Below are 54,425 nucleotides of genomic sequence, written 5' to 3'. Positions count from 1 at the left end.
GGCCCCGCCTGCTCCGGCACGGCAATGTGAAGAACATTGTCCAGCACACCCCGCTCCAGATTCGGATAATGATAGGTCGTCCGCGCATCGCAACCGGAATTTTGATGCCTGTTTCGACATATCAACCGCCGGGCACTTTTTGTGTTTGTGCCAAGAAAGAGCGGACCAAAGCAGGCACCGCATACGACCATGCCAGCCAAAATGTTGATGCGCCGGTTTCGCGCGCTGGGACTGGCACTTGCACGGCGCTGTAAGGCAGCCTGCGCCGCTTGCCATGTCGGTTCGTCAATGATCGCAGGATAGCATTTGGTCCAATCTCCCGCAGGAACGCGCTTGCCGTTCTGATCCTTGGTTTGCGGCAGATATTCGCCCAGCACGTTCCGAGCGCGAATAAGCTGGCTGATATTTGGTGCAGCCCAACTTCCAGCGGTCCAGCGCGATTTAGGATCAGCATTCAGTCGCCGCGCTACGCCCATCAGCGACACTCCTTCGATGCACCAACGAAATATCGACCTGATCCATTCAGCCCGTTCTTCGATTATCCGGTAATGGCCATCAACCACTTCCATCCAGCCGGGCATAATGCGCGGGTCCGCCAAGCCATCCTTGGTTGCCCCGCGCTCGCGCGTGGCTGCCCATGCGCTCTTGATGCGCTTGCTCTTTTTGTCACTTTCATCGAACGCCAGACCGGCTCGAATGAAGGCTTCCAGCAAATCGGTCCAGCTCGACCGAACGCTCTCATTGTCCCATTTGCGCCCGGTGGAAGTTTCGAAGATCGTGACGCCTGCGCCGGTGAGGCTGGTAATGAGGTTGAGTGTCTGGATGGGTTGCTGGCGGCTCAGCCGGTCCAGCTGCTCGACCAACAAGACCCATCCATCCAGTTGGCCGAGGCGCGAACGCTCTTCTATTTCCGCCAGCTTGCCACCAGCATCACGATTGCGGCCATGATAGGCGGATCGACCATCCTCGATTAACGTTTCGCGGATAATCCAACCACGATGTTTCGCGGCGTCCTCGCCCAGCCGCAATTGCCGCCTATGGCTGTCACCTTTGTTCTGCTCTTGGCTTGACCATCGGATGTAGAGGAGCGCATCCACTGAAAAGTCCTTTCTTTTCAGCGAGTGCTATCGTTAAAACCTTAACGCAATGCTCTTATAGCACTGGCATCATTACAATAACGGCGTCGATATGCTAAAAACTTGAGATATAAAGATAACACTTTCGTTCAACCCGAATGAGGCTGAGCAAAATCTATACCTCACCCGATTGCGCCGAATTGGGCGAGCCCATTCCATGATCTATAACCATTCCATGTGTCGCGCCGGAAATCCAAACGAGGATCGTTTAACTGGGCTTCCTCCAATGTATGTTCCATCCGTCCGAAATTGCAGGGAGCGCAAGTAACGACGACATTATCGATGTCGCTGCCTCCGCCTCGTGCATTCGGCAGAATGTGGTCATATTGCAGCCACATGCACTGCAAAGCCGCATGTTGCAGAATATTTGTCTTCCCCCAGGGCACCGCGTCGGGATACGCTTTTCGGATCGCTTTTCGCGTGTCGGCACCGATCACCGGAATACCGCAAAAACGACAATGATAACCATCTCGCGCAATTATCCGCGCGCATATGGTCTTCGTCGGCATTCGCGGCAGCGGCCGGTCAAGTTTTGCGAAATAGGGCGGCGCGTCCGGCAAGGTGATGAATTTAAATCGCTGACGTCCACCAGCGCCCCATAGCATTTCCGTATGCTCCCGGACCGCTGGGTCATCAGCCGCCATCAGCAAACGGCTCGCTTCTTGGCGATCTCCTGCCTGATGTGCCTCACCGGCCTGATGCAGTAGCCGCGCTGCCACAAAGATTGCCGGAATAGGCTCTGACAGACACTTCTTCATTTACGCCGCGCTCCCAAGCAACCGAATGAGCACCATAATCACATCGATATACGTTCTCGCACAATCCAGCCACGACGCTTTGGCGCTTCCTCACCTAGAAGCAGCTGGCGTATGCGATCGTCACCTTTATTCTGCTCCTGGCTTGACCACCGGATGTAGAGGAGCGCATCCACTGAAAAGTCCTGTCTTTTCAGCGAGTGCTATCGTTTTAACCTGGACGCAATGCTCTTATAGCGCTGGCACCATCGAAACACCGAGGTATTTTGAACCATGACCCTGCCCCATGCCCGCTACATCGTCCTTGCGCATGAGGGCGTGTGGAAGATCAATCTAGACAATAAATATTATGGCCCCTTCCCTACCCAGGCCGAAGCGGTGGAGAGCGCCAGGGATACGGCGCAGAAGGCGGCCGGCGCGGGCTATCCTGCTTCGGTGCTACTGATGCAGGGGACGCAGTTCGAGACTCTCTGGACCAGCGTCGGCGAGTGACCTGAATTTTCGGGCGGCTTTGCGGTTTTTTCGGACTTTTGTGGAACTTTGTGGAATGCGAGTCCTTTTCTCGCTCCAAGCATATCGGGTCAGCAAATGAGCAAGAAGGTCCTCATCGTCGAAGACGAGATTTTCGTCGCGCTGGAGATCGAGCAGATCGTCGAGGATGCGGGCTTCGATGTCGCCGCGATCGCGGCGGATCGCGCGGCTGCGCTGGCGGGCGCGGCAAGCTGCGACATCGCGCTGGTGGACCTGAACCTGCGCGACGGGCCGACCGGGCCGCGGATCGGCATGGAGCTGGCGAGCCAGCACGGCATCCGCGTCATCTATGTCACCGCCAATCCGGCGCAGATCGGCGAAGCATCGGTCGCGGCGCTGGGCGTCATCATGAAGCCGTTCCGCGCTCAGAGCATCGCCGCGGCGCTGCAACTGGCGGCGGCCGAACAGCCCGAACTGGCGGCGGCGGAAATCGCGGGCTTTACGCCGTTCCCGCCGCCCGGCTCATGGAACGCGATGGAATCCAGAGGCTGAGGCACAGGCCCTCGGCGCGCCAGTCGCGCTGAAGCCGTCCGCCAAGCTGCCGCTCAACACTAAGCGTCATCAGGCGGCTGCCAAACCCGTCGGCCGTCGCGGGAACCGTCGCTGGCCCGCCTTCTTCGCGCCAGTCCAGCCGCACATCGTCGCCTTCGCGCGAGACATGCAGATATACGCGCCCGTTTGCGACCGAGAGGGCGCCATATTTGGCGGCGTTGGTGGCGAGTTCGTGGAACAGCAGGGCGAGCGGCGTCGCCGAGCGATCGTCGATGAGGGGATCATCGCCCAAGAAAAGGATGCGCGAACCATCGCCGTTGCGATAGGGCGCGAAAATCTGGTCGAGAATGCCCCAGAGACGCCCCTGCCCCTGGCCAATGCGGGGCGCGGAATCCGTGCTGTGCGGGCGCACGAAGTCATGCGCGCGGCCGAGCGCCAGGATGCGGTCGCGCAGATCGTCGGCGACATCGCGGATCGCCGGGTTCTGGCGCGCCGACAGACCGATGAGGCCGGCGATGACCGAGAAGATATTCTTAATCCGGTGCGAGAGTTCATGCGCGATCATCTCGCGCTCTTCCATCATCAGCTTCTGTTCGTGGATGTCGGTGCAGGTGCCGATCCAGCGCATGATCTGGCCCCGCGCATCGCGGATCGGCAGCGCGCGCCCCAGCGTCCAGCGATATTGGCCGCTATGATGGCGCAGCCGATATTCGATTTCATAAGGCTCGCCAGTCGCCAGGCTCTTGCGCCATTTTTCCCAGGCGAGCGCCCGGTCATCGGGATGAAACATGCCGTTCCACGCCTCCCCATCGGTCGAACCGACCGGGACCCCGGTATATTCGTACCAGCGCGCGTTATAATAATCATGATAGCCATCGGGCAGCGTCGACCAGACCATCTGCGGCATGGTATCGGCCAGGGTCCGGAACATACGGTCGCTGTCGGCCACGGCGGCGGCGTCGAGCCGCTGCTGGACGATCATGTCGCGGTCGCGCCGACGCCCTTCCAGTTCCATCATCACCTGGCGCGCGAGCAGGGTCAGCCCCTGCCGCTGCAACGGCGTGAGATCAGCGCGCGGCGCGGTGTCGATGACGCACAGCGCGCCCAGCGGCTCACCATCGCCGCCGATCAGCGGCGCGCCGGCATAGAAGCGGATGTGCGGCGAGCCGGTGACGAGCGCATTGTCGGCGAACCGCGGGTCGCAGGTCGCGTCGGGCACCACGAACAGCGCCTCCCCCAGCATCGCCAGCGCGCAGAAGGAGACGTCGCGCGGCGTTTCTTCGGCATCGAGGCCGACGCGGGCGAGGAAGCGCTGGCGCACATCCTCGACAATGCTGATGAGCGCAATCGGCGCGTCGCACAGGGTCGCCGCAAAAGCGGTGATGTCGTCCAGGGTGCGAAAGCCGCCGGCGTCGAGATCGTAGAGCGCCAGCAGCGCCGCCCGATCCGTCGCCAGCCCGCGCCCGTCAGCCATCGCTGACACGTTCGATGTCGGCGCCAACGGCGGACAGCTTTTCTTCCAGCCGTTCATAGCCGCGGTCGAGATGATAGACGCGATTGACGCGGGTTTCGCCCTGCGCCGCGAGGCCGGCGAGGATGAGGCTCATCGACGCGCGCAGATCGGTGGCCATCACCGGCGCGCCGACCAGCTGCGAGACGCCCCGCACCACGGCGGTGCGGCCGTTGACGGCGATGTCGGCCCCCATGCGCGCCAGTTCGGGCACATGCATGTAGCGATTTTCGAAGATGGTTTCGGTCAGCACCGATGCGCCGTCGGCCAGCGTCAGCATCGCCATGAACTGCGCCTGCATGTCGGTCGGGAAGGCCGGGAAGGGGGCCGTCGAGAGCGTGAGCGGGCGCAGCTTGCCATCGGAGGAGACGCGGATCCCGTCCTTGTGCACATCCACCTGCACCCCCGCTTCGCGCAGCGCGGCGAGGATGGCGTGCATGTCGTCGGCGCTGGCGCCGACCAGGTCGAGCGAGCCGCCGGTGATGGCTGCGGCGCAGGCATAGCTGCCCGCCTCGATCCGGTCGGGCATGACACTGTAGGTCGCGCCGTGCAGGCGATCGCGGCCATGGATCACCAGCTTGTCGCTGCCGATCCCTTCGATATCCGCGCCCATCGCGACCAGCAGCTTGCACAGATCGACGATCTCGGGCTCGCGCGCGGCGTTTTCGAGCGTGCATGTCCCCTTAGCGAGCACCGCCGCCATCACCGCATTTTCGGTGGCGCCGACCGACACGACGGGGAAGGTATAGACGCCGCCCGGCAGGCCGCCGTCGGGCGCGCTGGCCCGGACATAGCCCGCCGCCAGCTCGATCCGGGCGCCGAATGCTTCGAGCGCCTTCAGGTGAAGATCGATCGGCCGGTTGCCGATGGCGCAGCCGCCCGGCAGCGACACGCGCGCCTCGCCGGCGCGGGCGAGCAGCGGGCCAAGCACGAGGATGGAGGCGCGCATCTTGCGCACGATGTCATAGGGCGCTTCGGTCGAGGTGACGCGGCCGGCGCGCAGCGTCATGACACGGCCAAAATCCTCGGGCCGCGCGCCCTCGATCATGGTCGAGACGCCAAGCTGGTTGAGCAGATGGCCGAAACTGTCGACATCGGCGAGCCGCGGCAGGTTGCGCAACGTCACCGGCTCGTCCGTCAGCAGCGCGCAGGGCAGCAGCGTGAGCGCGGCATTTTTCGCGCCGGAAATGGGAAGGCGGCCGTTCAGCGCGGTGCCGCCGCGAATATCAATGCGGTCCATCGGTAAGGGTTAATAGCGGCAAACGCGCGGCGCGCAAGGCAGGTGAGATGGGCGCAGACACGCAGGCGTCGGGCCGGCACAATATTAGCGGGCCGCTCCAGGAATTGATCGAGTTTAGTGCAGAAGCTGAAAATGCAGCCAAAAGGCGGAAGGGGCGTTTTGCCATCGTAACGACTATTTTTGCAAGAAGGTGAGTTGGTGGCAACAAGCTGTTTCGCGGAGCAACTGACGCGCCATGTGCCGTTGTCCGACGCGGAAAAGGCAGCGTTGACGAAGTTGGAGGAAAACCCCCGCAAGATAAAGCGCGGGGCGATCATCCAGCGGGTCAATGAGCCTATTACTGAATTATTCGTGCTGCGCGAAGGGAGAGTGATGAGCTTCGTCATCCTGCCCGACGGGAGCCGGCAGATATTGCGCGTCTATTTTCCGGGCGACTTCATCGGTTCGGCCAGCACCATCTACAGCCGCGCGCCGGAATCGCTGGTTGCGCTGTCGGACGCGGTCGTGTGCCCGTTCGACAAGCTTGCGCTGCGCCGGCTGCTGGAGGAGCATCCGCGCGTCGCGGCGCTGCTGTTCCTGCTGTCCAATGCCGAGCGGGTGTCGATGACCGACCGGCTGGCGTCGCTGGGCCGCACATCAGCCAAGGCGCGGGTCGCCGCGTTCCTGCTGGACATGTTCCACCGGCTGCGCGTTACCGACGACAATATCCAGGACAGTTTCGAGCTGAAGCTGACGCAGGAGGAAATCGGCGATTCCATCGGCCTGACGTCGGTGCATGTGAACCGGATGATCCGGCAGATGGAGCAGGAAGGGCTGATCAGCCGCTCCAACGGGCGCATCACGTTGCTGGATGTGGAGCGGCTGGAGGATATCGGCCACTATACCAACCGGCACAAGGATATGGACCTGGACTGGCTGCCCGCCAGCTGATCGGCACGGGCGGCTGCCCGTCAACTGATCGGCGCGGGCTCAGGCGAGCAGTTCGACGTCCCAGTAGAGCCAGTCATGCCAGCTTTCATGCAGATAGCCCGGCGGGAAGCCGCGGCCATGTTCCTGCAACTGCCAGCTGGTCGGGCGGATCGGCTGCACATGCAATTGCATATGCGCTTCCTTGGGCGTGCGCCCGCCCTTCTTGAGATTGCAGGGCGAGCAGGCGGTCGCCACATTTTCCCAGGTGGTGCGGCCGCCGGCGCGGCGCGGCACGACATGGTCGAAGGTGAGATCGCTGGTCGAGCCGCAATATTGGCAGGCGAACCGGTCGCGCAGGAACAGGTTGAAGCGGGTGAAGGCGGGATGTTCGGACGGCTTCACATATTGTTTGAGCGCGATGACCGACGGGATCTTCATCTGGAGGCTGGGGCTGTGCACCTCCCGCTCATAGGAGGAGACGATGTCGACCCGTTCCAAAAAAACCGCCTTGATGGCGGTCTGCCAGGGCCACAGGCTCAACGGATAATAGCTGAGCGGCGTATAGTCTGCATTCAGAACAAGCGCCGGACAGTTTTCCGGGTGTCGTATCAGGTCGGGATGGTACATAGAAAAACTTCTACCCCCTTGCCGAAGCCGCTGATCCACCAGCAACATGACGCGCGTATGACAGCATTAACGAATATTGTTCGTCAAGGGCCTGTATGACACGGGCCGTCGCACCACAGCATATGGTGACCCGCTTCGCGCCGAGCCCCACCGGTCGATTGCATGTCGGCCATGGCTGGTCCGCGCTGATGGCGATGGACCTGGCGCGCGTGGCCGGAGGGACGATGCGGCTACGCATCGAGGATATCGACGGGACTCGCAGCCGGCCCGAACATGTGGCGGCGATCATCGAGGATCTGCGCTGGCTGGGCGTCGCATGGGACGGAGAGATCATTTTCCAGTCGCAGCGGACGGGCACCTATGCAGCGGCGCTGGACCGGCTGCGGGCGATGGGGCTGCTCTATCCCTGTTTCTGCACACGCGCCGACATCCAGGCGAGCGTGACCGCGCCGCACGGACCCGAAGGACCGGTCTATCCGGGCACCTGCCGCGGACTGAACGCGGCCGAGCGCGCGCGGCGGATCGCGGACGGAGAGGCCCATGCCTGGCGGATCGACATGGGCCGGGCCGTGGCGATGGCGGAGGCCGAGGCAGGCGTTGAGGCCGGGCCGCTGCGTTGGCGGGCCTTTGACGATGCCGGCGACGCGATGATGACGGCCGATCCACTGGCGCATGGCGACGTCGTGCTGGCGCGCAAGGATGCGCCGGCAAGCTATCATCTGTCCTGCACGCTGGACGACGCCGCGATGGGCGTGACGCATGTGCTGCGCGGCACCGACCTGCGCAGCGTGACGGACATTCACCGGCTGCTGCAGGCGCTGCTCGACCTGCCCTCCCCCGCCTATCGCCATCATCCGCTGCTGGTCGACGCGCAGGGGCGGCGCCTGGCCAAGCGCAGCGGGGCGATTGCGATCGCCGCGTTGCGGGCGCAGGGCATGGACCCGCACGCCCTGGCGATGGACCTGCGCGCCGGGCGCTTTCCGGTTGGCATCCGCTGCGGCAGCGCATAGGCTGGCGCGCATGAACACGGTCCTAGTCATCGCCCTCATCCTCGCCATGATCGCGACGCTGGTCGCGCTGGTGCGGGGCATCATCGCCTTCCTCCAGACCACCAAGGAGGATCTGAGCGCGCCCGAGGGCAGCGGCCCCAGCCCGGCGCGGCTGAAGCAGAACCGCATGATGATGAACCGCATCCTGTTCCAGGCGGGCGCGATCATCATCGTCGCCATATTGCTGATGGCCAAGGGGCATGGCTGAACGCGACGGACGGACGCCATGGTCAAGCTGAACAAGATCTACACGCGCACGGGCGATGGCGGCACGACGAGCCTGGCCGACGGGTCGCGCCTGCCCAAATATGCGCCGAGGATGCAGGCGGTGGGCGATGTCGACGAAGCGAACAGCGCCATTGGCCTGGCCATCATCGCCATGGGCGCCCGGCCCGAGACGCGCTGGCTGACCACCATCCAGAACGACCTGTTCGACCTGGGCGCGGACCTGGCGACGCCGATCACCGACGGCGAGGACGCGCCCTGGGCGCTGCGCATCGTCGCCAGCCAGGTCGCGCGGCTGGAAGCGGAGATCGACCTGATGAACGCCGAGTTGGCGCCGCTCGACAGCTTCGTCCTGCCCGGCGGATCGGCGGCGGCCGCGGCCGTCCACCTGGCGCGCGCGATCACGCGCCGAGCCGAGCGCAGCGCCACGGCGGCGGCCGTAGAGGTGGCGCTCAACCCGCAGGCGCTCGCCTTTCTCAATCGCCTGTCCGACCTGCTGTTCGTGCTGGCGCGGCGACTGAACGACAATGGCGCGGGCGATGTCAAATGGGTGCCGGGCGCGTCGCGCTGAGCCCGCCGGGTTCGTCCGGACTCATGCGCGCAACAGATCGGCTCATTCGCGCCCGTTAACCGTCTTTCTTGAGAAAGCCTTCAGACGGCGCGAGGAATTTCCGCGCGACTTGATAAGGGGTCGCCATGCAATTCTACCTCGCCACCTCGTTCATCTTCCCACGGTCGCTGCGCCTGCGCCTTTTCGCCGTCTGTTTCGTCGCCACTCATTTGCCGCTGCTCTGCTATATCGGCTGGGGCGCGGCGACCGGGCGGCTGGCGCTGGCGGAGGTGGTGACGCTTACGCTGGCGACGGTGGCGGGCACCGGCCTTGCGCTATACGGCATCGGCGCGCTGCTGACACCGATCCATGCGCTGGCCGACACGCTGAGCGCGCAATCGGGCGACAGCGCGCCGCTGCCCCGGGTCGGCGACGTCATCCAGAATCTCTATGCCGGGGTGCAGCGGGCGGCGGTGCTGACGCGAGCGCAGATCGACGATCTGGCGGTCGCCGCGCATGAGGACCCGCTGACGGGCGTTGCCAACCGGCGCGGATTCCTGGCGGGGATCGAGGCGCTGCCGACGGGCCAGCGCAAGGGCTGTGTCGCTCTGATCGACATTGATTTCTTCAAGCAGGTCAACGACCTGATGGGCCATGACGAGGGCGACCGGGTGCTGGCCGCCTTCGCCGACCGGCTGGCGTCGCAGGTGCGCCGCGCCGACCTGGTGGCGCGCTGGGGCGGCGAGGAGTTCGCCATCTTCTTTTGCAACAGCGTCGAGGAGGAGGCGAGCTGGGCGCTGGCGCGCATCGCCGAGCAGATGCGGCGCGAGCCCATCGGCCGCGTCAATGGCCGCATCATCAGCTTTTCGGCGGGCTTGAGCCGCTGGTCGGGCGGCCCGGTGGAGGAGGCGCTCGCGGCCGCCGACGGCGCGCTCTACGACGCCAAGCAGGCCGGGCGCGACCGGGTGTGCCGCGCTAGGGCCAGCCTTTCGGCCACCTGTCCCTAGGGGCAGCGGAACCCTTCCCCGGCCCATGCGCTTCTTCCCTGATGAGCGGCGCAACCGTATCGGAAGGGGCGTGAATGGCCAGAAGCTGGAGCGATGCACGCCAGGACGACCTGGCGACCCGCTACCGTGACGTTCGGGGCCTGACGCAGGCGATCGCCGCGCCCCTGTCCGACGCGGACGCGACGGTGCAGTCCATGCCGGACGCATCGCCGGCCAAATGGCATCTGGCGCATGTCACCTGGTTCTTCGAAACATTCGTGCTGCGCGATCATGTCGAGAATTATCGCCCGTTCGATCCGCGCTACGCCTATCTGTTCAACAGCTATTATGAGGCGGAAGGCCCGCGCCATGCCCGGCCGATGCGCGGCATGCTGAGCCGCCCGGTGCTGAGCGACATCCTGGCCTATCGCGCGCATGTCGACGCCGCGCTGATCGCGGCCTTGCCGACGTTGCCGCCGAGCGCCATGACGCTGGGCCTGCACCATGAGCAGCAACATCAGGAACTGATGCTGACGGACCTGCTGCATCTCTTTTCGCTCAACCCGCTGGAACCCGCCTTGTTCGAGGCGCGCAGCGCCAGCGCGGTGGACCTGCCCGGTCCGCTCCACTGGATCGAGGGGCGCGAGGGGCTGGCGGAGATTGGCGACGACGGGCGCAGCGGCTTCGCCTTCGACTGCGAGGGGCCGCGCCACCGCGCGCTGCTGCACCCCCATGCGCTGGCGCATCGCCCGATCACCAATGGCGAATGGATCGCCTTCATCGAGGATGGCGGCTATGCCACGCCCTCGCTATGGCTGTCGGACGGCTGGGCATGGGTTCAAGCGGAGGGCGTCGAGGCGCCGCTTTACTGGCGCCAGGGCGAACAGGGCTGGACCCGGTTCGGACTGGATGGACGGCAACCGGTAAACCCCGCCGCGCCGGTCACGCATATCAGCCTATATGAAGCCGACGCCTATGCCAGCTGGGCCGGCGCGCGATTGCCGACCGAGGCGGAATGGGAAAGCGCGGCGCAGAATATCGCGCCGGGCGGCGGCAACCAGTTCGACGGCGCGGCCAGCCCCCGCCCCCGCGCGGCCGCGCCCACCGACGCGCTGACGCAGATGTTCGGCGATGTGTGGGAATGGACCGGCAGCGCCTATCGCCCCCACCCCGGCTTTCGCGCGGCGCCCGGCGCGGTCGGGGAATATAATGGCAAGTTCATGTCCGGCCAGTTCGTGCTGAAGGGCGGCAGCTGCGCCACGCCGCGCGGCCATATAAGGGCCAGCTACCGCAATTTCTTCTACCCCCATCAACGCTGGCAGTTCACCGGACTGCGCCTGGCCAAGGATCTGTGACGATGCTGCTGACCGAGGAAGCCCCCGCCCGCCCGCGCACGATCGACCCGGCGTTCCGCCGCGACATATTGGATGGGCTGGCGCGCGAGCCCAAGGCCACGCCGCCCATCTGGTTCTACGACCGGCGCGGATCGGAATTGTTCGAACAGATCACCGACCTGCCCGAATATTATCCGACGCGCACCGAAACCGCGCTGCTGAAAGCCCATGGCCTGGATTTCGCGCGGGCGGTGGGCGAAGGGCGCGCGGTGGTGGAATTCGGCGCGGGCAGTTCGCGCAAGACGCCGCATCTGCTGCGCGCGATCCGGCCCGCCGCTTATGTGCCGATCGACATCAGCGGCGATTTCCTGCAGGCGAGCAGCGCGCAGCTGGCGGGCGACTTTCCCGAATTGCCGGTGCTGCCGGTCGTGGGCGACTTCAACCAGCCGCTCGACCTGCCGCGGGAGATTGCCGGCATGCCGCGCCTGGGCTTCTTTCCCGGATCGACGATCGGCAATATGGAGCCCGACGCGGCGGTCGACCTGTTGCGCGCGATGCGCCGGCTGCTGGGCGAGGACGCCATGCTGCTGATCGGCATGGACCGGATCAAGGATCGCGACCGGCTGATCGCCGCCTATGACGATGCGCAGGGCGTGACGGCCGCGTTCAACCTCAACCTGATCGAACGGATCAACCGCGAGCTGGAAGGCGACCTGCCGATCGACGGCTTTTCCCATCGCGCGGTGTGGAACGACGAGAAGGCGCGGATCGAGATGCATCTGGAAGCGGTGCGGCCGCTGCATTTCCACGTCGCCGGCGCCTGTTTCCACATGGATGCGGGCGAGACGATCCATACCGAGAGCAGCCACAAATATGGCACGCGCGATGAACGGCTGCTGCTGCGCGCGGGCGGATGGGAGCCGGTCGAGGAATGGACCGACGATGAAGGGCTGTTCGGGCTGGTGCTGGCGAAGGCGGGCTGACCGGCCCGCCAGGGCTCACGGCGTGGTGAGCAGCAGGTCGCGCAGGTCGGCGAGGCTGGGCAGCACATGGGCGCAGGCCAGCGTCAGCTCCTCGGTCGGCGGCAGCAAATCGGGCACCATGACGGTGGCGATGCCGGCGGCCGTGGCCGATCGGACCCCGGCATGACTGTCCTCCACCGCGACGATATGCGCCGGATCCACGCCAAGGCGCCGGGCGGCGAGCAGATAGGGTTCGGGATGCGGCTTGGGCCGCTCCACATCGCTGCGCGTCACGATCACGTCGAAATAATCGAGCAGGCCGCTGCGCGCCAGCCGCTGCTGCGCGAAGGGAGCGGCGGTGGAGGTGGCGAGCGCCATCGGGATGCCGGCTTGCGCGAGATGATCGAGCAGCAGCTCGGCGCCAGGCCGTAGCGGGATGCCGGCGTCGACCGCTGCTTCGAACAGGGCGTCGCTGTCGGCGTAGAATTGCGCAAGCGGGAAGTCCGGGCCGAGACGGTCGGCCAGCATCCGCTGATTTTCGTCGCGGTGAATGCCGACCATCGACAGGAGCAGCGCGTCGGAAAGCGGCCAGCCCAGCGCATTGCCGGTGTCGACGAACGCCTGACGATGCGCCGCTTCGGTATCGATCAGCGTGCCGTCCATGTCGAAGATGACGGCGCGCACCGGGTCGGGCAAGGCGGATCGCGACTGCGGAACGGTCAGGGATTGGGTAGCCATGAACAGGATATAGGCGCCGACCGGCCGCGCGCCATTGCAAAAGGCGACACGGCGATTGTCAATCGCTGACCCGCGCCGACCAGGTCCTGATCCAGTGCCAGGCGCCGCGACATTCGCCCATGCTGGTCGCTTCGGTCAGGCGGAAGCGCGTGCCGTCCCAGACATAGGTTTCGCTGCCGCCGCAATCGCCGATGCCGCGCCCCTTGGCGAAGCTCGACAATTCCGATTTCTCCGGAACCCAGCCGGCGTTGACCAGCATCGGCTTGGCTTCCTCCGCGCTCCAGCCGGGCTTGTAGTCGAAAGTGGCGAAATGAAAGGCGCGGCGGCCGGCGATGCCAGTGGCGACCACCGGGACCGTGGTGACATTATAGGCGCCGCTGCCGCAGGGCACGAGGATGAGCGTTTCGTTCTTCGAGAGGCGATGCAGTTCGGGCGGCTGAGCGGCGCGCATTTCCTGGGCGCAGCCAGTGAATTTGCCAAGCGCGGTCAGTTCCTCGCGCCAGAGGGTGACCGGCGTCCCGCTGGTGGGGACAGGCGCGCGCTTGACGACCGGCGCGGCGGGCGCAGGACGCACTGCCAGCGCGCCGAGCGGGCCCGTCGCGACCAGCGCGGTGCTGGTGCCGGCCCGCCCCTGTCGCGCGTCCATATAGCGCAGCGCCGCGCCCGATCCGGCCAGCGAGGGCCGGCCCAGCAGGCGATTGCCCGCGCGCAGCTCCAGCTGGCTGCCGCGCGCCATGGCGATGGCGAGGGCGGCGGCCTGCGGCCCGCGCACGGTGGCGTCGCCATCGCGGCTCTGCGCCGCAGCGATGCGGCGGCCATCGACGAAGAAACCGACCTCGCCCGCGCCCTTGGCGTCGCGACTGGTCCACACCTCCGCCTCCGCCTCCGGACCGGCGTCGCGCACGATGCCGACCATCACCGGATTGTCGGGCCAGGCGCCGCCTTCGGGCAGCAGCGCGACGGCTTCACACCGGTTGCGATTGTCGCAGCCGATCGTCCAGTCCTTGTAGGTTTCCAGAGTGCCGGGCGTCGGCGCCTGCGCGGCGCTCACGCCCGTCCAGCTCAGGGTCGCCAGTGCGACCGCAAGAAAAGTCTTTGCCCCCATGGCGTTAACCATAGCGCAAATGTGAGCGGAGGAACAGGCCCTGTATGAGAGGCGCGCGGTCGCCCCGTCAGAGGCTGAGCATCAGGCCCGCTAGCGCCGCGCTCATCAGGTTCGCAAGGCTGCCCGCGATCAGCGCCTTGATGCCCAGCTTCGCGATCATCGGCCGCTGATTGGGCGCGAGATTGCCGGTAACCGCCATCTGGATCGCGATCGAGCTGAAATTGGCGAAACCGCACAGCGCAAAGGTGACGATGGCGATGGTGGTGGGCGACAGCGCGCCCTGCACCTGGCCCAGATTGATGTAGGCGACGAATTCGTTGAGCACGACCTTCGTGCCGAACAGGCCGCCGGCGACCTGTGCTTCGGTCCAGGGGATGTTGAGCAGATACATGACCGGCGAGAAGACATAGCCGAGCAGCAGCTGGAAGCTGAGATCGGGATAGCCGAACAGCGCGCCGATGCCGCCCAATATGCCGTTGGCCAGCGCCACGAGCGCAACGAAGGCGAGCACCATGGCGCCGACCGCGACAGCGAGTTTGACACCTGTCTGCGCGCCCTGCGCCGCGGCCATGATGATGTTTGCGGGGCGTTCCTCGTCATGCGTGGCGGGCGGCATGGGCTCGCCGGGCGTCGTCTCGCTCATCAGCGCGGCCGGCCCGGCGCCGCTCATCCGGATTTCCGGCAGCGGCAGATCGCGTGCTTCGCCCAGCGGCAGTTCGGGTTCGCGCTCCGGCTCGTCGGGCATGATGATCTTGGCCATCAGCAGGCCGCCGGGCGCGGCCATGAAGCTGGCGGCGAGCAGATAGTCGATGCGGATCCCCATGGAAGCATAGGCGGCCAGGATGGTGCCGGCGACGCCCGCCATGCCGCTGGTCATCACCGCGAACAGCTGGGCGGGATTGAGGCCGGCGAGATAGGGGCGGATGACCAGCGGGCTTTCGCTCTGCCCGACGAAGATATTGGCGGCCGCGCACAGGCTTTCGACCTTGGACACGCCCGTCACCTTCTCGATCGCGCCGCCGACCCAGCGGACGACGAACTGCATGATGCCGAGATAATAAAGGATCGACACCAGGCTGGCGAAGAAGATGATGACCGGCAGCGCCGCGATCGCGAAGCTGGCGCCGCCGACGTCGGGCCGGGCGAGCGGGCCGAAGATGAAGTCGGTGCCCGCCTGCGCATAGCCGAGCAGGTTCGACACGCCCCGCGACATGCCGCCGATGACGGCGCGGCCGGCCGGCACATAGAGCACCAGAAGCGCGATGCCCGCCTGCAGCAGGAAGGCCGCGCCGACCACGCGCAGGCGGATGGCGCGGCGGTTGGAGGAGAGGGCGAAGGCGATGGCGAGGATCAGGACAATGCCGGCAAGGCCGATGAGAAGATGCATGAAGCGCTTTCGCGGGAGGAGGCAAACGGGGCGACTATATGGACCCGGCACCGCCGAGGCCAGTGTTTTGGCATGCTACAAAGCCGCTACATCGGGCAATCGCCCGGAGACAAGCCTCCTCTATCGCGCCGATGAGGGCCTGAAAAGACAGCATGAGAGGCAGGGTAATGAGCGGACGGGACGAAGCCCATGATCATGGGTTGCTGCACGATCTGGAACGGATGCGCGAACTGGCGCGGGAAAATATCGGGCGGCGGCGCACCTTGCGCCTGCTCTTTTCCGCGAGCGGCGCCGCGCTGATCGGTGCGTGCGGCGGATCCGGATCATCGGTCGGATCGACAGCGACGCCGACACCTACGCCCACGCCGACACCCACGCCGACCCCGACGCCCACGCCGACATCGAGCGACAGCTGCGTCGCCGACCCCGAGGAGGTCAACGGCCCCTATCCCGCCGACGGATCCAACAGCAGCAACGGCAGTGTGGTCAATGTGCTGGACGATAGCGGCATCCAGCGCAGCGACATCCGGTCGAGCTTCGGATCGGCGAGCCGCACCGCCAACGGCGTGACGATGACGCTCACCATCACCGTCGTCGACGTGAACAGCGGCTGCGCCGCGCTGGAGGGCTATGCCGTCTATATCTGGCACTGCACCAGCGACGGGCTCTATTCGCTCTATACCGTGCCGGACGAAAATTACCTGCGCGGCGTGGGCGTGACCGACGCCAATGGCCAGGTGACCTTCACCAGCATCTTTCCCGGCTGCTATGACGGGCGATACCCGCATGTCCATTTCGAGGTCTATCCAAGCCTGGCGCGGGCGACGAGCTACAGCAACCGGCTGCTCTGTTCACAGTTCGCGATGCCGCAGGCGGCCTGCGACACGGTCTATGCGAGCAGCGGCTATGCCAGCAGCGCGACCAACTTCGCCCGCACATCGACCAGCAGCGACAATGTGTTCGGCGACAATAGCAGCGCTCAGGTCACGGCGATGACGCCGGTAATGACCGGCGACCTGACCAATGGCTTTACCGGCACGGTGACGGTCGGGCTGGCGATCTGATGGGGCTGACACGGATGATTTTGCAGGACGAGATTTTACCCGATATGCTGGCCCCCGCTATGGATGGTTCGCGCATATTGGTGGTCGATGACGATGGCGACATCCGCGCCCTCCTGTCCGATTTTCTGGAACAGCACGGCTTTGCCGTGACCGCGGTGGCCGATGGCGCGGCGATGGACCGGGCGATGGCGGCCGACGCGTTCGACATCGCCGTGCTGGACGTGATGATGCCGGGCGAGGACGGGTTGTCGATCCTGCGGCGGCTGGCCGCGCGCGGGGGATTGCCGGTCATCATGCTGTCGGCGATCGGCAGCGACATCGACCGGATCGTCGGCCTGGAAATGGGGGCGGAGGATTATCTGCCCAAGCCGTGCAATCCGCGCGAATTGCTGGCGCGCATCCGCACCGTGCTGCGCCGGCACCGGCGGCAGGAAGCGGCCGATCCGACGGCGCGCAAGCTGCGCTTTGCAGGGTGGCAGATCGACATGGGCGCGCGGCTGCTGACCGATCCCGACAATGTCGTCGTCACGTTGACCGATGGCGAATTCCGCCTGCTGCGCGCGTTCATCGAGCATCCGCGCCGGGTACTGAGCCGCGACCAGCTGCTCGATTATTCGACCGGCAGCGAAACCGAAAGCTATGACCGCGCGATCGACGTGCAGGTGAGCCGCCTGCGCCGCAAGCTGGAACGCGGCGCGCGGCGCGAGGGCGTCGACGACCTGGTGCGCACCGTGCGCAACGAAGGCTATATGTTCACCGCCGAGGTGCGCCCGGCGTGAGCGCGCCCCTGGAGCGGATCAACCCGTCGATCCTGACTCGCATCGTCGCACTGGTGGCGGCGTCGCTGCTGCTGGCGCTGGCGGCAATGATGCTGGTCGCCTTTCGCGGTCCCCCGCCCCATGCCCGACCGATGCTGCTGGGCGAGGCGGCGCAGCTGCTGCGCGGCGCCGGCGCGAGCGATGCGCCCGGTTCGGCCTGGAGCGTCACGCGCTACCGGTCGGATCGCGCGCCGCAGCCCGAGCCCGAACAGGAAATTGCTGGTCAGCAAGGCGCACAGATCGCCCGGCTGATCGGCGTGCCGGCCGCCGACATCCGCCTGCTGCGCCAAAAGCCGCCAGCGTCGATGCGGGCGATGGTGCGCGCGGACCAAGGGCAGATGCTGCACCGCGCCTTCATACTGGCGCAGCGGGACGGCCAGGGCTGGCGCGTCATCCAGGCGTGGCAGGGCGCGAACCTGCGCTGGTATGCCATCACCCTGTCGCTGATGGCGGGCATTTTCGTGCTGCTGCTGCTGCCCGCTTACTGGGTGGCGCGGCGCATCACCCAGCCGATCCGCCAGCTGGCCGAAGGCGCGGCCACCGAACGGCCCGAACAGGCGCAGCCGCTGCCGCTGAACGGGCCGCCCGAAGTGCGGGCGGTGGGCGCCGCCTATAATCATATGCGCGCGCGGATCGCCGATTATCTGAACGAGCGCACGGCGATGCTGGTGGCAATCGCCCATGACCTGCGCACGCCGATGACGCGCCTGTCCTTCCGCCTGGAGCAATTGCCCGACGCGCCGCGGGCGAAGGCCCAGGCCGATGTCGAGGAAATGCGCGCGATGGTGACGACGCTGCTCGATTTCATGCGCCAGGGGTCGGAGCCAATGGCGCGGGTGCGGGTCGACCTGTCGGCGATCGTCGAGACGCTGGCGGACGACCTGGCTGACATGGGCCAGGATGTGGCGGTGGTGCGCAGCGCGCGCGCTGTGGCGCTGGGCGACGCCGGGGCGCTGCGCCGCTGCATCGGCAATCTGGTCGAAAATGCGGTGCGCTATGGCGGATTGGCGCGGATCGCCATCGACGTGAAGGGTGGCCGCGCGACGATCCTTGTCGAGGATGACGGACCGGGCGTGCCCGAGGCGGCGATCGAGCGGCTGTGCGAACCCTTTTACCGGGGCGAAGCGTCCCGCAATCGCGAGACGGGCGGCGTGGGCCTGGGCCTGTCGATCGCGCGGACGATAGCCGACAGCCTTGGCGGGCGGATCAGTTTCGCCAACCGGGCGGAAGGCGGGCTGCGGGTGAGCCTGATCCTGCCGCTCGTCGGCTGACAAGTCAGCGCCCCGCGCCTTCCTCCGCGCCGAAGGCGATCGAGAGCCAGGAGGTCATGGCGTCCACCGCCAGCGATGTGAGCCGCATGATGCGCCGCCGCTGGCCGCTGGGCGACAGGCGATGTTCGGCCAGCAAGCCGCGCCGTTCCAATATGCCGACATGATTGAGCATGACGTTCATCGACAGGCGCAGCGTCTCGCTGACCTGTTCGAGCGTCATCGTCCGGCCCTCCAGTTCCGCCTGGAAGAGCAGGAGCAGCATGTCCCAGGCGGGATCGGCGAAGAGGTTCTGGCCGAAGATCATCGCGCGGACGCGGCGCGCCTCGACATAGCGGGCGAGCATGGCGAAGCCGTCGCCATCCTGCCCGTCCAGCACCGGCGGTTCTTCCTGCAGCGCGTGGAAGCTGGTGAGGCAGCGTTGCAGCGCGACCACCAGGTCCACCGCCTGCTGGGTCGGCATGGCGCGTTCACGCGGGATATGCGCGGTCATGGCGAGCCTTCCGGTCGAGTTCGATGCCGATGATGGTGAAGAGGAGAAGCGGGATGACCCAGACCGTGCTGAGCCCGGCATAGATGCGGTCGATAAAATCGGGCATGATGAGCGTGGCGACATGAGTGAGCACGGTCATCAGTTGGGCCCCCGCCGCCCAGACCGGCCAGTAGCTGGTAGACCGAAGCATCAGCCAGATCAGTCCGCACAAGAGCAACAAGTCGACGATGGCAAGCCAATATTGAGTCGCATGCCATGATCCAGCCAGTTGGGCCGGCACCGTCAGCAAAACGCTGAGCAGGAAGAGCGCGACGAACCATCGCCCTTCCCGGCCGCCAAAGAGCGCGGCGAACAGGCAGGCCATCAGTGTCAGGAGCCAGAAGGAAGCCGCCAGCATCCGAATCTCCGTTTGTGAGAGGGGTCAAACATCGGGTCCGAACACCAGCGACTTCCCACCCCGGTCAGGCGACCAAGGTCAGGTGACGCGCGGTTTCGCGCTCTTCCAGTTCGAGGCCGATCGGGCAACCGACGGAAGTGACGGGAATGGCGCTATGTTCAAGGCAGCGGGTCAGCAAGGCGGTCGCGCGGATCATGTCGCTGCGGCTTTCGATGAGCTTGGTCGCGCTGTCGTGGATCTGCTTGAGGATGCGCTGGCTTTCGCTCGCGGTAAGGCCGGAGTTCTGCGACGCGGCCACGAAGGCCGATGTCAGATGCGCCGTGTCAGCCAATGCCGTGTCGAGGGCGGCGAAGGCCTGACGGGTCTGGTCGGCGACGGCCTGGGTCTTGGCGGGATCGAGATTGAGCACAAGTCTTCTCCTTCACACGCGCCGATGCCGGCGGTGCGTTCTTCAGCAGGACGTTCCAGGAAGGATCAGGCCAGGAGCCGAAAGGCTCCTGCAAGCAACAGCAGCAAAGCGACGACACCGACCCCGGTCAGGATCGCGGCCCGGATCATCGCCAATATGCGGCCGTCGATGCTCAGTTCGTTGGTCGATCCCCCAAGCGGCGGGCCGAAGGCGAGGATGCGGCGCAGGACCGTGGTGGGCTGTTGCGGCGTATCCGGCTTGTCCGGCTGGACCGGGGATGGCGCAGCCGGCGGGTCGGAGGCAAGCGCTTCCGGTTGATATATCAAGGGCTGATATGTGCCGAACTGGGGCGATGGTTGCTCAGCCGAAACGAATAGCCGCGCCGCTTCCTTGCGTGAGGGCACGCCGAATTTGCGCAGGCTGGTGCGCACGCGCTGGTCGACCGTATGTTCCGAGACATGCAGCTGCCGCGCGATTTCCTTCGAATTGAAGCCCTGCGCCACCAGCCGCAGGCACTGCTTTTCTCCCTCACTCAAGGCTGGCAGGGTTTCCGCCACTCCGTCATTCCTCCTGCGCGCGCCTGTATCGATGAACGAACCGGACCGATCGCATCATCCAGTCGCGCGCCTTGCTTGCAGAACCATCGGTTACGATTCGGTTCGCCCTAGACCGTAAAGATGACATGACAGGGCAAGGCGAGGCAATGCGGGTGCCCGAGCATCGCGCCGCCTGTCCCGTTCTGAGTCGTCGCCCTGAAAAGCGAAGGGGCCGGCGCCTTCCGGCGCCAGCCCCTTTTGCATATCGTCGGGCCGATCAGGCGGCGGCCTTCGAGCGGCTCATGCGCTTGCGCTCGTTGGGATCAAGATAGCGCTTGCGCAAGCGAATAGTCTTGGGCGTGACCTCAACCATTTCATCATCGTCGATATAGGCGATGGCCTGTTCCAGCGTCATCTTCTTGGGCGGCGTCAGGCGGATCGAGTCGTCCTTGCCGCTGGCGCGGAAGTTGGTCAGCGCCTTGGACTTCATCGGGTTGACCTCAAGATCTTCGGGCTTGGCGTTCTCGCCGATGATCATGCCTTCATAGAGCGCTTCGCCGACGCCCACGAACAGGATGCCGCGATCTTCGAGCGGGCCCAGCGCATAGGCGTTGGCTTCGCCCGCGCCGTTCGAGATCAGGACGCCGTTCTTGCGGCCTTCGATCTTGCCCTTGTGGGGGCCATATTTCTCGAACAGGCGGTTCATGATGCCGGTGCCGCGCGTGTCGGACAGGAATTCGCCATGATAGCCGATCAGGCCGCGCGAGGGGGCGGAGAAGGTGATGCGGGTCTTGCCGCCGCCCGAGGGGCGCATATCGGTCATCTCGGCCTTGCGGATGTTCATCTTGTCGACGACGGTGCCGGAAAATTCATCGTCCACGTCGATGACGACAGTTTCATAGGGCTCGGTCTTGCCGCCATTCTCATCCTCGCCGAACAGCACGCGCGGACGCGAGATGCCCAGTTCGAAGCCTTCGCGGCGCATGGTTTCGATGAGGACGCCCAGCTGAAGCTCGCCACGACCGGCGACTTCGAAACTGTCCTTGTCGTCCGATTCCGTCACCTTGATGGCGACGTTGGATTCGGCTTCGCGCGCCAGACGATCGCGGATCATGCGGCTCGTCACCTTGCTGCCTTCGCGGCCCGCCATCGGCGAATCATTGACGGCGAAGCGCATCGACAGGGTCGGCGGGTCGATCGGCTGCGCCTTGATCGGCACGCTGACCTGCGGGTCGGCGATGGTGTTGGCGACGGTCGCGACGGTGAGGCCCGCAAGCGAGATGATGTCGCCGGCCTTGGCTTCGTCCACGGGGACGCGGTCCAGGCCCTGGAAGGACATGATCTTCGACGCGCGGCCGGTTTCGATCACATTGCCGTCCATGTCGAGCGCATGGATCGGCTGGTTCACCTTGACCGTGCCCGACTGGACGCGGCCGGTGAGGATGCGGCCGAGGAAATTGTCGCGATCGAGCAGGGTCACGAGGAAGCTGAACGGCGCGTCCTGATCCAGCGCCGGCGGCGGCACATGGTCGACGATCTTCTGGAACAGCGGCTCCAGCGTGCCTTCGCGGCGCTGGGGGTCTTCGCTGGCATAACCGTTGCGGCCCGACGCGTAGAGGACGGGGAAGTCGAGCTGCTCGTCGGTGGCGTCCAGCGTCACGAACAGGTCGAACACTTCATCCAGCACTTCCTGGATGCGTTCGTCCGGGCGATCGACCTTGTTGACGACGACGATGGGCTTGAGGCCCAGGGCCAGCGCCTTGCCGGTGACGAACTTGGTCTGCGGCATTGCGCCTTCCGACGAATCGACCAGCAGGATGACGCCGTCGACCATCGAGAGGATGCGCTCCACTTCACCGCCGAAGTCGGCGTGGCCGGGCGTGTCGACGATGTTGATGCGCGTGCCGTTCCATTCGACCGAGGTGGGCTTCGCCAGGATGGTGATGCCGCGCTCCTTTTCCAGATCGTTGGAGTCCATCGCGCGCTCTTCGACGCGCTGATTGTCGCGGAAGGTGCCGGACTGGCGGAAAAGCTGGTCGACGAGAGTGGTCTTGCCATGGTCGACGTGCGCGATGATGGCGATGTTACGCAGGGACATGAAGCTGCCTTTGGGATCGGGTTTCCCGGCGGGCACAACGCCTGTCCAGGACTATCGGGCGCGCCCCTACAGGAAATGATGCGTTGCGGCAAGGGTGGCGGCGAAGGATAGCGGCAGGGGACGCGGCAACGAAGCGGGGCGGGCCGATGCATGAGACAGGATACCACGGGCAGTTGCACAAGCGTACAACCGCTCTATGGAGGCGACACAGGATCGCACCATCAGAAAGGATGACAAGCCGATGCGGCTGCCCAAGTCCCTCACCTCTTTTTCCCTGTCGCTGACATCGCTGATCGCGCTGGCGTCGCCGGCGATCGCGCAGAAGGATGCGCCCGACGCCGCCAGGCAGCATGCCGAGAAGATCGCCGAGGATGTCGCGGCCAACTGGGCCAGCGCGCCGGTCGAGGAAGTCACGCAGAGCAGCAAGGGCACGGCGCGAGTCGACGGGAAGAGCATCCCATATACCCAGACTGCCGGCACGCTCACCATCCGCGACGAGAAGGGCAAGCCGGTCGCGAGCATGTTCTACACCGCCTATACGGCGGCGGGGAAGAACCGCCCTGTCACCTTCTTCTACAATGGCGGCCCCGGTTCCTCCTCGCTGTGGCTGCGCATGGGCAGCTTCGCGCCGATGCATGTGCGCACCGGCGACCCGCAAGCGGTGCAGCCAGCGCCCTTCGACGTGGGGCCGAACAATGACAGCCTGATCGGCAGCACCGACATGGTGTTCCTGGACGCGATCGGCGCCGGCTATTCGCGCCCGATCGGCGACGCCAAGGGATCGGACTTTTACGGCGTCGACCAGGATGTGGATGCTTTCGCCAAGGCGATCATCCGCTACACAACGAAAAATGGCCGCTGGGGCGACCCCAAATATATTTTCGGCGAAAGCTACGGCACGACCCGGTCGGGCGCGCTCGCCTACCAGCTGGAGGATCGCGGGCTGGCACTGAACGGCGTGGTGCTGCTGTCGTCGATCATGAACTATGGCATCCGCCAGTCGGGCTTCGACACCATCCATGTCGGCTATCTGCCGAGCTATGCGGCGACCGCCTGGTATCATAACAAGGTGCCCGGCGGCCGCCCCGCCAGCCTGGAGGCCTTTGTCGAGGAAGCGCGCCAGTTCGCCAACGGGCCCTATGCCACCGCGTTGCTGAAGGGCCAGGACATCACGCCGCAGGAAACCGACGAGATCGCGCAGCAGCTCAATCGCTATACCGGCCTGTCGGTCGATTATCTCAAGCGCGCCAACCTGCGCGTCAACCTGTCGCGCTTCCGCAAGGAGCTGCTGCGCGACGAACATGCGACGCTGGGCCGATTCGACAGCCGCTACACCGGGATCGACGCCGACACGGCGGGCGAGGAACCGGAATATGATCCGTCGAGCACCGGCATCACCGGCCTCTATGTCGGCAGCTTCCTGGACCAGGTGACGCGGCAGATTGGCTACAAGACCGACCTCAGCTATCGCCTCAGCGCGCGCGAGGGCGGCGATTTCAAATGGGACTGGAGCCACGAGCCGCCCGAAGGCTACAAGCAGAATGTCGCGGACGTAACCGCTGACCTGAGCGCCGCGATGCGCACCAACCCGCATCTGCGCGTGCTGTCGCTCAACGGCTATTATGACATGGCGACGCCCTTCTTCTCGACCGAGCGCGACCTCAAGCACATGATGCTGGAGCCGCAGCTGCGGCAGAATTTACAGTTCCGCTATTATCCGGCGGGGCACATGGTCTATCTGAACCCGGAGGCGCTGCACCAGATGCGGCTCGACATGGAGCGCTATTACGCGGAAGGCGTGCGCTGATCCGAACGAGGGCGGTGGTCATCCACCGCCCTTTCTTGTGGGCTCAATGGTCGCTGGCGGCAAAGGCGCCAAGGCCGGTTTCGGCACGGACACGCTGGGCGGGGTAGCCGGCCTTGTCGAGGGCGGCGCGGGGCGAGCGATCGGCCAGCGAGATGAGCCAGATGGCGAGGAAGCCGGCGGGGACCGAGATGATCGCGGCCGAACTATAGGGGAATGGCGCCGCGCCCAGGCCAAAGGTCGCGGTCCAGACCGCCGGCGAAAGCAGCGTCAGGGTGAAGGCGGTCAGCAGCCCGATCGTCCCGCCCCAGGCCGCGCCGCGCGTGGTGCAGCCGCTCCAGAGCAGCGAGAGGATCAACACCGGGAAATTGCCCGACGCGGCGAGCGCGAAGGCCAAGCTAACCATGAAGGCGACATTCTGCTGTTCGAAGACGAGACCGAGCAGCACGGCGAGCGCACCGAGCGCCAGCGTCGTCAGCCGCGACACGCGCAGTTCGTCGGCGGAACTCGCCTGGCCGTGGCGGAACACGGTGGCATAAAGATCATGGCTGACGGCCGAGGCAGCGGATAAAGTAAGGCCGGCGACGACGGCCAGAATGGTGGCGAAGGCGACCGCCGAGATGAAGCCGAGAAAGGCGTTGCCGCCGATCGCATGGGCAAGATGGATGGCGGCCATGTTGCCGCCCCCACGCAAGGCCCCCTGCCCGTCGAGATAGGCGGCGTTCGTGCCGACCAGCAGGATAGCGCCGAAGCCGATGATGAAGGTGAGGATGTAGAAATAGCCGATCCAGCCGGTCGCCCAGAGGACCGACTTGCGCGCTTCCTTCGCATCGGGGACGGTGAAGAAGCGCATCAATATGTGCGGCAGGCCCGCCGTGCCGAGCATCAGCGCGAGGCCGAAGGAGATGGCGGAAACGGGATCCTTGATGAAGCCGCCGGGCGCCATGATGGCGCGGCCGCTTGCCGCAGCGTCAACGGCGCTCTCCCCATGGGCGAGCGCAGCCTGCGTCCTGACCTCGACCGCGCGGACGAAGAGCGTTTCGAGGCTGAAGCCGGTCTGCGCCAGCACCATCAGCGCCATGAAGCTGGCGCCGCCCAGCAGCAGCACCGCCTTGATGATCTGAACCCAGGTGGTGGCGCGCATCCCGCCGAAGAGGACATAGAGCATCATCAGCCCGCCGACGATCACGACGGCGGCGGCATAGGGCAGGCCGAAGAGCAATTTGATGAGTTGGCCCGCGCCGACCATCTGCGCGACGAGGTAGAAGCTGACCACCAGCAGCGTGCTGACTGCCGCGAAGCTGCGCACCGGCGGCTGGGCGAAGCGGTAGGAGGCGACGTCGGCGAAAGTGTAGCGGCCGAGGTTGCGCAGACGCTCCGCCATCAGGAAGAGCAGGATCGGCCAGCCGACCAGAAAGCCGGTGGAGTAGATGAGACCGTCATAGCCATCGGTGAAGATCTGCGCCGAAATGCCAAGGAAGGACGCGGCGGACATATAGTCGCCTGCCATGGCGAGCCCGTTCTGAAAGCCGGTGATGCCGCCGCCCGCGGTATAGAAATCGGAAGCGGTGCGGGTGCGCGCGGCCGCAGCCTTGGTGATCCAGAGGGTCAGGCCGACAAAGCCGACGAACATCGCGATCGCCACCCAGTTGATGGGCTGGCGCTGCGCCTCCCCCTCCAGCGCGGCGGCGAAGGCGGGCGCGGGCAGCAGCAGGGCGAGCGCCGCAACCAGCGCCCTCATGCGCGCTGATCCTGTGCCATGGCGTCGTTCAGGATGGCGGCCATCTGTGCATCATGATGACGGTTGGCCTGCCGCACATAAAAGCCGGTCAGCGCGATCGCGAGCAGGATGAGACCAAGGCCGAGCGGAATGCCGAGCGAAGTGACGCCCGCGCCGATCGGCGTCGCCAGCAGCGCCGGATCGAAGGCGATCAGCAGCAGATAGCCGACGAAGGCGGCGAAGATGATCGCCGAGAGCGTCCAGCCCAGCCGCGCCCTGCGCCCGACCAGCGCGACATAGCGCGGATCGGCCGCCACGGCCGCGACCAGCGCTTCCTGATCTTGCCGGATCATCGCCCCTCCCTTTCCCATCATGCGGCCGTTACAGCCATATGGCGGCCATGCTAGCCCCGCGCCGGGCGATTGCAATGGCGGGTGTGCAGGCTTTATAGCAGAGGCGCCAGACTTGCGCAGACTTGCGGCCCAACTGTTTTATGCACATATGACAGCAAAAGGACCGCCACGGGCTTATCAGGAGATGACATGGCTTCGACCGCGCCGACCGCTACCACCAGTGCCGACCCGCTGAACCTGACGCCGCCCGATCCGGTGCCCGCCGTCGCGCCGGACAAGGCGGCGGGACTGGTGCCGATCGACGAGGAGAAGAAGTCGAAGCTGGAGGAGAAGGTCGACGCCTTCGTCGACGATCTGGTGGCGCAGGACGCCAATTCGCCCGAATTCGGCAAGCGGGTCGATCAGTTGACCAATATGGGCCGCAAGGAGATTGCCGAGGCGGCCGGGCACAGCAACCGTTTCCTCGACCGCCCGGTGCGCGCGATGGACAGCGACTCCAAGGTCGGCGCGGATCTCGCCGAATTGCGGCGCACGGTGGAGGATCTTGACCCCGGCAAGCGCGGCAGCCTGCTGGCGCCCAAGAAGCTGTTCGGCATCATCCCGTTCGGCAACAAGATGCGCGACTATTTCGACAGCTATAAAAGCGCGCAGAGCCACATCAATGCGATCCTGGGCAGCCTGGCCAGCGGCAAGGATACGCTGATCAAGGACAATGCCGCGATCGACGTGGAACGCCAGAATATGTGGGCCACCATGGGTCGGCTGGAGCAGATGATCCATATCAGCAAGACGATGGACGCGCGGCTGGAAGCCAAGGCGATGGAGCTGGATTCGACCGATCCTGCCAAGGCCAAGGCGATCCGCGAAAGCGCGCTGTTCTACATTCGCCAGCGCACGCAGGACCTGCTGACGCAGATGGCGGTGACGGTGCAGGGCTATCTGGCGCTGGACCTGGTCAAGAAGAACAATGTCGAGCTGGTGAAGGGCGTGGACCGCGCCAGCACGACCACCGTGGCGGCGCTGCGCACGGCGGTGACGGTGGCGCAGGCGCTGGTCGGGCAGAAGCTGGTGCTGGAGCAGATCACCGCGCTCAACAGCACGACCGCCAACATGATCGACCGCACGGGCGAACTGCTCAAGAGCCAGACCGCGCAGATTCACGAGCAGGCGGCGTCGAGCACAATCCCAATCGAGACGCTGCAGCGCGCCTTCCAGAATATCTATGACACGATGGACAATATCGACACGTTCAAGATGAAGGCCCTGGAAAATATGAAGACGACGGTGAACACGCTGTCGAACGAGGTGGAAAAGTCCAAGGGCTATATCGCGCGTGCCGAAGGCCAGGCGCGGGCGGCGCAGGAAGCGCGCGTCGAAAACCCGCTGTTGAGCGCGATCGAGGGGTAGAGCATGTCGAGCGACGTCGATCGCTACATCCGGGATCGCATCGAACCCACGCTGCGCCGCCACAGCGACCGCGGGCGCAGCCTGTCGGCCCGCGCGCGCCAGCGCCGCAACGCGTCAATCATGCGTCGCCTGGGCCGGATCGCAGGCGCGGCCTTCGTCATCCTGATCGGCGCGATGATCGCCGGCTGGTTCGTGCCGCTGGGCACCAATGGCGTGATGATCGTGCTGGGGCTGCTGCTGGTCGCGACCCTGTTTTTCGCGCTGATCCCCGGCGAACGCGCGGTGAAGCCCGAGAAGCTGGCTGACAGCGCGCTCGCCGCCCTGCCGCTCAAGACCGAAATCTGGCTGGAGGCGCAGCGCAAGGCGCTGCCGGCGCCGGCCGTCACGCTGGTCGACAGCATCGGCGTGCGGCTGGAAACGCTGGCGCCGCAGCTGGAGCGGCTGAACGAGCAGGAGCCCGCCGCGCAGGAGATTCGCCGCCTGCTGTCGGACCATCTGCCCGAACTGGTCACCGGCTATCAGTCCATCCCCGCGCCGATGCGGCGGGAGGAGCGCAATGGCCGAGTGCCCGAGAAGCAGCTGGTCGAGGGATTGACCGTCATCGACGCCGAAATCGCGCGCGTGACCGAAAGCCTGGCGAGCGGCGACCTCGACAAGCTGGCGACGCAGAACCGATTTCTGGAGCTGAAATATCAAGAAGCCAAGGAACTGGGGCGCTAGCGCCGTCTTGGTTCCGATATGATCCACCTGACCCTCATCATCGTCGATTTCCTGACCGGTCTGCTGGCGGCCGGCGCATGGGCGCTCGCGTCCGCGGGCGGCGCAATCGCCGGAGTGGTGGGCGGCGGGTTTCTGGGCCTGTCGATGGTGAGGCGGTGGCGGCGCAAGCGCTGATCAGCCGCGCTGCACCACGCGCGCGATGACGGGCGCGGGCAAGGGCGTATCGAAATGCAGGCCGAATCGCTTGCCGCCAGTCCACACGACCCGGCCGGCGACGCCCAGCCGCTCCGCATCAATGAGCAGGCGATCGCCGGTCGCAACCGCCATGTCGCTGTGGCACAGTGCGCCGGTCGCTGACAGGTCGAGCAGATGACCGCGCAGCGGCGCGCCGTTGCGCCACAAGGACACGAGCTCGAACAATTTGTGCCGCGGCGCTCGCTCCGGACCGAGCGCGGGCGTCGGGCGATGTCCCTGATCCTGCATCTTGTGCCTCCCTGCGCCAGGACTTAGCGTAGTTGCAGGGGCATGACGCCCCTATTTCAGCATGATCCGATCATTAACCTTGCGCGCGCTGGTTGATCGCGCAGGGGACGATGCTGGAGGGCGCCGGGCGCGCGACGATGCGGCGGAACCGCGCGAAATAGCCGCCCGCGGTGGGCTTGGGGATCAGCTCCTCCAGGCGGAAGCCCATCGTCGCCAGTTCGCAGGCTAGCAGGCGCGGCGGCGTGCCATGCTGGTCGGTCGGACGATCGGCATCGACGACGATCAATTCGCCATCCGTCTTGAGCGCAGGGCTGAGATGCCAGAGAAAGGCGTAGGGCTCGGCGATCTCATGATACATATGGACCATGAAGATGCGGTCGAAGCTGTTTTCCGGCAGGCGCGGATCTTCCGGCGCGCCGAGCTTCACGCTGACATTGTCCCATTTTTCCCGCGTGATGCGGCGGGACAGCGCCTCGATCACTTCGGGCAATATGTCCTCGGCCAGGACCCGGCCGCGCGGTCCCACCCGCTCCGCCAGGCGCACGGTATAATAGCCTTCGCCAGCGCCCAGATCGGCGACCGTCATGCCGGGGCGGATGCCGGCGCGGTCCATGATGTCCTCCGCCTCGTTGACGCGGTCGCGCGCTTCCTCGCTGGACCAGCGGGTGGAAACGATCGGCGCAATCGGGCGATCGGCGCGGGGAAAGTCGCGGGCGGCGGCAGGCCGTTGGCTGGCGCTGCCTCCGCTTAACTGATCGCAGGCGGCCAGGAGGACAAGCACGCCCGCCATTGCCGCCCGGATCATCAGTCGACATCCTCCACATCGACCTTCTCGCCCGTCACCTTCTGGCTGAGCGCGGCGGCCATGAAGGGATCGAGCGCGCCGTCGAGCACATCCTCGGGCGAGGTGGACGTGACGCCGGTGCGCAGGTCCTTCACCAGCTGATAGGGCTGAAGCACATAGGAGCGGATCTGATGGCCCCAGCCGATCTCTGTCTTGGCCTGATAGTCGCTGGAGGCGGCTTCCTCGCGGCGGCGCAGCTCGGCCTCGTACAGACGGGCCTTGAGCATGTTCATCGCGGTGGCGCGGTTCTTGTGCTGCGACCGGTCATTCTGCGACGCGACGATGATGCCCGAAGGAACGTGGGTGATGCGCACCGCCGAGTCGGTGGTGTTGACGTGCTGCCCGCCGGCGCCCGACGCGCGATAGGTGTCGATCTTGAGGTCGCTTTCCTTGACCTCGATATCGATGTCGTCGTCGATCACGGGATAGACCCAGACCGACGAAAAGCTGGTGTGGCGGCGGGCGCTGCTGTCATAGGGGCTGATGCGGACCAGGCGGTGGACGCCGCTTTCGGTCTTGGCATAGCCATAGGCGTTCTCGCCCTTGAACAGGAAGGTCGCCGACTTGATCCCGGCCTGGTCGCCGGCCTGATAGTCGACCAGCTCCACCTTGTAGCCGCGCCGTTCGGCCCAGCGGCGATACATGCGGCTGAGCATTTCGGCCCAATCCTGGCTTTCGGTCCCGCCAGCGCCGGCATGGATTTCCAGATAGGTGTCGTAGCTGTCGGCCTCGCCCGCCAGCAGCGCCTTGATCTTGTCCTCGTCCGCGCGATCGGCCAGCGCCTTGAGCGCGGCGACGGCTTCGTCCACCATCGATTCATCGCCCTCGGCCTCGGCCATCTCGATGAGCTCGGCGGTATCGGTCTTCTCACCCTCGATCGCGCGGGTGGCGCTGATCGCGCTGTCGAGACGCGTGCGCTCGCGCATCACATCCTGCGCCTGCTTGGCATTGTCCCACAGCGTCGGGTCCTCGACGCGCGCGTTGAGCTCGTCGAGCCGGCGCAGCGCGCGGTCCCAGTCGAGCGACTGGCGCAGCAGGGCCAGCGCGGCGTCGATACGGTCGATATATTGCTGCGCTTCGGCGCGCATGATCTTTTCTCCACTCGCCCTGCCGGAATAGGCAGGCTTTTCCCGGGCGCCCGCCCGGACTTGTCGATCGGCCGTCCTTCCCGAGGAAAGGGCCTTTCGTCAAGCCGCCGCACGCGCGCGGACCATGTAACGGGCCATGTAACGGGCCGCCGCGATTTTGCTGCGATCCGTGTCACCCCCCCTTCACGCCTGAAATTCCTGGGACATAACAGTTGCCTAACAGGCTGGCGGCCAGACTCGTTCCGATGAAGAAGGAGCGGCCGGACTAGGGGGACAGGCTCTAAAAAAGGCTATCCCATGACTGACAACTCCTCCCTGATCGCGCGCCAGAGCCCGGCCGCGCTTTATCTCTTCCTGGACGCCATGCGCTGCTGGGGCGCCGCCAGACGGGCCGGCCAGCCGACGCTCGTGCGGCTGCATGCCCGGCTCGGACGCCATGGCTGGGCGCAATTGCTGCCGGCGATCGACAGCCTGCTCGACCTCAGCGAAGCGATGCTGGGGCGCAGGCTGCGGCTGGGACGCGGCCCAGCGCTGTCGGACGATGAGAATATGCTCATCAACCTGCTGCAGGGACGGTCGATCGCGCCGATCGTCCACCGATGCAGCGATGCGGTCGCCTGCGCCTTCTGCAGTGCGGTGCGGTCGATGCAGATATTGATGGACATGGAACTGGGCCGGGCGGAGCAGAAGCGGGCGGCCTGACCAGCCATCTGCGCGGCGTCGTCCTGCTCGGGCGAGTCGATACGGGCAGCGCGCCATGCGCGTCGCGTCCCGGCTGCGCCCTGCCCGGGCGACGGGGCGCAATCAGCCTTGCGTCACGCTTTCGAGCACCGCGGCGCGCAGCACGGGGATGCCCATGCCCTTCTCGCTGGACGTGGCGATGATGTCGGGGTGCGCGGCCGGGCGCTTGCGGATCGCGTCGGCGGTGAGGGCGGTGATCTTGGCCAATTCGCTCGCCTTGATCTTGTCCGCCTTGGTCAGGACGATCCGGTAGCTGACCGCCGCGCCGTCGAGCATGTCGAGCATGTCGACATCGACATCCTTGATGCCGTGGCGGCTGTCGATCAGCACCAGCGTGCGCTTGAGGACCGCGCGCCCGCGCAGATAGTCGTTCACCAGGAAGCGCCACTTCTTGACCATGTCCTTGGGCGCCTTGGCATAGCCATAGCCGGGCATGTCGACGAGGCGGAAGCGCAGCGGGTCGCCGACATCGAAGAAGTTCAATTCCTGCGTGCGGCCCGGCGTGTTGGACGTGCGCGCAAGGCCGTTGCGGTTGGTCAGCGCATTGAGCAGCGAGGACTTGCCGACGTTCGAGCGGCCGGCGAAGGCGACTTCGTTCACCGCCATGTCGGGCAGGAATTTCAGGTCCGGCGCGGATTTGAGGAAGGCGATCGGCCCGGCGAAGAGCTTGCGCGCTTCCTCGATCAGGTCATGGTCTTGGTCGGTCACAGCAACATCCGTTCGGTCATTGGCGCTATTTCGCCGGCACTGCCGCTGCGGGCACCGGGTGCTTGCGATAGAGCCACCATTGCTGCGCCATCGACAGGCAGTTGTTGGTGATCCAGTAGACCAGCAAGCCCGCGGCGAAGGGCGCCATGATGAACATCATCATCCAGGGCATGATGCCCATGACCTGCTGCTGCATCGGGTCCATCTGCGTCGGGTTGAGCTTGAACTGGAAATACATGCTGATGCCCAGCAGCAGCGCCAGCACGCCGATGCCCAGGAAAGCGGGCGGCGTGAAGTCGAGCAGGCCGAAGAGATTGAGGATGTGCAGCGGATCGGGCGCGGACAGATCCTTGATCCACAGGACGAAGGGCTGGTGCCGCATCTCGATCGTCAGCATCAGCACCTTGTAGAGGGCGAAGAAGATCGGGATCTGAATGAAGATGGGCAGGCAGCCGGCGAGCGGATTGACCTTCTCAGCCTTGTACAGCTCCATCATCTTCAACTGCAGCTGCTGCTTGTCGTCCTTATATTTTTCCTGCAGCGCCTTCATCTTGGGCTGAAGCGCGCGCATCGCCGCCATGCTGGAAAACTGGCGCTGGGCGATCGGGAACATGATCGCGCGAACGACCAGCGTCAGGCAGATGATGGCGACGCCGAAATTGCCGATATGTTCGAACAGCCAGTGCAGCAGCGCGAAGATCGGCTTTTCGAACCAGTAGAACCAGCCCCAGTCGATCGCGCGGTCGAACAGCGGCACGCCGGCATCCTGATAGGCTTCGAGCGTCTTCACTTCCTTGGCGCCGACGAACAGGCGCTGGGTCTGCGTCACCGCCTTGCCGGGCGCGACCATGTTGGAGCCGAGCGCTACATCGGCCTGATATTGCGTGCCCGCGCCCTTGCGGAACTGGCCGGCGAAATCGGCGTCGGCGGGCGGGACCAGCGCAGACAGCCAATATTTGTCGGTGAAGCCGATCCAGCCGCCCTTGGACTGAAAGCTCTGGGTCGAGGGGCCTTCATCCAGGTCGGTGTAGTTGACGTCATAATTGGCGGCGCCGTTGAACACGCCCATCGGGCCGACATGGATGGTCCAGGTGTCGGGATCCTTGGGAATGCCGTTGCGGCTGATATAGGCATAGGGCTTGACGCCGACCGTGCCGGCGCCGGTGTTCGACACCTTCTGCGCGGCGGTGATCATATAGTTTTCGTCGACCGACAGGCGGATTTCGAACAGCTGCCCCGCGCCGTTGTTCCAGCTGAGCGTCACCGGGCTGGTCGGGGTCAGTTCCGTGCCCTGCGCGGTCCACAGCGTGTTGCGGTCCGGCGCGCGCAGCCCTTCGCCCTGCCAGCCGAAGCCGGCGAAATAGGCGTCCTGCGTCCCGCTCGGGCTGTAGAGGCGAACCGCCGGCGAATCCTCCGCGATGCTTTCCTTGTAGGTCGGCAGCACGATGTCGTCGATGCGCGCGCCCCGCAGGTTGATCGAGCCGGTCAACCGCGGCGTGCGGATCGGCACGCGCGGGCTTTCCTTGAGCACAAGGGCGCGGTCGCGAACGGCGGCCGGGCTGTCGGCGGCGGGATCAGCATCCGGCCGGGCGACCGGCACCTGCTTGCCATCCTCGATCCTGGTCACGGGCGGATTGGCGGTCGGAAAGAAATAGTTCGAGACATAGGGCCAGCCGAACAGGATCGCCGCGGTCAGCAGCACCGCCAGAATGATATTCTTCTTGTCGTCCACGCTTTTCGGCTCCGCCGTCTTATGTCTGTCGTGTCAGGGGACCGGGTCGTGGCCCGATCCGCCCCATGGGTGGCATCGCATTAGCCGCTTGAACCCCAGCCAGCTACCCTTGATCGCGCCATATTTGCGCACGGCCTGAATCGCATATTCGGAACAGGAGGGCGCATAGCGGCAGGTCGGCGGCAGGATGCGGGAAGGACCAAGCTGCCAAAAGCGCGCGAGGAGGATGAGCAGGCGGGCGATCATCGGGCGCTGGCAGGACTTTTCCCGGCCGACGGCTTGCCCTTTCGGCGCGCAGGATCGCGGGGCGCATCGACCGGGCGCGTCATGATCTTGCCCAGCGCCTTGGCCAGTTCGTCGCGCAGCAGAGCGAAGTCGCGCTCGATGCCGCCATCCCGGCCGATCAGCACATGGTCGGCGCCGGCAATGCCATGGTCCGGCAGCAGCTCGCGCGCCAGAACACGAAAACGGCGCTTCATCCGGTTGCGGATGACAGCGCCGCCAATCTTCTTCGTGACCGTGATGCCATAGCGCATCGCCGGATCGCCGTCACCGCGTTCGCGCACCAGCAGGACAAAGCCCGGCATCGGCGCGCGCCGCCCTCGATTCGCCGCCAGAAAATCCGCGCGCCGAACCATGATGGCCGGCGCGGCAGGCATTTCCCGCGATGATGTCAGGCGCAGAGATTCTTGCGGCCGCGGGCGCGACGGGCGCGCATCACGTTGCGGCCGCCGGGGGTCGCCATGCGGGCGCGGAAACCGTGACGGCGCTTCCGAACCAGATTGCTCGGCTGATAGGTGCGCTTCATCGTTCATTCCTCAAACAACAAAAGAATCGGGTGTGACAAAAAAGGGCCGCTTGTGCAGCGGCCGTCAGTCAGGGGGCGTCCGATAGGGAAAAGGGACGGGGAAGTCAATGGCGAGCGGCGCTGCACGTTTTCATTTAGCGCTCCTGCGAAAGCAGGAGCACAATAGCGCTACTTCCCCCGCGCGGTCGCCACGCCTTCCTTGAGCGCGTCATAGCCGACCGCGCCGCTCAGCACCTGGTCGCCGATGACGAAAGTGGGCGTCCCGGTCGCCTGCAGCTTCTGCGCGAGCGCGATGTTGGACTGGATTTCCGAATCATATTTGCTGGACGCGATCGCCGCTTCGGCATCGCCCTTGCTGATGCCAGCCTTGGCCGCGGCGGCGAGGATGGTGTCGCGCGTCACCCGGCCCGCGCCATAGAGCGCCTTGTGATAGGCCATATATTGGCCCCGCTCGGCCGCGAGCAGCGACACCTTGGCGGCGTCCCCGCTTTCCTCGGACAGGATCGGCAGTTCGCGATAGACGATCTTCACCTTCTTGTCCGAGCCCACCAGCTTGCCGAGGTCCGGCAGCGAGGCGCGGCAATAGCCGCAGGCATAGTCGAAAAATTCAACCACGGTGACATCGGCATCGGCCGCCCCTTCCCAGGCGCCGGCATAGGGGGTTTCGAGCGCGCTGCGGCTGGCGTCGATCACGCCCGACAGACGCTTGGCCTGGAGCTTCTCGATCGCCTGGGGGATGATTTCGGGATGGTCGAGAATATAATCATGGACGATCTGTTCGATCGCGGCCCGATCGGTCGCGCCGACGCTGGCGGGCGCCTGCACGGCGAGCGCGGCGCCGGCGGCGGCCGCGATGAAGGCGAAGGCGCCAAGGGTCATCTGCATGGTCCTGTTGGAAAGAGCGGCGCGAAAGGTCGGCCGGTTATTGTCTGTCATCGCTATCTTTTCTTCCGCTGCTGCTCGACCGCGGCACGCGAGGTCATGGCGATATCCTGCGCGCGCAGATAGTCAACCGTGCCGGGCTTCAATCCTTGCACGGCGACGTCCGCGCTGCGCAGCGCCAGATTATGGTCTCCCATCATCGCATAGCGTTCTGCCGTGGCCAGCGCCGCGCGCGGCGTGTCGCCGCGTCGTTCGTAGACGACGCCCAGCTGATACCAGGCGAAGGGGTTCTCGCGGTCGCGCTGCACGGCGACGCGCAGCACCTGTTCGGCCTCCGCGAAATTTGCCGGATCCTCCGTCGCGATCAGGGCATGGGCCAGCAGCACGGAAATGAGCGGCTGGTTGGTGCGGCGAACCGCTTCGCGCAGCGGCGCGACGGCATCGGCCGGCCGACCGCTTTCGAGCAATATCTGCCCCTTCAATTCCAGAAAATAGGGATCGTGCGGCTCCGCGGCGAGCAAGGCATCGGCCTCCGCCAGCGCCTTTTGCGGATAGGCGCTCTTGTGCCAGGCATAGGCGCGGGCATAATGGGCGGGGAGCGACTGGTCGCTTTCGGGATATTTGATCAGCGTCTGCTGCGGTTCGGACACGAAGCCGATGAGCTTGGCCTTGATCCGTTCGAAGCGGGCCTCCAGCTGCGCATCGACCGGCTTGTCCCAGGCCGGATCGACCGTATAGACCTCTCGCAGGACATTGATGCGCTCGCCCGAGAGCGGATGAGTGCGGCCGTAGCTATTGTCCTGCGGGATGGCGAGGCGATATTCCTGGTTCTGCAGCTTCTTGAAGAATTCCAGGCTGCCCCGCCCGCTGATCCCGGCGGTGTGGAGATAACGCGCGCCGGCAAGGTCGGCGGAGCTTTCCTGCGCGCGGGAAAAGGCGAGAAAGCGGCTCATCGCCGCCTGCTGGCCAAGGCCCATGATGCCCATGCCCGCTTCCGCCCCGCCCGCGGCGATCGCGGCCGCGCCGAGCACCAGACTGAGCAGCGTGACGCTGGTCGCGTCCTTGATCCCCTCGCCCGAGCGGATGATATGGCCGCCCTCGATATGGCCCAGCTCATGCGCGACGACGCCCTGCAGCTGGTTCACATTGTCCGCCTGCGCGATCAGGCCGCTATGCACCCAGACATATTGGCCGCCCGCGACGAAGGCGTTGATTTCCGGATCATTGATGACGAGGACCTGGACATTGTTGGGCGCCATGCCGGCCGCCTTGACCAGCGGCGCCGACATGTCGGCCATGAAGGCCTCGGTCTCCGCGTCGCGCAGGATCCGCTGCGCGAGCGCAGGGCGCGTCACCAGCGCGAGGGACGCCAACGCCAGCGCCAGGAACTGAAGCAATCGGGCCATTGCGGGCAGGCCGTGCCATGACCGTCCTGAATGCGCCCTGAAGCGCGACCCAATGAAAAGCGCCGCTGCGCACCGGTGAAAACCGGAAGAGCAGCGGCGCTTCATCATCAGGAGATCGGACGCTTACTGACCGAAGGTGCGCTGCCACCAGCCGCGGCGGGGGGCGCCATCGGCGTCATCGCCGGCCGCGCCGTCATCCACCGCGACGGCCTCGGCCGGGGTTTCGACGGGCCCATCGGCGGGCGCGGCTTCGGTCGCGGCGGCCTCGGCCGGCTCCGCGGGCGCGGGCGCGACATTGGCCTCGGCTTCGCGAGCGGTCTCGGCCCCTTCGGCTTCGCTCAGGACAGGCTTCTTGCGACGCGTGCGCTTGGGCTTGGCCGGGGCTGCGTCCGCTTCTGCGGCGGGCGCATCAGCCGCGGGTGCTTCGGCGTCGGCGGCGGGCTCTGCCTTCTTGCGGCGCGTGCGCTTGGGCTTGGCCGGCGCTTCGGGCGCGGCCTCTTCCGTCGCGGCGGGCGCGGCGTCGGCCGGAGCCTCGTTCGCGTCCGCAGGCGCGGCGGCCTGGGCCGCGGCTTCCGCATCCGCGCCCTCGCCTTCGCTGGCGACCGGCTTCTTGCGGGCGCGGGGACGGCGACGCGTCTTGGGCGCGGCCTCAGCCTCGTCCGCTTCGGCGCTCACCGGTTCAGCGGCCGGCGCTTCCTCCGCGACCGAATCGGTCCCGGCCTCTTCGGCCTCAGCCGGCGCAGCGCTGTCCGCCTGCTCGCCTGCGGCGGCTTCGCCCGCTTCCCGGCGACGACGGCCCCCGCGACGGCCCCGGCGACCGCGACGGCGGGCGCCGCCCTCTTCGCCTTCGGCTTCGCTGGTGTCCGCATCGCTCGCGTCGGCGGCGGCGTCCTCGTCAGCGGCTTCGTCGCTCGCATCGACATCGGCGTCATCGCCGGCGTCGCTATCCTCCGCCTCGGCGCCAGCCTCGCGCCTGTCGTCGCGCTGGCCACCGCGACGACGACGACGGCGGCGACGGCGGCGGCCGCCATCGCGATCCTCGCGATCGCCACGCTCTTCGCGCTCGGCGGCGGCTTCGGCTTCCTCGAGCTCCTCTTCTTCCTCTTCCTCCTCGGGGAGGTCGATATCATCCTCCTCCTCGGCGAGCGGCGCATAGGTCACGACGCGCTCGGGCCGCGGGCCGCTGGCCTCGACCGACATGCGCGCGCCCTCGATCTCGCCATCGGGCAGGATGTCGATGCGCACGCCGTAGCGCTGCTCGATCTCGTCCAGCTCGCGGCGTTTGTTGTTGAGGACGTAGAAAGCCGCTTCCTGGCTGGCGCGCAGGGTGATGATGGAGCCGCGGCCACGCGCCGCCTCTTCCTCCAGCATGCGCAGCGCGCTGAGGCCCGCCGACGACGCGGTGCGGACGAGGCCCGTGCCTTCGCAATGCGGGCACTGGCGAGTCGAGGCTTCGAGCACGCCGGTGCGCAGGCGCTGGCGGCTCATTTCCATGAGGCCGAAGCCCGAGATGCGGCCCACCTGGATGCGGGCGCGATCGTCCTTCAGCGCCTCCTTCATCGCCTTCTCGACCTTACGGATGTTGGAGTTCACCTCCATGTCGATGAAGTCGATGACGACCAGACCCGCCATGTCGCGCAGGCGCAGCTGGCGCGCGATTTCGCGGGCAGCTTCCAGATTGGTGGCGACGGCGGTCTGTTCGATGCCATGTTCGCGGGTCGACCTCCCTGAGTTGATGTCGATCGACACCAAAGCCTCGGTCGGGTTGATGACCAGATAGCCACCCGATTTCAGCTGGACCACGGGATTGTACATCGCCGCCAGCTGATCCTCGACGCTGGCGCGCTGGAACAGCGACACGGCGTCGGCATATTGCTTCACGCGCCGGGCATGGCTCGGCATCAGCAGCTTCATGAAGTCCTTGGCGGCCTTGTAGCCATCCTCGCCCTCGACGATGACTTCCTCGATATCCTTGTTGTAGATGTCGCGGATGGCGCGCTTGATGAGGTCGCTGTCATTGTGGATCAGTTCAGGCGCGGACGCTTGGAGCGTCTTTTCGCGAATCTCGTCCCACAGCCGCGCGAGATAATCGAAATCGCGCTTGATTTCGGGCTTGGTGCGCTGAAGCCCCGCGGTGCGAACGATGCAGCCCATGGTCGAGGGCAGGTTCATCTCCGCGATGATCGACTTCAGCCGCTTGCGATCGGCCGCATTGCTGATCTTGCGGCTGATGCCGCCGCCATGCGACGTGTTGGGCATCAGCACGCAATAGCGGCCGGCCAGCGACAAATAGGTGGTGAGCGCCGCGCCCTTGTTGCCGCGCTCTTCCTTGACGACCTGCACCAGCAGCACCTGGCGGCGCTTGATGACGTCCTGGATCTTGTAGCGGCGGCGCAGCGCCATGCGCTTGCGGCGCAGTTCGTCGGCGGCGTCGTCGCCGCTCTTCTCGCGCTTGCGACGACCGCCCTTGGGCGCTTCGGGCGCTTCGCTTTCGACGTCCGCCTCGACGGCTTCCTCGTCATCATGATGATGCGTGGCCTCGACCAGTTCGACGCCGTCCTCGCCGGCATCGTCATCATCCTCGATCTCGGCGCGCAGCGCGGCCTCTTCCTCCGCATGGGCGCGCTCTTCCTGCAGCAGCGCCTCGCGATCCTCGCGCGGTATCTGATAATAGTCGGGATGGATTTCGCTGAAGGCCAGGAAGCCGTGGCGATTGCCGCCATAATCGACGAAGGCGGCCTGGAGCGAGGGCTCCACGCGCGTCACCTTGGCCAGATAGATATTGCCCTTGAGCTGCTTGTGCTCGGCCGATTCGAAATCGAACTCCTCGATCCGGTTACCCTTGACGACCGCGACCCGGGTCTCTTCCCGGTGGCGCGCATCGATCAGCATACGCATTGTCATTTATGATTCTCCGGCGTGCGCGGGCTGCGGCGTGAAGCCGCGCCGCCACGCGATAGTGAAGGGACGCCCACCCGCGCGCGCCACAGAGCGCGGCGGAGGCAAGCATCCGGTTTTGAAGGAAATTGTGTGCGTCTGCTGCAAGGGCAGGGCCGGACAAGGCGCCGGGCCGCACCATCCACGCCGCCATGCCCGTTACCGGGGCAAGCGTGGATGGAAAATCATGCCTCATGCAGCGTCAACCTGTTCTGTCTCGCCCGCCTGAAACGGCCGGCGCATCGTGCGTCCCGCAAGCGCCATCAGATAAGGGCAATTCTCGCAGGAATGTGAATGGTTAGCAGTCAATAGCCCAGCGAGCAACGGCTGGCCGAAATAAACTGCCATGCGCGTCACGCGCACTGGAGCCTTCTGGCCCATCATGATGAAGATGACGTTAACCGTCTCATTTTACCGGGATAAAAGAGGGGGATGCTTAATCCGGCGTTCAGCGTGGGGACGCTGGACGGATCAACGTCGATGATATTTGGCTGGACGGCCCAAGGGCGTGCGGTGCACAAGCGGCGCATGTTGCAGAGCCTTGCCCTGGCAGGCATCCTCTTTTCCACCCCCGGCCACGCAGGCGGCATCGCCGGCGTCGATGTGCGGGGGGACCGTGTGGTGGTGCGCTTCGACGAGCGGGTGGAGGGCGCATCCGCCTTCCTGCTCGAGGGGCCGCAGCGCATCGCGCTCGATATAGACGGCGCGCAGACGGGCCGCTTCCCCTTTTCGCCGGGCGATGGCGCCGTGGCGAGCGTGCGGCAGGGCCAGTTGAGCCCGGAGCGCGCGCGCGTCGTGCTGGACCTTGCCAGCCCCGCCACCCTGACCGAACCGCGCATCGCTGCGGACGGCAAGTCGCTGAGCTTCGCGATCCAGAGCGTCAGCGACAGCCGTTTCCGCAGCGAAGTCGGGCGCGGCCGCATGCTTTTCGATGCGGCCGCCGACATGGCCGCACGTCCGCGCAAGCGCCTTCATTCGATCACCGTGCCGATCCCGCCGGCCGCGCGCGGCATCGCCCTGCCCCCGGTCGAGGGCGTGAATGACGGCGCCCGCCCGCTGGTGGTGATCGACGCCGGCCATGGCGGCCATGATCCCGGCGCGATCAACACCGAAAACGGCAAGCGCGAAAAGGATGTGACGCTGGCGATCGCGCGGGCGATCCGCGATCAGCTGGTCAAGGGTGGACGCGTGCGCGTCGCCCTGACCCGCGACGATGACCGCTTCCTGGTGCTGCAGGAACGCTATGGCATCGCGCGCAAGATGGGCGCGGACCTGTTCATTTCCATCCATGCCGATGCCGCGGAAAATACCGACGCCCATGGCGCGACGGTCTATACCTTGTCGGAAACGGCGTCGGACCGGGAAGCGGCGCGGCTGGCCGCGCGCGAGAACAAGGCGGACATCATCAACGGCGTCAATCTGGGCGGCCAGTCGGGCGACGTGTCGTCGATCCTCATCGACCTCACCCAGCGCGAATCGCTCAATATCTCGTCCAATTTCGCGCGGCTGCTCCAGCGCGAGGCCTCGCCCTATGTGCCATTCCGCAGCGCCTATCATCGCTTCGCGTCGCTGATGGTGCTGAAGGCGCCGGACACGCCGTCGATCCTGTTCGAAACCGGCTATATCAGCAACGAAGCGGATTCCGCCTTCCTGTCCTCGCGCGAGGGGCAGCAGAAGATCGCGCGCGGCGTGGCCCGGGCGATCGAGGTGCATTTCGCGCGCAAGCTGGCGCTGAGCGGCGTGAGCGCGGGCGGTTGATGGCGCGGCCCGTCGAAAGGCCACTGGCCTTGGCCGCGATTTGACCCTAGAGCCTCCTCCCCATGGAAGAGGCCCGTTCCGATACCGCCCCGACATCCTTCGCCTATCGCCTGCGCCGTGACGCGGGCGGCGCCATGGACCGCATCCGTCCGCTCTGGGGCCGGCGGCTGTTCCGCTGGCTCGCGATCCTGCTGGGCGGATTTTTGCTGGCCGTCTTCCTGTTCTGGCTGATCTTCGCGCGCGGCCTGCCCGATGCGGCGACACTGCTGGAATATGAGCCGCCGCTGCCGACCATGGTGCGCGACATCAACGGCCAGCCGGTGCACAGCTATGCCCGCGAACGGCGGGTGCAGCTGCAATATAGCGATTATCCCCCGCTGCTGATCCGCGCCTATCTGGCGGCGGAGGACAAGACCTTCTTCGAGCATCATGGCGTCGATTTTCCGGGCTTCGCCGGGGCGGTGGCGGACTATGTCAGCAAGCTGGGATCGGGCCAGCGCGCGCGCGGCGGGTCCACCATCACCCAGCAGGTGGCGAAGAACCTGCTGATCGGCGACGAATATTCGCCCACGCGCAAGGTGAAGGAGATGATCCTCGCATGGCGCATGGAAAATGTGCTGAGCAAGCAGCAGATTTTGGAGCTGTACCTCAACCAGATCTTCCTCGGTCGCAACGCCTATGGCGTGCAGGCGGCCGCCCGCGCCTATTTCGACAAGGATGTGGCGGACCTCAAGCTGCACGAGATGGCCTATCTGGCGATCCTGCCCAAGGGGCCGGCCAATTACCGCCCGGAAAGCGAGACCGGCCATGCCCGCGCGATCGAACGGCGCAATTGGGCGCTGGGCGAGATGGAGCGCAATGGCTGGGTCACGGCGGCGCAGCGCGCCCAGGCGCAGTCCCAGCCGCTGGGCACCGTCACCGTGCGCGGATCGAGCTTCGACGCGCGGGCGGGCGGCTATTATATGGAGGAAGTGCGCCGCCGCCTGATCGAACGCTTCGGCGAGAAGGCGGAGGACGGGCCCAACAGCGTCTATGCCGGCGGCCTGTGGGTGCGCAGCCCCTATGACCCAGTCGCGCAGGAGCGCACCAAGGACGCTCTGCGCAACGGGCTGCTGCGCTTTGGCGCGGGGCGCGGCTGGTCCGGGCCGGTGGGGCATATCGACCCCGGCAATGGCTGGGAACGCGAATTGGCCGCCAGCTATGTCGGCGTCGATTATGAAGGCTGGCGCATCGCGGTGGTGATCGACCGCAGTTCGTCGCAGGCGCAGATCGGCTTTTCGGACGGCACCACCGGCACCCTGCCCGCGTCGATGGCGCAGATGGCCTATCGCCGCAGCGGCGGGCCAGCCTTCGCCGCGCTGAAGGCAGGCGACCTGATCGTCGTGGCCAAGAATGGCGCGGACTGGGCGCTGCGCAATATCCCCGAAGTTTCGGGCGGCATGGTCGTGCAGGAAGTGCATAGCGGCCGCATCCGCGCGATGCAGGGCGGATTCGATTCGCGCCTTTCCTCCTATAACCGCGCGACCCAGGCGCAGCGCCAGCCCGGCTCCACCATCAAGCCGTTCGTCTATGCGGCGGCGCTGGACAATGGCATGACGCCGGCGTCGATCATCGTCGACGGGCCGCTGTGCGTCTACCAGGGCGCGGGGCTGGGCCAGAAATGCTTCCGCAATTTCTCGGGCGGCAGCGCCGGGCCGCAGACGATGCGCTGGGGCGTGGAGCAGTCGCGCAACCTGATGACGGTGCGCGCCGCCAGCCAGACCGGCATGGATCGCGTCGTGCGCACGATCAAGGCGATGGGGATCGGCGACTATCAGCCCTATCTGTCCTTCGCGCTGGGCGCGGGCGAGACCACGGTGGAGCGGATGGTCAACGCCTATGCGACGCTGGCGAACCAGGGGAAGCAGAACCCGTCCAAGGTGATGGATTATGTCCAGGATCGCCGCGGCAAGGTGATCTGGCCCGAACGCTGGCGTCCGTGCGACGGATGCAACATGGCCAACTGGGACGGCAAGCCGATGCCGCGCTTCGGCTTCGAGGGCCGGCAGGTGATGAACCCGATGACCGCCTATCAGGTCGTGCACATCGCCGAGGGCGTGGTGCTGCGCGGCACGGCGACGGTGCTGGCCGACCTCAAGCGCCCGCTGTTCGGCAAGACCGGCACGACCAACGGCCCCACCAATGTCTGGTTCGTGGGGGGTTCGCCCGACCTGGTCGCGGGCGTCTATGTCGGCTACGACCAGCCGCGCAGCCTGGGCGGCTGGGCGCAGGGCGGGCGCATTGCGGCGCCGATCTGGAAGGCGGCGATGGCGCCGATCCTGGAAACCATGCCCAAGACGCCCTTCGTCGCGCCGGCCGGCATCCGCATGGTCACGATCGACCGCCGGTCGGGCAAGCGCGTCTATGGTGTCTGGCCCAGCAACGAAGCCAAGCCGGCGGTGATCTGGGAAGCGTTCAAGCCCGAGACCGAACCACGCCGGTCGATCCGCAAGGAAGAGGCCGAAGCGCAGGCGAAAGCCGCGGAAGCCAAGGCCGCCGCCGCCGTCGCGCGCGGTCGCCAGCGCACCGACGCGGACTTCCTGCAGGAACAGGGCGGCATCTACTGACGTCGCACGGGCGGATCAGCACCCTTTCCGCCCCCTTCGTCGGACGCTGCCCTTACGTCAAGGAACCCGACTCAGGCCGATCGGGTGCAACACACCTTGGCGAGCCTGGCGGAGAAGATGCAGCATATCGATTTCGCCATGCTGTCCACGCATACCGAAGACGGGCATATCGGCGCTCGGCCGATGAGCAATAATCAGGATGTCGCCCATGGCGGCGACAGCTATTATTTCACCACCGAAGACACGTTGATGGTGAAGGACATAGAACGCGATCCACGCGTCAGCCTGTCCTTCCACGGCAAAAGCGGCCTGTTCGGTCAGCGTCCACTGTTCATCGCGCTGGAAGGCCGCGCCGACCTGGTGCGCGACCGCGAACGCTTCGCCGAGCATTGGAATCCCGACCTGGAGCGCTGGTTCGCCAAGGGCGCCGACACGCCGGGGCTGGTCATGATCCATGTCCATGCCGAACGCGCCCATTATTGGGACGGCGAGGATGAAGGCGAGCTTGAGATCGACGTGATGCATTGAATGCGCAGCCAGGACGTGGGCGGCGGATCGCCCTGTTCGTGCTGGCGGCCGCCTATGCTTTGGCGGGCGTCGCGCATCTGACGCGGCCGTCCGGCTTCGTTGCCATCACGCCCGGCTGGGTTCCCGCGCCTTCGGTCGTCGTCGCGCTGAGCGGCGTGGCCGAACTGGCGGGCGCGGCGGGGCTGCTGATCCGCCCGCTGCGGCGCGCGGCTGCGATCGGCCTTGCGCTTTATGCGCTCTGCGTCTCGCCAGCCAATTTCAACCATGCGCTGAACGACATCCCGTTGGGCGGGACGCATCTGAGCTGGTGGTATCATGGACCAAGGCTGGCGCTGCAGCCGCTGCTGATCTGGTGGCCGCTCTGGGCCAGCGGCGTGATCGACTGGCCCTGGCGCAAAGACAGGGTTTAGACGGCAATCAAGGCGTAAGGCCGGCCGAACTGTTCCGACACCACGAACTGCGCGCAATTATAGACGGGTACGCCACGCGGCGTCTTCCCCTCGAACGTGCCGCGATGTGCATGGCCGTGAACGGCAAAGCGCACATTGTCGAAACGGTCGATCGCGTCGGCGAGGCGCGACGAGCCGAGGAAGGGAAAGATTTCCGGCGGCTCGCCTTCGACCGTCTTGGCGATCGGCGAATAATGGAGCACCGCCACCGCCCGGTCCGTGCGCAGCGACCGCAGCGCATTTTCCAGCTTGCGCGCTTCGTTGATCGATTCCTCGACAAAACCCTTGATGGCGGTTTCGCCAAAGGCGCCGAGTTCGCCCCGACCGAAGCCGCCGACGAAGCCCTTGACGCCAGCAAAGCCCACGCCCTTGATCTCGACCGCCTGCTCGTCGAGCACGGTCACGCCCGCGCTGTGCAGGATGCGCGCGACTTCCTCCGGTTGGCCGCATTCATGGTCGTGATTGCCCAGCACCGCCACGGTCGGGATGGTGCAGGCGTGCAGATCCTCGGCCAGTATCTCCGCCTCGCGCGTTTTGCCGAAATTGGTGAGGTCGCCGCACAGCGCCAGTACATCCGCCTTCTGGGCGATTTCGACGAACAGGTCGCGATATTTATGTTCCGACTGGTCGGTCACATGCAGGTCGCCGATCGCGGCGACGGTGATGCTGCCGGACGGCGGCCCGGCTTGGCGGCTGTCACTTGTTTCGATCATGGCTTTCCTCCAGTCCCTTGCCGACCACATCGGCAAAGCCCCATTCGGTGATATCGACCAGATAGTCGCGGGGGCTGAGCAGCCGGCCGCGACACACGCGGATATTGGGCACCGGCAACTCTGCGCGCGTCTGCAAGCGGCCGAGCAGCTCCTCGAACAGCCAGAGCGGGATGCAATGCCGCTCGGTCGGATAGATGAAGCGGAAGTTGAGCAGGTGGATGAGCAGCAATTCCCAGTGCAACTCCATCGCGTCCAGCAGCCGCTGCCACTTGATCGCCTCATGCTGCTTGAGGATCATGTGCGCGACGTCCGCGCCGTCATAACGGTAGCGATCCTGGATGAAGAGCTTGGAGAGGATGAATTCGGTTGGCGGGGTAATGCGCACCCGCGTGCCATAGACTTCGGCATGGGCGACATCGTGGAACCATTCTTCCGTCACCGGCAGGCTGGCCGAGGAGATATTGTAGATGACGTCGAAGAAATGACCGTCTTTCCATACCTTGCCGATCCAGCGCTCATCCTCGAACTCGACCTCATGCCCGCGCTGGCGGAAATGCGCGAGGATGCGCGGCGCGTCGCCCGCCTTGCAGAAGACGTCTAAATCCTTGGTCGGGCGCACGATGCCGGTGAGGCAGCCCAGCGCATAGGTGCCCGACAGCAGAAAGGGGATGCCCGATGCGACCAGTTCCGCCAGGCTGTCAGTATAGAATTGCTTCGCTTCGGGCGGCGGATCGAAGGCTAGGGGATCACAGGTCATGACGCGGCACCTTCGCAATCGGGAGGGGAGGGAACGGGCGGCGGGCCGCTTCCGTTCCTTGGCCGCGGCGCAACGGTTGTCTTTCGAGCGCGGGGGCTTAGGGTGATGTCTCACATTCTCCTCCGGCCTGACCGGCGCTGCGCGGAGCATCGCGCGGCCAGGCTCCCGATCGACATGAGGCGCGCATGACCCGGCATCTTCCCTGGATAGCGACAGCGATCATCGGCGTCGTCGCCCTGGCGGTCGTCGCCCTGTCGCGCGGCGAAAACGTCAACGCACTGTGGATCGTCGTCGCCTCCGTCAGCTGTTTCCTGGTCGCCTATCGCTATTATGCGCTGTTCATCGCGCGCCATGTGATGCGGCTGGACCCGTCCCGCCCCACCCCCGCCATCCGACGCGCCGACGGGCTGGATTATGTCGCGACCGACCGCACCGTGCTGTTCGGCCATCATTTCGCGGCGATTGCGGGCGCGGGGCCGTTGGTAGGGCCGGTGCTGGCGGCGCAGATGGGCTATCTGCCCGGCACATTGTGGATCATCTTCGGCGTGGTGCTGGCAGGGGCGGTGCAGGACTTCATGGTCCTCTTCATTTCCATGCGCCGGGACGGCAAGTCGCTGGGCGAGCTCATCCGCCTGGAGATGGGCCAGGTGGCAGGCACGATCGCCCTGTTCGGCGCCTTCATGATCATGGTCATCATCCTGGCGGTGCTGGCGCTGATCGTGGTCAAGGCGCTGGCCGAGAGTCCCTGGGGCATGTTCACCGTCGCCGCGACCGTGCCGCTGGCGATGGCGATGGGCGCCTATACCCGCTGGATCCGGCCGGGGCGGATCGGCGAAGTGTCGATCCTGGGGCTGATCGGCCTGCTGGCCGCGATCGTCTACGGCCAGGCGGTGGCGCAATCGCCGGTGTGGGGCCCGATCTTCACCTTCACGCCGGTACAGCTGTGCTGGATCCTGATCGGCTACGGCGCGGTCGCTTCGGTCCTGCCGGTCTGGCTGCTGCTCGCGCCGCGTGATTATCTGTCCACCTTCCTCAAGATCGGCGCGATCGCGGCGCTCGCCCTCGGCATCGTCATCATGGCGCCGCCGCTGCGGATGCCGGCGCTGACGCAGTTCGTCGCGGGCAATGGGCCGGTCTGGGCCGGCGGGCTCTTTCCCTTCCTCTTCATCACCATCGCCTGCGGCGCGGTGTCGGGTTTCCACGCGCTCATTTCCAGCGGCACCACGCCCAAGCTGATCGCCAGCGAAGCGCATGCGCCGATGATCGGCTATGGCGCGATGCTGATGGAGGCGTTCGTGGCGATCATGGCGCTGGTCGGCGCGTCGATCCTGGACCCGGGCATCTATTTCACCATGAACAGCCCGACCGCGCTCATCGGCCCGGACGATGCCAGCGCATCCGCCGCCGTCAGCGCCATGGGCTTTCCCATAACGGCCGATGTCATCGCCCAGACGGCCAGGGACGTGGGCGAACATACGATCATCAGCCGCGCGGGCGGCGCGCCGACGCTGGCGGTGGCGATGGCCGAAATCTTCAGCCATGTCGTGGGCGGACCGGCGATGAAGGCCTTCTGGTATCATTTCGCCATCCTGTTCGAGGCGCTGTTCATCCTGACGGCGGTCGACGCCGGCACGCGCGCGGGGCGCTTCATGCTGCAGGACCTGATTGCTCTGGCGGTGCCGGCGTTCAAGGAGAGCAAGAGCCATGCGCCCGGCATCATCGCCACCGGGCTGTGCGTCGCGGCCTGGGGCTTCTTCCTCTACCAGGGCGTCACCGATCCGCTGGGCGGGGTCAACACGCTCTGGCCGGTGTTCGGCATTTCGAACCAGATGCTGGCGGCGATCGCGCTGATGCTGGGAACGGCCGTGCTGTTCCGGATGAAGCGGGACCGCTTCGCCTGGGTGACGGTGCTGCCCACCGCCTGGCTGCTGATCTGCACCCTGTCGGCGGGTTGGCTGAAGCTGTTTTCGACCGACGTCAAGGTCGGCTTCCTGGCGCATGCGGCGACATTCGCGGCGGCGGCGGACGCGGGCGAGATCAAGTCGCCCGCCACGTCGATGGCGGAAATGCGGCGGATCATCTTCAACGACCGGATCGACGCCGCGCTGGTGGCGCTGTTTCTGGCCGTGGTCCTGGCCGTGCTCTATTTCACGATCCGGACCTGCATCGCAGCGCGCCGGATTCCCGCGCCCACCGTGCGCGAAATCCCGGCGCAGCTGGTGCCGGCGCAATGACCCGCTTGTGGGCGACGCTCCGCCAGACGGCGCGATTGATGGTTGGCATGCCCGACTATGACGCCTATCTGCGCCACATGGCCGATCATCATCCGGGCGCGCCCGTGATGGATGAAAAGGCCTTTTTCCGCGACCGGCAGGAAGCGCGCTATGGTGGGCGCAACGGGGGCCGCTGCTGCTAATCTTGCAACAATATTACAAGATGTTGCAGTTTTACGAACGGAAAATTTAGTTTCGCTCGCATTTTTCTATTGCTGTTTCATACACCTCTGATACGGGGCGGCCGTCACTGGTGCCCGACAGCTTCAGGACATGCCCCCTGCCCTTCCCTTGCGGCAGGGGGCATCCATGTGTTCAGCCCCTGGCGTTGAAGCCCGTGACCATGCCCGCGGTGATGGACAGGGCGATCTCCGCCGGGCCGATCGCGCCGATGTCCAGCCCCGCCGGTCCGTCGATCCGCGCCAGCGCGTCCGCGTCGAACCCAGCAGCCGTCAGCCGGCCGATCCGGGCCGCATGGCTGCGCCGCGATCCCAGCGCCGCGATATAGCCGGTCGGCGCGTTGAGCGCTGCGATCAGGGCGGGATCGTCGATCTTGATGTCGTGGCTGAGCGTCACGATGGCGGTCGATTCGCCCGGATGACGGGCGGCAATCGCCTCATCGGGCCAGCGATCGTCCAGTTCGACGCCGGGAAAGCGTTCTTCAGTCAGGAATCGGCCGCGCGGGTCGATGACGACCGGCCGGACGTCGATGGCCTGCGCGAGCGAGACCAATGACTGGGCGATCTGGACCGCGCCCACGATCAGCAGCTGGCGGGGCGGGTCATAGCGGTTGAGGAAGCCGCCTTCGACAATGCCCTCGTGCGTCCGTCCAGTGGCGAGGTCAGTCGCCAGCGTCAGCGCCCGCCCCCCCTCGCTCGCGGCGGCGATGCGATCGAACAGATGCGGCGCGAAGCCCGAATCCGTGACCGGCTGCACCAGCACCGCGATCTCGCCGCCGCAGGGCAACCCCACTTCCCAGGCATCGCCATCGGCAACGCCATAGCTGTGCACATGCGCCGGGCGGCCCGCGATCACCTCGGCCGCGCGCTGCAGCACGTCGGTTTCCACGCAGCCGCCCGATATGCTGCCTTCCAGCCGGCCATCCTGATGGACCAGCATGTGGCTGCCGCGCGGGCGCGGGGCGGAGCCCCAGGTCGAGATCACCGTCGCCAGCGCCATCGGCGCGCCGCGCCATTCGATCGCCTTGCGGATCACCGCGCCATTGTCGTTCAACGTCATGCTCCCGGTTCGAGCGCAGCCTGCTGCTGCCGGGCAGCAATGGGGATGATGATCGGTCAGTGCAAGCGCCGGCCGGTCCATACGACTCGTCCGACAATATCGACCAGCACGGGATCGATGTCGGCCCAGTCGGGATAATGGGGATTGTCGCTGAGCACGCTGAAGCGCCCCCTGCGCGGACCCAGGGCGACGCGCTTCACCATCAGCACGCCATCGAGGCGCAGCACATAGACGCCATCGCGCAGCCGGTCGGCATCATCATCATGATCGACCATGATGTCATCGCCATCGCTGAGCGTCGGCGCCATCGATTCGCCATCGACACGGATGATCGACACACGCTGCGGCCGCACCCCCAGATGCCGCAGCCAGCGGGCGTCGAAGGCCATCACGCCTGCCGCCCGCTCATCATCGTCCAGCGTGCCGCCGCCGGCCGACGCGCCGAGCGCCAGACGCGGAACCGACACCACGGCCGGCAGGCCGCGGCCGCGCACGGACGGCGCAACAGCCGCCGCGCCGCCGCCCAGCATATCCTCCGACACGCCGAAATAGCGCGCCAGCACGCGCCGATCATCCTCATCCAGTTTGCGCGGCGTTCCCCGTTTGATGAACTGCTGAATATATGCGGGATTGCGCCCGATCAGGCGGGACAGATCGGCGTAATTTTCCCCGCGATCGGCGATCAGCCGATCCAGCGTGGCGCGGGCGTCCTGCGATTGATCCATAGCCAGTCCATTACCGATAAGATTTTTCCTAGACAAGTAGGAAAATGAGTTTGAGATAGGAAATCACCTATCGACTCGCACGGGGTGAGTCGGCTTGAAGGGGGAGACGAGAATTGATGCTTCTGCCGATGATCGAGAGATTTCTGCGCCAGCATGACATGCGGCCCACCCGGTTCGGGCGTGACTGCGCGCGCGATCCGCGACTGGTGTTCGACCTGCGGCAAGGCCGCGAACCAGGCGCGCGACTGACGAGACGAGTAGAACATTTCATGAACACTTATCGCAGGAGCCAAGGCCAATGACAAGCATGGATCTCTCGTTCCGCCGCACCAACCTGCTCCGAAATCAACCTATCGGCCGGGGCGAAGCCGATCCGCTGCCGCTGCTGCTGGGGCAATTGCTGCTGCGCGCGGGACTGCCCACGACGATCGAGCGCGCCAGCAGCCGCCCATGGGCGAGCGCCCTGTTCGAGGGTCGGCGTCATAGCATCCGACTGCATTTCGCCGGCGGGGAGCCGACGGCGCAGCGCGCGCGCTTCATAGCGGGGCTCAGCGAAGCGGAATGGAGGCTGCCGAAATATTTCGTCGCCGACATCACGGTCGACGAGGAGGGATCGGATAGCGAGGGCCAATGGGTGCAATTATCGGCGCTGACGATCCGCGATTGGTGATGCGCCGGTCAGCGCCGGCGCGCGGCCATGGTGCGCAGCGTGCCCAATGCAGCGCGCAGCGCTTCGTCGGCATCGGGCGCGACGCTCTGGCGCACGGGTACGGCCGGCGCGACCGGCATGTCCGCCAGCACGGGGGCGGCATTGGCGCCCGCCATGCGGCGGCGCGAGGCGAGGCCGCGCTCCAGACGATCGGTCAGTTCCGCGATCGACAGGCCATGGGTCGGCAGCGGCAGCGGCGCGGGCCGCGCTTCCGCCAGGGGTGCGGCCTCAATCGATGCATCATCATCATCATCATCGTCCCAGGCCTCAGTCGACGGCGCGTCGTCTTCCTCCACCAGCGCATCGAAGCGAGGGGCGGGCGGCGCGAAGGCGGGGGCGGGTCGTTCCTCCTCCACCGGCTCGGTCGACAGGCTGCGCGCGACGAAGCTGGGCATCGGCAGCACCGAGCGCGCTTCCGGCTCCGGCGCAACGACCAGCGGGCGGCGACCGGCATCGGGGCGCGAGAAAATCTCGACACCGTCAAAGTCGCGGCTGGCGAAGATCGGCGGGCGCGGCGGCGCATCGGGATGCGCGTCGGCGCGGCGCAGCGAGGGCGCGTCCGGTTCAGCCACGGGCATAGCGCGTCCGCGCGCCAGGGCGGTCAGCTTGGAAAAGGCGAAACCCATATGTCTTGCTCCCGAGGCGCGATGCTGGCGCCCATCCTTGTCCCGTTCGTCATCCGCGGCGTCCTGATCGCGGTTCATCGCCGCCACCAGCCCTGCCGCCAGCATTCCCACAAACCCGGCCATCAGCAGCCGGGCCGTCAGTCCCAGGGGCGGCGCGGCGGCGGGCAGCGCTTCGCTGAGCCCGCTCGACGCCACCACCGTCTCTAGCAATCCGACGGGCGTCGCCAGCAGGGCGGCGGCTGCGGCGATCGCCGCCAGCCCTGCCATTGCCCCGCTGCGTCTGCCTGTCGCCCTTATCAACCTCTCGACTTCGTTTCTGTTCATGCCGCTGCGCGGTCCCTGGAAGACCGTGTAAACAGATTTTGGTAAACAGGTTCGTAACGCACAATGTTTGACGACCAGTTACGATCGCGCTCGACGAAGGCGCGCGCCACGCGGCGGCGTTCGTCCCAGGCGGCGCGGTCGGCGAACATGTCCGCCAGCGACCGGGCGATCGCCGCCGGGTCGTCGGGCGCGAACAGCGTGCCGGTGACGCCGTCCTGGATCAGTTCGCGGTGGCCACCCACGTCGGACGCGGCGACCAGCCGCCCCTGCGCCATGGCCTCCAGCGGCTTGAGCGGCGTCACCAGTTCCGTGAGGCGCATCGCCTTGCGCGGATAGGCCAGGATGTCGACCTGCGCATAATAATGTTCGACCTGATCATGCGGCACCCGGCCCACGAAGATGATGTGATCGGCAAAGGGCGATGCCATGGCCTGCGCGCGGAGCGCCTGCTCCATCGGACCGCCGCCCACCAGCAGCAGCCTGGCCCGTGGCCGCGCCCGCACGAGTCGCGGCATCGCGGCGATCAGATCGTCCAGTCCCTCATAATCATAGAAGCTGCCGATGAATCCGACGACATCCGCGCCGCCTAGCCCCAGCGACGCCGTCAGCGCGGGATCGCGCGGCACCGGCGTTCCGAATTGCGCCATATCGACGCCATTGGGCGATACGATGATCTTGGCAGGGTCGATGCCCCGCGCGACCAGATCGCCGCGCAGCCCTTCGCAGATGACCGCGACGGCATCGGCATTGCGAACCGCCCGGGTTTCCAGCTGCCGCGTCAGCCAATAGCGCAGGCTGCCCTCCGTCCCCGTGCCATTGCCGACGGCCGCATCCTCCCAGAAGGCGCGGATTTCGTAGATCATGGGTATGCCGTGCCGGCGCGCCACCCGCTGCGCCGCCATGGCATTGAGCACCGGCGAATGCGAGTGGATCACGTCCGGCCGCCACTGGCGGACCAGAGCGTCGATCGCATCGGCATGCGCGGCGAGATCCCGCCATTCGCGCACCACCGCGTTGCCCGTAGCGGGATCGCCCGGCGTGCGGTGGAAGGTCAGCCCGTCCACCTGCTCCACATCCGGTCCGCCTGCGCTGTGCCGCCGCCCGGTAATGCCGCGCACGTCCCAACCCTTGGCGATCTGCGCGCGCAGGATCGCCCGGGTGCGGAACGTATAGCCGCTGTGCATCGGCAGGCTGTGGTCCAGCACATGAAGTATGCGAGTCATAGCCAATCCCGTCTGCCGCAAAAGGTTTAACGGCCCGTCAACTCTGTCAGACTAGGAGAAGCGTCCAAGAGCGGAAATTCAAGCGAGCGATGATAGACATTTTGTCCCTGCTGATCAGCCACGGCGTGATCCTGCTCGCGGCTTGGCGGTTGCTGCCGCGGGCCGACCTGGACCGCGACCCGCCGCCGCAGGAGCCGGCCGGCGATGCGTGACCTGTTCTTCATCGCCTTTCTCGGCGTCTTC

At 66.0% G+C, this 54,425-nt stretch carries 60 protein-coding genes (2 of these 60 only partly in view); 27 read left to right on the top strand and 33 right to left on the bottom strand.

Annotated features, from left to right (window positions below; genetic code table 11):
* Positions 1–1,097 carry the 5' portion of a recombinase family protein gene (locus ACGGKE_RS13285; protein WP_021227990.1) on the bottom strand. 529 nt of this gene lie to the left of the window's left edge, so 1,097 of the gene's 1,626 nt are visible here — the first part of the coding sequence; it begins with the start codon at positions 1,095–1,097; its stop codon lies beyond the left edge, outside the window.
* Between the two features lie 161 nt (positions 1,098–1,258).
* Entirely contained in the window at positions 1,259–1,894 is a 636-nt protein-coding gene (locus tag ACGGKE_RS13280; RefSeq protein WP_394438637.1) for an HNH endonuclease, read from the bottom strand.
* Between the two features lie 270 nt (positions 1,895–2,164).
* On the opposite strand from ACGGKE_RS13280, the gene ACGGKE_RS13275 reads away from it, so the two are divergent.
* Both ACGGKE_RS13275 and ACGGKE_RS13270 read left to right on the top strand, forming a co-directional pair.
* The gene (locus ACGGKE_RS13275) at positions 2,165–2,383 is read left to right on the top strand and encodes a DUF2188 domain-containing protein (RefSeq protein ID WP_394438635.1); all 219 of its coding nucleotides are present in this window, start codon (positions 2,165–2,167) and stop codon (positions 2,381–2,383) included.
* A 96-nt stretch (positions 2,384–2,479) separates the two neighbouring features.
* Positions 2,480–2,914, top strand: a complete 435-nt coding sequence (locus ACGGKE_RS13270; RefSeq protein ID WP_394438634.1) for a response regulator — start codon at positions 2,480–2,482, stop codon at positions 2,912–2,914.
* On the opposite strand, the gene ACGGKE_RS13265 is transcribed toward ACGGKE_RS13270, so the two are convergent.
* Both ACGGKE_RS13265 and murA read right to left on the bottom strand, forming a co-directional pair.
* Complete coding sequence (locus ACGGKE_RS13265; RefSeq protein WP_394438633.1) at positions 2,862–4,388, bottom strand: sensor histidine kinase; 1,527 nt, start codon at positions 4,386–4,388, stop codon at positions 2,862–2,864. The genes ACGGKE_RS13270 and ACGGKE_RS13265 overlap by 53 nt on opposite strands.
* The gene (murA, locus tag ACGGKE_RS13260; protein ID WP_394438631.1) at positions 4,381–5,664 is read right to left on the bottom strand and encodes a UDP-N-acetylglucosamine 1-carboxyvinyltransferase; all 1,284 of its coding nucleotides are present in this window, start codon (positions 5,662–5,664) and stop codon (positions 4,381–4,383) included. The genes ACGGKE_RS13265 and murA overlap by 8 nt, the downstream gene beginning before the upstream one ends.
* A 195-nt stretch (positions 5,665–5,859) precedes the next feature.
* Here murA and ACGGKE_RS13255 point away from each other — a divergent pair, with 195 nt between their 5' ends.
* Positions 5,860–6,594, top strand: a complete 735-nt coding sequence (locus ACGGKE_RS13255; RefSeq protein WP_394438630.1) for a Crp/Fnr family transcriptional regulator — start codon at positions 5,860–5,862, stop codon at positions 6,592–6,594.
* A gap of 39 nt (positions 6,595–6,633) precedes the next feature.
* On the opposite strand, the gene ACGGKE_RS13250 is transcribed toward ACGGKE_RS13255, so the two are convergent.
* Positions 6,634–7,200: an HNH endonuclease gene (locus ACGGKE_RS13250; protein ID WP_228167831.1), complete on the bottom strand. Its 567-nt coding sequence runs from the start codon at positions 7,198–7,200 to the stop codon at positions 6,634–6,636.
* A gap of 95 nt (positions 7,201–7,295) precedes the next feature.
* Between ACGGKE_RS13250 and gluQRS the strand changes: the two genes are divergently transcribed.
* From gluQRS to egtD, 6 genes are all read left to right on the top strand, one after another.
* Positions 7,296–8,210 carry a tRNA glutamyl-Q(34) synthetase GluQRS gene (gene gluQRS / locus ACGGKE_RS13245; protein WP_394438629.1) on the top strand — a complete coding sequence of 305 codons (915 nt, stop codon included), beginning with the start codon at positions 7,296–7,298 and terminating at the stop codon, positions 8,208–8,210.
* 10 nt (positions 8,211–8,220) lie between these two features.
* The gene (locus tag ACGGKE_RS13240) at positions 8,221–8,457 is read left to right on the top strand and encodes a twin transmembrane helix small protein (protein WP_394438628.1); all 237 of its coding nucleotides are present in this window, start codon (positions 8,221–8,223) and stop codon (positions 8,455–8,457) included.
* Positions 8,458–8,475: 18 nt separating this feature from the next.
* The gene (locus ACGGKE_RS13235) at positions 8,476–9,045 is read left to right on the top strand and encodes a cob(I)yrinic acid a,c-diamide adenosyltransferase (RefSeq protein WP_394438627.1); all 570 of its coding nucleotides are present in this window, start codon (positions 8,476–8,478) and stop codon (positions 9,043–9,045) included.
* Positions 9,046–9,170: 125 nt separating this feature from the next.
* Positions 9,171–10,031, top strand: coding sequence for a GGDEF domain-containing protein (locus tag ACGGKE_RS13230; protein WP_394438626.1), 861 nt, complete (start codon positions 9,171–9,173; stop codon positions 10,029–10,031).
* A gap of 74 nt (positions 10,032–10,105) precedes the next feature.
* A complete protein-coding gene (egtB, locus tag ACGGKE_RS13225; RefSeq protein ID WP_394438625.1) occupies positions 10,106–11,365 on the top strand; it encodes an ergothioneine biosynthesis protein EgtB in 1,260 nt (419 codons plus the stop codon).
* A 2-nt stretch (positions 11,366–11,367) separates the two neighbouring features.
* Entirely contained in the window at positions 11,368–12,327 is a 960-nt protein-coding gene (gene egtD, locus ACGGKE_RS13220) for an L-histidine N(alpha)-methyltransferase (protein ID WP_394438624.1), read from the top strand.
* Positions 12,328–12,342: 15 nt separating this feature from the next.
* Here the strand turns inward: egtD and ACGGKE_RS13215 are convergent, their stop codons facing one another.
* From ACGGKE_RS13215 to ACGGKE_RS13205, 3 genes are all read right to left on the bottom strand, one after another.
* Positions 12,343–13,044, bottom strand: coding sequence for an HAD family hydrolase (locus tag ACGGKE_RS13215; protein WP_394438623.1), 702 nt, complete (start codon positions 13,042–13,044; stop codon positions 12,343–12,345).
* A gap of 58 nt (positions 13,045–13,102) precedes the next feature.
* A complete protein-coding gene (locus ACGGKE_RS13210) occupies positions 13,103–14,149 on the bottom strand; it encodes a DUF1176 domain-containing protein (protein WP_394438622.1) in 1,047 nt (348 codons plus the stop codon).
* A 67-nt stretch (positions 14,150–14,216) separates the two neighbouring features.
* Positions 14,217–15,536, bottom strand: a complete 1,320-nt coding sequence (locus tag ACGGKE_RS13205) for a NupC/NupG family nucleoside CNT transporter (protein ID WP_394438621.1) — start codon at positions 15,534–15,536, stop codon at positions 14,217–14,219.
* A gap of 167 nt (positions 15,537–15,703) precedes the next feature.
* Here ACGGKE_RS13205 and ACGGKE_RS13200 point away from each other — a divergent pair, with 167 nt between their 5' ends.
* Genes ACGGKE_RS13200 through ACGGKE_RS13190 form a run of 3 tightly spaced genes read left to right on the top strand, consistent with a single transcriptional unit; the run spans position 15,704 to position 18,689 of the window.
* The gene (locus ACGGKE_RS13200) at positions 15,704–16,600 is read left to right on the top strand and encodes an intradiol ring-cleavage dioxygenase (RefSeq protein WP_394438620.1); all 897 of its coding nucleotides are present in this window, start codon (positions 15,704–15,706) and stop codon (positions 16,598–16,600) included.
* 44 nt (positions 16,601–16,644) lie between these two features.
* Positions 16,645–17,379, top strand: coding sequence for a response regulator (locus tag ACGGKE_RS13195; RefSeq protein ID WP_394438619.1), 735 nt, complete (start codon positions 16,645–16,647; stop codon positions 17,377–17,379).
* Complete coding sequence (locus ACGGKE_RS13190; protein ID WP_394438617.1) at positions 17,376–18,689, top strand: ATP-binding protein; 1,314 nt, start codon at positions 17,376–17,378, stop codon at positions 18,687–18,689. Before ACGGKE_RS13195 ends, ACGGKE_RS13190 begins: the two co-directional genes overlap by 4 nt.
* Before the next feature lie 4 nt (positions 18,690–18,693).
* Here the strand turns inward: ACGGKE_RS13190 and ACGGKE_RS13185 are convergent, their stop codons facing one another.
* The 5 genes from ACGGKE_RS13185 to typA all read right to left on the bottom strand — a co-directional run bounded on the left by ACGGKE_RS13185 (position 18,694) and on the right by typA (position 22,619).
* Entirely contained in the window at positions 18,694–19,179 is a 486-nt protein-coding gene (locus tag ACGGKE_RS13185) for an ArsR family transcriptional regulator (protein ID WP_394438616.1), read from the bottom strand.
* Positions 19,157–19,576 (bottom strand): hypothetical protein, encoded by a 420-nt coding sequence (locus ACGGKE_RS13180; RefSeq protein ID WP_394438615.1) that lies wholly within the window; start codon positions 19,574–19,576, stop codon positions 19,157–19,159. Before ACGGKE_RS13180 ends, ACGGKE_RS13185 begins: the two co-directional genes overlap by 23 nt.
* A 64-nt stretch (positions 19,577–19,640) precedes the next feature.
* On the bottom strand, positions 19,641–19,985 hold the full coding sequence (locus tag ACGGKE_RS13175; protein ID WP_394438614.1) for a hypothetical protein: 345 nt from the start codon (positions 19,983–19,985) through the stop codon (positions 19,641–19,643).
* 65 nt (positions 19,986–20,050) lie between these two features.
* Positions 20,051–20,542 carry a response regulator transcription factor gene (locus ACGGKE_RS13170; RefSeq protein WP_394438613.1) on the bottom strand — a complete coding sequence of 164 codons (492 nt, stop codon included), beginning with the start codon at positions 20,540–20,542 and terminating at the stop codon, positions 20,051–20,053.
* A 256-nt stretch (positions 20,543–20,798) separates the two neighbouring features.
* Positions 20,799–22,619 (bottom strand): translational GTPase TypA, encoded by a 1,821-nt coding sequence (typA, locus tag ACGGKE_RS13165; protein WP_394438611.1) that lies wholly within the window; start codon positions 22,617–22,619, stop codon positions 20,799–20,801.
* 241 nt (positions 22,620–22,860) lie between these two features.
* Between typA and ACGGKE_RS13160 the strand changes: the two genes are divergently transcribed.
* Entirely contained in the window at positions 22,861–24,426 is a 1,566-nt protein-coding gene (locus ACGGKE_RS13160) for a S10 family peptidase (RefSeq protein WP_394438609.1), read from the top strand.
* Positions 24,427–24,469: 43 nt separating this feature from the next.
* On the opposite strand, the gene ACGGKE_RS13155 is transcribed toward ACGGKE_RS13160, so the two are convergent.
* On the bottom strand, positions 24,470–26,164 hold the full coding sequence (locus ACGGKE_RS13155) for a cation acetate symporter (RefSeq protein ID WP_394438607.1): 1,695 nt from the start codon (positions 26,162–26,164) through the stop codon (positions 24,470–24,472).
* Positions 26,161–26,496 carry a DUF485 domain-containing protein gene (locus tag ACGGKE_RS13150; protein ID WP_394438605.1) on the bottom strand — a complete coding sequence of 112 codons (336 nt, stop codon included), beginning with the start codon at positions 26,494–26,496 and terminating at the stop codon, positions 26,161–26,163. The genes ACGGKE_RS13155 and ACGGKE_RS13150 overlap by 4 nt, the downstream gene beginning before the upstream one ends.
* A gap of 189 nt (positions 26,497–26,685) precedes the next feature.
* Between ACGGKE_RS13150 and ACGGKE_RS13145 the strand changes: the two genes are divergently transcribed.
* The 3 genes from ACGGKE_RS13145 to ACGGKE_RS13135 are packed head-to-tail and all read left to right on the top strand — an operon-like array spanning position 26,686 to position 28,797.
* On the top strand, positions 26,686–27,903 hold the full coding sequence (locus ACGGKE_RS13145; RefSeq protein WP_394438603.1) for a toxic anion resistance protein: 1,218 nt from the start codon (positions 26,686–26,688) through the stop codon (positions 27,901–27,903).
* Positions 27,904–27,906: 3 nt separating this feature from the next.
* Positions 27,907–28,623, top strand: coding sequence for a hypothetical protein (locus ACGGKE_RS13140; protein ID WP_394438600.1), 717 nt, complete (start codon positions 27,907–27,909; stop codon positions 28,621–28,623).
* An 18-nt stretch (positions 28,624–28,641) separates the two neighbouring features.
* Complete coding sequence (locus tag ACGGKE_RS13135; protein ID WP_394438598.1) at positions 28,642–28,797, top strand: hypothetical protein; 156 nt, start codon at positions 28,642–28,644, stop codon at positions 28,795–28,797.
* Here the strand turns inward: ACGGKE_RS13135 and ACGGKE_RS13130 are convergent, their stop codons facing one another.
* From ACGGKE_RS13130 to prfB, 3 genes are all read right to left on the bottom strand, one after another.
* A complete protein-coding gene (locus ACGGKE_RS13130) occupies positions 28,798–29,106 on the bottom strand; it encodes a PilZ domain-containing protein (RefSeq protein ID WP_394438596.1) in 309 nt (102 codons plus the stop codon).
* 73 nt (positions 29,107–29,179) lie between these two features.
* Entirely contained in the window at positions 29,180–29,911 is a 732-nt protein-coding gene (locus tag ACGGKE_RS13125) for a class I SAM-dependent methyltransferase (RefSeq protein ID WP_394438594.1), read from the bottom strand.
* Positions 29,911–31,038 carry a peptide chain release factor 2 gene (gene prfB / locus ACGGKE_RS13120; RefSeq protein WP_394438591.1) on the bottom strand — a complete coding sequence of 376 codons (1,128 nt, stop codon included), beginning with the start codon at positions 31,036–31,038 and terminating at the stop codon, positions 29,911–29,913. The genes ACGGKE_RS13125 and prfB overlap by 1 nt, the downstream gene beginning before the upstream one ends.
* A gap of 297 nt (positions 31,039–31,335) precedes the next feature.
* On the opposite strand from prfB, the gene ACGGKE_RS13115 reads away from it, so the two are divergent.
* Entirely contained in the window at positions 31,336–31,740 is a 405-nt protein-coding gene (locus ACGGKE_RS13115; RefSeq protein WP_394438589.1) for a hypothetical protein, read from the top strand.
* Between the two features lie 102 nt (positions 31,741–31,842).
* On the opposite strand, the gene yihA is transcribed toward ACGGKE_RS13115, so the two are convergent.
* The 9 genes from yihA to ACGGKE_RS13070 form a co-directional block, all read right to left on the bottom strand.
* Positions 31,843–32,487: a ribosome biogenesis GTP-binding protein YihA/YsxC gene (gene yihA, locus ACGGKE_RS13110; protein WP_394438587.1), complete on the bottom strand. Its 645-nt coding sequence runs from the start codon at positions 32,485–32,487 to the stop codon at positions 31,843–31,845.
* Between the two features lie 25 nt (positions 32,488–32,512).
* Positions 32,513–34,219, bottom strand: coding sequence for a membrane protein insertase YidC (yidC, locus tag ACGGKE_RS13105; protein WP_394438585.1), 1,707 nt, complete (start codon positions 34,217–34,219; stop codon positions 32,513–32,515).
* A 33-nt stretch (positions 34,220–34,252) separates the two neighbouring features.
* Positions 34,253–34,465 (bottom strand): membrane protein insertion efficiency factor YidD, encoded by a 213-nt coding sequence (gene yidD, locus ACGGKE_RS13100; protein ID WP_317516823.1) that lies wholly within the window; start codon positions 34,463–34,465, stop codon positions 34,253–34,255.
* Positions 34,462–34,857, bottom strand: coding sequence for a ribonuclease P protein component (rnpA, locus tag ACGGKE_RS13095; protein ID WP_228167964.1), 396 nt, complete (start codon positions 34,855–34,857; stop codon positions 34,462–34,464). Before rnpA ends, yidD begins: the two co-directional genes overlap by 4 nt.
* 35 nt (positions 34,858–34,892) lie before the next feature.
* A complete protein-coding gene (gene rpmH, locus ACGGKE_RS13090; RefSeq protein ID WP_228167863.1) occupies positions 34,893–35,027 on the bottom strand; it encodes a 50S ribosomal protein L34 in 135 nt (44 codons plus the stop codon).
* Between the two features lie 168 nt (positions 35,028–35,195).
* Entirely contained in the window at positions 35,196–35,963 is a 768-nt protein-coding gene (locus tag ACGGKE_RS13085; protein WP_394438581.1) for a DsbA family protein, read from the bottom strand.
* Positions 35,964–35,965: 2 nt separating this feature from the next.
* Entirely contained in the window at positions 35,966–37,315 is a 1,350-nt protein-coding gene (locus tag ACGGKE_RS13080; RefSeq protein ID WP_394438578.1) for a M48 family metalloprotease, read from the bottom strand.
* Positions 37,316–37,438: 123 nt separating this feature from the next.
* A complete protein-coding gene (locus ACGGKE_RS13075) occupies positions 37,439–40,219 on the bottom strand; it encodes a ribonuclease E/G (protein WP_394438576.1) in 2,781 nt (926 codons plus the stop codon).
* A 225-nt stretch (positions 40,220–40,444) separates the two neighbouring features.
* A complete protein-coding gene (locus ACGGKE_RS13070; RefSeq protein ID WP_394438574.1) occupies positions 40,445–40,636 on the bottom strand; it encodes a hypothetical protein in 192 nt (63 codons plus the stop codon).
* 96 nt (positions 40,637–40,732) lie between these two features.
* Between ACGGKE_RS13070 and ACGGKE_RS13065 the strand changes: the two genes are divergently transcribed.
* The 4 genes from ACGGKE_RS13065 (at position 40,733) to ACGGKE_RS13050 (ending at position 45,554) form a co-directional block, all read left to right on the top strand.
* The gene (locus tag ACGGKE_RS13065; protein ID WP_394442014.1) at positions 40,733–42,010 is read left to right on the top strand and encodes an N-acetylmuramoyl-L-alanine amidase; all 1,278 of its coding nucleotides are present in this window, start codon (positions 40,733–40,735) and stop codon (positions 42,008–42,010) included.
* A gap of 62 nt (positions 42,011–42,072) precedes the next feature.
* Positions 42,073–44,616: a penicillin-binding protein 1A gene (locus ACGGKE_RS13060; RefSeq protein WP_394438572.1), complete on the top strand. Its 2,544-nt coding sequence runs from the start codon at positions 42,073–42,075 to the stop codon at positions 44,614–44,616.
* Positions 44,617–44,700: 84 nt separating this feature from the next.
* Complete coding sequence (locus ACGGKE_RS13055) at positions 44,701–45,144, top strand: pyridoxamine 5'-phosphate oxidase family protein (protein ID WP_394438570.1); 444 nt, start codon at positions 44,701–44,703, stop codon at positions 45,142–45,144.
* On the top strand, positions 45,141–45,554 hold the full coding sequence (locus tag ACGGKE_RS13050; protein WP_394438568.1) for a DoxX family protein: 414 nt from the start codon (positions 45,141–45,143) through the stop codon (positions 45,552–45,554). Before ACGGKE_RS13055 ends, ACGGKE_RS13050 begins: the two co-directional genes overlap by 4 nt.
* Here the strand turns inward: ACGGKE_RS13050 and ACGGKE_RS13045 are convergent.
* Together ACGGKE_RS13045 and ACGGKE_RS13040 are read right to left on the bottom strand one after the other, a co-directional pair.
* Positions 45,551–46,306, bottom strand: coding sequence for a metallophosphoesterase (locus tag ACGGKE_RS13045; RefSeq protein ID WP_394438566.1), 756 nt, complete (start codon positions 46,304–46,306; stop codon positions 45,551–45,553). The two genes, ACGGKE_RS13050 and ACGGKE_RS13045, sit on opposite strands and share 4 nt — an antisense overlap.
* Complete coding sequence (locus tag ACGGKE_RS13040; protein WP_228167871.1) at positions 46,290–47,063, bottom strand: nucleotidyltransferase family protein; 774 nt, start codon at positions 47,061–47,063, stop codon at positions 46,290–46,292. The genes ACGGKE_RS13045 and ACGGKE_RS13040 overlap by 17 nt, the downstream gene beginning before the upstream one ends.
* A 185-nt stretch (positions 47,064–47,248) precedes the next feature.
* Here ACGGKE_RS13040 and ACGGKE_RS13035 point away from each other — a divergent pair, with 185 nt between their 5' ends.
* Positions 47,249–49,297 (top strand): carbon starvation CstA family protein, encoded by a 2,049-nt coding sequence (locus tag ACGGKE_RS13035; RefSeq protein WP_394438562.1) that lies wholly within the window; start codon positions 47,249–47,251, stop codon positions 49,295–49,297.
* On the top strand, positions 49,294–49,479 hold the full coding sequence (locus ACGGKE_RS13030) for a YbdD/YjiX family protein (RefSeq protein ID WP_394438559.1): 186 nt from the start codon (positions 49,294–49,296) through the stop codon (positions 49,477–49,479). Before ACGGKE_RS13035 ends, ACGGKE_RS13030 begins: the two co-directional genes overlap by 4 nt.
* 172 nt (positions 49,480–49,651) lie before the next feature.
* Here the strand turns inward: ACGGKE_RS13030 and ACGGKE_RS13025 are convergent, their stop codons facing one another.
* Both ACGGKE_RS13025 and ACGGKE_RS13020 read right to left on the bottom strand, forming a co-directional pair.
* Positions 49,652–50,569 carry an XdhC family protein gene (locus tag ACGGKE_RS13025; RefSeq protein ID WP_394442011.1) on the bottom strand — a complete coding sequence of 306 codons (918 nt, stop codon included), beginning with the start codon at positions 50,567–50,569 and terminating at the stop codon, positions 49,652–49,654.
* Between the two features lie 62 nt (positions 50,570–50,631).
* Positions 50,632–51,300: a helix-turn-helix transcriptional regulator gene (locus ACGGKE_RS13020; protein WP_394438556.1), complete on the bottom strand. Its 669-nt coding sequence runs from the start codon at positions 51,298–51,300 to the stop codon at positions 50,632–50,634.
* 116 nt (positions 51,301–51,416) lie between these two features.
* On the opposite strand from ACGGKE_RS13020, the gene ACGGKE_RS13015 reads away from it, so the two are divergent.
* Together ACGGKE_RS13015 and ACGGKE_RS13010 are read left to right on the top strand one after the other, a co-directional pair.
* Positions 51,417–51,602: a hypothetical protein gene (locus tag ACGGKE_RS13015; RefSeq protein WP_228167967.1), complete on the top strand. Its 186-nt coding sequence runs from the start codon at positions 51,417–51,419 to the stop codon at positions 51,600–51,602.
* Complete coding sequence (locus ACGGKE_RS13010; RefSeq protein ID WP_394438552.1) at positions 51,599–51,970, top strand: hypothetical protein; 372 nt, start codon at positions 51,599–51,601, stop codon at positions 51,968–51,970. Before ACGGKE_RS13015 ends, ACGGKE_RS13010 begins: the two co-directional genes overlap by 4 nt.
* A gap of 8 nt (positions 51,971–51,978) precedes the next feature.
* Here ACGGKE_RS13010 and ACGGKE_RS13005 read toward each other — a convergent pair whose 3' ends face one another.
* Both ACGGKE_RS13005 and ACGGKE_RS13000 read right to left on the bottom strand, forming a co-directional pair.
* Entirely contained in the window at positions 51,979–52,902 is a 924-nt protein-coding gene (locus ACGGKE_RS13005; protein ID WP_394438549.1) for a hypothetical protein, read from the bottom strand.
* A gap of 53 nt (positions 52,903–52,955) precedes the next feature.
* Positions 52,956–54,182: a TIGR04063 family PEP-CTERM/XrtA system glycosyltransferase gene (locus ACGGKE_RS13000; protein WP_394438546.1), complete on the bottom strand. Its 1,227-nt coding sequence runs from the start codon at positions 54,180–54,182 to the stop codon at positions 52,956–52,958.
* Between the two features lie 89 nt (positions 54,183–54,271).
* Between ACGGKE_RS13000 and ACGGKE_RS12995 the strand changes: the two genes are divergently transcribed.
* Entirely contained in the window at positions 54,272–54,394 is a 123-nt protein-coding gene (locus tag ACGGKE_RS12995; RefSeq protein ID WP_394438543.1) for a hypothetical protein, read from the top strand.
* Positions 54,387–54,425: the 5' end (the start) of a putative O-glycosylation ligase, exosortase A system-associated gene (locus ACGGKE_RS12990; protein WP_394438540.1), read on the top strand. The gene runs 1,326 nt beyond the window's last position; the window shows 39 of its 1,365 coding nt (coding positions 1–39); it begins with the start codon at positions 54,387–54,389; its stop codon lies beyond the right edge, outside the window. Before ACGGKE_RS12995 ends, ACGGKE_RS12990 begins: the two co-directional genes overlap by 8 nt.

The sequence above is a fragment of the Sphingobium naphthae genome, assembly GCF_043589935.1.
In the GTDB taxonomy this organism is placed as follows: Bacteria; Pseudomonadota; Alphaproteobacteria; order Sphingomonadales; family Sphingomonadaceae; genus Sphingobium; species Sphingobium naphthae_A.
Note: the sequence above shows the minus strand (reverse complement) of the source record. Positions and strands in the feature narration are given on the sequence as shown.

Coding starts and splice junctions, on each gene's coding strand:
- ACGGKE_RS13280 (WP_394438637.1), bottom strand. CDS start 1,894: ATGAAGAAGTGTCTGTCAGAGCCTATTCCGGCAATCTTTGTGGCAGCG.
- ACGGKE_RS13275 (WP_394438635.1), top strand. CDS start 2,165: ATGACCCTGCCCCATGCCCGCTACATCGTCCTTGCGCATGAGGGCGTG.
- ACGGKE_RS13270 (WP_394438634.1), top strand. CDS start 2,480: ATGAGCAAGAAGGTCCTCATCGTCGAAGACGAGATTTTCGTCGCGCTG.
- ACGGKE_RS13265 (WP_394438633.1), bottom strand. CDS start 4,388: ATGGCTGACGGGCGCGGGCTGGCGACGGATCGGGCGGCGCTGCTGGCG.
- murA (WP_394438631.1), bottom strand. CDS start 5,664: ATGGACCGCATTGATATTCGCGGCGGCACCGCGCTGAACGGCCGCCTT.
- ACGGKE_RS13250 (WP_228167831.1), bottom strand. CDS start 7,200: ATGTACCATCCCGACCTGATACGACACCCGGAAAACTGTCCGGCGCTT.
- gluQRS (WP_394438629.1), top strand. CDS start 7,296: ATGACACGGGCCGTCGCACCACAGCATATGGTGACCCGCTTCGCGCCG.
- ACGGKE_RS13240 (WP_394438628.1), top strand. CDS start 8,221: ATGAACACGGTCCTAGTCATCGCCCTCATCCTCGCCATGATCGCGACG.
- ACGGKE_RS13235 (WP_394438627.1), top strand. CDS start 8,476: ATGGTCAAGCTGAACAAGATCTACACGCGCACGGGCGATGGCGGCACG.
- ACGGKE_RS13230 (WP_394438626.1), top strand. CDS start 9,171: ATGCAATTCTACCTCGCCACCTCGTTCATCTTCCCACGGTCGCTGCGC.
- egtB (WP_394438625.1), top strand. CDS start 10,106: ATGGCCAGAAGCTGGAGCGATGCACGCCAGGACGACCTGGCGACCCGC.
- egtD (WP_394438624.1), top strand. CDS start 11,368: ATGCTGCTGACCGAGGAAGCCCCCGCCCGCCCGCGCACGATCGACCCG.
- ACGGKE_RS13215 (WP_394438623.1), bottom strand. CDS start 13,044: ATGGCTACCCAATCCCTGACCGTTCCGCAGTCGCGATCCGCCTTGCCC.
- ACGGKE_RS13210 (WP_394438622.1), bottom strand. CDS start 14,149: ATGGGGGCAAAGACTTTTCTTGCGGTCGCACTGGCGACCCTGAGCTGG.
- ACGGKE_RS13205 (WP_394438621.1), bottom strand. CDS start 15,536: ATGCATCTTCTCATCGGCCTTGCCGGCATTGTCCTGATCCTCGCCATC.
- ACGGKE_RS13200 (WP_394438620.1), top strand. CDS start 15,704: ATGAGCGGACGGGACGAAGCCCATGATCATGGGTTGCTGCACGATCTG.
- ACGGKE_RS13195 (WP_394438619.1), top strand. CDS start 16,645: ATGCTGGCCCCCGCTATGGATGGTTCGCGCATATTGGTGGTCGATGAC.
- ACGGKE_RS13185 (WP_394438616.1), bottom strand. CDS start 19,179: ATGACCGCGCATATCCCGCGTGAACGCGCCATGCCGACCCAGCAGGCG.
- ACGGKE_RS13180 (WP_394438615.1), bottom strand. CDS start 19,576: ATGCTGGCGGCTTCCTTCTGGCTCCTGACACTGATGGCCTGCCTGTTC.
- typA (WP_394438611.1), bottom strand. CDS start 22,619: ATGTCCCTGCGTAACATCGCCATCATCGCGCACGTCGACCATGGCAAG.
- ACGGKE_RS13160 (WP_394438609.1), top strand. CDS start 22,861: ATGCGGCTGCCCAAGTCCCTCACCTCTTTTTCCCTGTCGCTGACATCG.
- ACGGKE_RS13155 (WP_394438607.1), bottom strand. CDS start 26,164: ATGAGGGCGCTGGTTGCGGCGCTCGCCCTGCTGCTGCCCGCGCCCGCC.
- ACGGKE_RS13150 (WP_394438605.1), bottom strand. CDS start 26,496: ATGATCCGGCAAGATCAGGAAGCGCTGGTCGCGGCCGTGGCGGCCGAT.
- ACGGKE_RS13145 (WP_394438603.1), top strand. CDS start 26,686: ATGGCTTCGACCGCGCCGACCGCTACCACCAGTGCCGACCCGCTGAAC.
- ACGGKE_RS13140 (WP_394438600.1), top strand. CDS start 27,907: ATGTCGAGCGACGTCGATCGCTACATCCGGGATCGCATCGAACCCACG.
- ACGGKE_RS13135 (WP_394438598.1), top strand. CDS start 28,642: ATGATCCACCTGACCCTCATCATCGTCGATTTCCTGACCGGTCTGCTG.
- ACGGKE_RS13130 (WP_394438596.1), bottom strand. CDS start 29,106: ATGCAGGATCAGGGACATCGCCCGACGCCCGCGCTCGGTCCGGAGCGA.
- ACGGKE_RS13125 (WP_394438594.1), bottom strand. CDS start 29,911: ATGATCCGGGCGGCAATGGCGGGCGTGCTTGTCCTCCTGGCCGCCTGC.
- prfB (WP_394438591.1), bottom strand. CDS start 31,038: ATGCGCGCCGAAGCGCAGCAATATATCGACCGTATCGACGCCGCGCTG.
- ACGGKE_RS13115 (WP_394438589.1), top strand. CDS start 31,336: ATGACTGACAACTCCTCCCTGATCGCGCGCCAGAGCCCGGCCGCGCTT.
- yidD (WP_317516823.1), bottom strand. CDS start 34,465: ATGATCGCCCGCCTGCTCATCCTCCTCGCGCGCTTTTGGCAGCTTGGT.
- rnpA (WP_228167964.1), bottom strand. CDS start 34,857: ATGGTTCGGCGCGCGGATTTTCTGGCGGCGAATCGAGGGCGGCGCGCG.
- rpmH (WP_228167863.1), bottom strand. CDS start 35,027: ATGAAGCGCACCTATCAGCCGAGCAATCTGGTTCGGAAGCGCCGTCAC.
- ACGGKE_RS13085 (WP_394438581.1), bottom strand. CDS start 35,963: ATGACAGACAATAACCGGCCGACCTTTCGCGCCGCTCTTTCCAACAGG.
- ACGGKE_RS13080 (WP_394438578.1), bottom strand. CDS start 37,315: ATGGCCCGATTGCTTCAGTTCCTGGCGCTGGCGTTGGCGTCCCTCGCG.
- ACGGKE_RS13075 (WP_394438576.1), bottom strand. CDS start 40,219: ATGACAATGCGTATGCTGATCGATGCGCGCCACCGGGAAGAGACCCGG.
- ACGGKE_RS13070 (WP_394438574.1), bottom strand. CDS start 40,636: ATGATGGGCCAGAAGGCTCCAGTGCGCGTGACGCGCATGGCAGTTTAT.
- ACGGKE_RS13065 (WP_394442014.1), top strand. CDS start 40,733: ATGATATTTGGCTGGACGGCCCAAGGGCGTGCGGTGCACAAGCGGCGC.
- ACGGKE_RS13060 (WP_394438572.1), top strand. CDS start 42,073: ATGGAAGAGGCCCGTTCCGATACCGCCCCGACATCCTTCGCCTATCGC.
- ACGGKE_RS13045 (WP_394438566.1), bottom strand. CDS start 46,306: ATGATCGAAACAAGTGACAGCCGCCAAGCCGGGCCGCCGTCCGGCAGC.
- ACGGKE_RS13040 (WP_228167871.1), bottom strand. CDS start 47,063: ATGACCTGTGATCCCCTAGCCTTCGATCCGCCGCCCGAAGCGAAGCAA.
- ACGGKE_RS13035 (WP_394438562.1), top strand. CDS start 47,249: ATGACCCGGCATCTTCCCTGGATAGCGACAGCGATCATCGGCGTCGTC.
- ACGGKE_RS13030 (WP_394438559.1), top strand. CDS start 49,294: ATGACCCGCTTGTGGGCGACGCTCCGCCAGACGGCGCGATTGATGGTT.
- ACGGKE_RS13020 (WP_394438556.1), bottom strand. CDS start 51,300: ATGGATCAATCGCAGGACGCCCGCGCCACGCTGGATCGGCTGATCGCC.
- ACGGKE_RS13015 (WP_228167967.1), top strand. CDS start 51,417: ATGCTTCTGCCGATGATCGAGAGATTTCTGCGCCAGCATGACATGCGG.
- ACGGKE_RS13010 (WP_394438552.1), top strand. CDS start 51,599: ATGACAAGCATGGATCTCTCGTTCCGCCGCACCAACCTGCTCCGAAAT.
- ACGGKE_RS13005 (WP_394438549.1), bottom strand. CDS start 52,902: ATGGCAGGGCTGGCGGCGATCGCCGCAGCCGCCGCCCTGCTGGCGACG.
- ACGGKE_RS13000 (WP_394438546.1), bottom strand. CDS start 54,182: ATGACTCGCATACTTCATGTGCTGGACCACAGCCTGCCGATGCACAGC.
- ACGGKE_RS12995 (WP_394438543.1), top strand. CDS start 54,272: ATGATAGACATTTTGTCCCTGCTGATCAGCCACGGCGTGATCCTGCTC.